The sequence below is a fragment of the Psychrobacter sp. AOP30-A2-5 genome, from assembly GCF_052378115.1.
In the GTDB taxonomy this organism is placed as follows: Bacteria; Pseudomonadota; Gammaproteobacteria; order Pseudomonadales; family Moraxellaceae; genus Psychrobacter.
On the sequence record NZ_JBQSXK010000009.1, the window covers coordinates 57672 to 115342 of the forward strand.

A 57671-nucleotide genomic window follows, 5' to 3' on the forward strand; every position below is an offset into this window, starting at 1 on the left:
ATCTACGCATTGATTACTGGTACGCCAGGTGACTTTTCAGGGCGTATTGCTTATATTGAAGAGACTGGTGCTGGTAAAGAAAAAGTCTCACGTTTAAAAGTGATGGATGCCGATGGCGAAAATGCCAAAACCATTACTGAAGTAACTGGTTCTATCTTTTCACCAACATGGTCGCCAGATGGCAATCGCATTGCTTATTCCTTACAACGCGATAAATCTTATCCCGTTATTTATGTACAAAGTGTGAGCGGTGGCGGTGCAACCCCGTTAACGCCCTTCCCTGGCAGCAATCTCAGTCCATCATTCTCTCCTGATGGCAGCAAGATATTATTCTCTAGCAGCTTTGAAGGTAGCGCAGATATTTATGAGATGAATGCCAGTGGTGGTCAACCTAGAAGGCTTATCAATTGGCCAAGCAGCGAAGTGCAACCAAGTTATGCGCCTGATGGCAAATCCTTTGTTTTTGTATCAGACAAAACTGGATTTAACAAACCACAGATTTATCGTTATGAGTTTGGTTCAGGACGTACGACTAAGGTATCAAGTAGCGGTTATGCCACTAGTCCGCAATTTAGTAACGATGGCTCACAAATTGCCTTTTTAAGTGGTCGCTCAGCGGCGATCATGAATAGCGGCGGCGCTGTTACTACTAACTTGGGCAATACCGGTATCGATGAAGCGCCAAGCTTTTCACCCAGTGGCAGAAATGTAATTTATGCTTCAAAACAAGGCGGCAAAGGTAAATTAACAATTAAATCTTTGAGTAGTGGTCAATCGTTTGACATACCTGTACAAGGCATTGCTCGCTCACCAATTTGGTCATCTAGCCCTAAATAAACCATATTTATCATTATCTTTCTTAATTCATAAAGTCTTGCTCATAAAAAAGCGCCTAATAAATAATTAGGCGCTTTTTTATATTGCGAAGCACGGTTAAATCATTTTGCCACTAGCATGTATTGGACAATTATTGACTAAAGTAGTGAATACTATTAATCATCACTCGGATCACCTGCTGATGGATTGGGATGCCGCAGTTTTGCCACATCTTCAGCAGTCACGGTATCGGTAAAACCATTTAGGTCACTGACCACATATTGAGTAACCGCCGCTATCTGCGCATCGTTCATCATTCCATGGAATGAGGGCATGCCACGAAAGCCATTAATCAAGATATCGATGATGTAATACTTTGATTGCATCTTACTGTTATTCGCCAGTGGCGGATAATAGCCTGCACCGTAAGCACCCTCGCCTTTGTGCATATGACAAGCCGCACAAGAGTCGTGATACAGCTTTTTGCCATCTGTCGTTACAAAGCCATTTGTGCCTTCAAACTTTGCGTCCCATTCAGTAATAATTGGGTCGTCTTCCATATTGGGCAATGAGCTGTCGTCTACAATATTGATAGCAGGTGCAGTAAGCTCCTCACGGCTCATATAAACGCCGCCCCACGCACCCGTATTTCGGCTTGCTTGATAGTCATTGGTTGTTAGGGAATCCTGATCTTGTACACTGGAAACCGTCACTTCATCATCTGACTGTTGACTACAGCCCAACAGTGCTGTACTGCTGATCCCACTCAGCAGCACTACCGTCAGCAGTTTGAGTGTCATGTTTTTCATGACTTTTTTCTTCAAGATTGCTTTCTCCACGATTGCCTTCTTCACAATTGCATTGTCCATGATAGCCTCTGAATCTTATAGTTATTTATATAACCCAAGCGTTATTAAACCAGCATTTTTGCTTTTTTATGTAGGCGCTTTGCGGCATCCATACCAGATAAAATAGCGCCTTCTTGCCATGCTGGAATGTGTGAGCAATGCTCGCCTGTCAGCACAATACGATTATCAATACTGCACAAGGTGTCGTAATGCTGACGACGGGTCGACTCATTCCAAATACCGTAACAGCCGAGCGTCCATGGGATGCGGTGCCAGACAACTGATGTCCCTGCGCGGAATTCTTTTGGATACTGAGGATGGATGTATTTACCATAAGCAAGCGCAACATTAATACGTTCTTGCGGCGTTAAGCTATTAAACTTATAAGACGTCGGACCATAACCATACGCACCGAGTAGCACGCCCGTACCATCTTTAAACATATTTTGTGACGGGTAGGCAATCTGAGCAATGGGCATGTCGGTATAAGTCAGACCACCAAATATCCATTCATCTTCTTCCCAAAAGCGGCGGTTGAACTCTAGACCGACTTTATAAGAGGTCTCATAAGGCACGGCGGCCATCGCCTGCTTCATTGGTTTGGAGACATTGATATCCATCTGCGTTAATACAGTTAATGGAATATTGCACACGCACCAGTCTGCACGAATGGTCTTGGTGGCACCATCTGGGCTGTTGCTGTCTACATAATCGACAGTGACGCCACTGTCATCTTGATGAATTTTAATAACCTTTGCATTAAACTCAATCATATCGCGGCATTCACGGGTGAACGCATCACCAATTTTCCCCATACCACCTACTGGCTGAAACATCGTCGGTTGATGACCATAAGTCATATGGTTGCCATAAATATCTGCCCACATACCTGAATCTAGTATCTCACTAATCGGCAAAGGTTTTGATGGCGTCGCATCAGGCATCAAGCCACCACCTGGAAACACACTAAAGCCGCGATGTTTACTGGTCTCATTACTGGCGCGGTAACGATAATCTTTATCCAGCACCCCCCAGCCTTTTAAACCTTCTAATAGCTTTTCTTTGTCCTCAGTATTGACCGAGCGATCAAGACCACCGACGTTAACTGATTTCGATAGCAGCTCGGCGACATGACCTTGGATATCGTTTTTCACATCACCCAAACGCTGCGGCACGCCGTCGAAATGAGTACTGCGATGCAAATAAGCACGATCATTGGTTTGAATAAAGGGCTGCATTTCAACGCCAAACTGTTTGCAATAATGGAAGACGGCATAATGATGGCTTGGCAGACGCCACGGTCCACCATTAAAATAATTGCCCTCTTCAAAATCACAAGTGACTTCTTCGCCGCCAAGCTCGGTATATTTGTCCCCACTGTTCAATGTCCAGCTACGACCGCCGCCACGATTTTGATATTCGAGCACTTTGACATCGTAGCCCGCTTTACGTAACTCATAAGCTGCAGTCAGCCCGCCAAGACCCGCACCAAGAATGACGACACTAGCGCCAGGAGGTGCACCTTTAAGATCCATGGTCTCTTTAAAACTCGACTCTGACGCAAATCCTAATGTCGTCATCGCCTGATACATCGCAGTCGCGCCCGCTGTTTTACCAATCATCGAGAGCAGTTGGCGCCGCGTTGGTGATTGAAGTATGTCTTTCATAATAATGTCCTTAAAGTAGACGTTCCTGCAAGACGGTAGGCATATGTATTATTAATCAGCTCGACTTAGTTCTACGTCTGTTTTTCGAGCTGTTGTGCCTTACCATGTTGCCTGTAGATCTTGTCCTATAATAAATATGTGAATCGTCTTTATAGAATCAATGAATTAACGACGGCGCCTAGACCGCAAGATGGCTCGTATAATAAACACAATGATAATAATGGCCACGATGATACCGATTACTGCCAGTAAGCCCGCGTATTTGATTAAGAAGGGCTTGTCAGTACCTGTCGTTGCGATACGGTCAACATCACTAGCACTCACCTCACTACTGTTGAGACCACCAAAATTCACACGCACATAATTGGTAATACCAGCGATTTGCTCGCTATTTAGCTCATCTGAGAACCCTGGCATGATAGGTGATGTGTTAGTCGCACCTTCTACCCCATGAAGGATCATATTGACCAGCGCATCAGGTTTCTCACGGCGAATACTGCTGAGTCCAACGATAGGGGCGTAACGCGCATCAGACTGACCATAACCATCAACGCCGTGACAGCTACCACAGGCTGCCAAATATAGCGATTCTGGTGAATTGCTGCCATTACTCACCTGTGCTTTGGCTTGGGCTAAATAATCTTTTTGCGCCAGTAAATCATGAGTGATAGATTCGCTAATGGGTGTTGGTAAACGCGAGACATCAACGGCTGCGACCTTATCATCTGTTTGGATAGCAGGCACCGCTTTTAGATAAGAAGCAATGGCATTCAAATCTTCATTTTTTAAGTAGCGCGTACTATGTGCAACCGCCTCGCCCATAGGACCACCCGCATAGGCACGCTGGTCAAACTCACCAGTACGCAGATAAGTGACGATATCTTGTTCACTCCAACTACCGATACCGCTCGAATCGTCAGGCGTGATATTTGGTGCATGCCAATGACCAAGCTGAGCACCTGATAGATACATTTTTTTATCGAAACCCATAGTACTATTACGCGGGGTATGGCAAGTACCACAGTGCTCTAAGTTATTGACAATATATTCACCACGTTGCTGCGTCTCAGTGAGACCATCACGGTTTTCAGTAGACGGGACATTAAGAAAATTCCAGCCAATCATTAAGCTGCGAATGTTAAAGGGAAACGGCAGGTCAGTTTTATATTTTGGTGCTTCATCGACAGCAGGTACGGTTTGCAGATAAGCAAACAACGCACTGATATCTTCTTCTTTCATGCCACTATAAGAAGGATATGGCATGGCAGGGTAAAGCATATGGCTTGGCGTACGACCTTTTTGCAACGCGTTCTTTAGGTCCGCTTCGGTATAATCACCGATACCATAACGTTTAGACGGGGTAATATTGGTTGAATAGATATCTCCCATCGGCGTTTCGATCGCTGTACCGCCAGTATAATCTTCGCCATGACATGCCATGCAATCGGCTGCACGGGCAATGTAAGCACCGCGATTGACAAGCTCACTATTGGCTGGACTAATATTAGGTAAACTGGCATTAGGCAAGCTAGCATTAGGCAAGCTAGCATTCGCTAGGCTGGTATTGACGACGCTTGCGCCTTCAGCCATCGCAGCGCTGGAGGTCATACCAATGACGAGCATCGATAACATCACAGAAAGTGGCTTCATAATATCCTCATATAGCTGGCACCTAGGGTGTTGTAATTATTATTAGGATGAATGATTGAGATGAAACATTTAGTATTGAGCAAGCCTTAATGAGTGACGACTTGTTATACTCAATTGATAGTCCATTAAATGAGGTAGCAAATCATCCAGTAAATGCTTAATACAGTAGCGTGGTAAAAGTAATTTCATAAGCGTAGTTACTAAGCATAGTTACTAAATGATGTCTACTCACTCTACTAATGTAAGACTATTTCGCTACTATTACTTAATGAGTAACGTATTGGTCTCAAATTTTTACAAAACGTAAAGAACCGCATTGTCATTATCAGTTTTTGATAACGTAATATGTTTTTTTATATTGTAATAATAGGTCATTTAAATAATACCTTTAAAATCAGTAACTAAAGTTCTATTTTTTTGGTGCATATCTTTTATAAAAAACCTATCATTGTAGATAGCTGTCAAAAATTTGCTTCATTTTTTGTCATCATCGATTTTAGTTGTACATAATAGATACATAGACTTAAGTTAGCACTCGCTTTTTTATCAGTCATATTTTTATAATGCTATGAAACAAGCTATTGCAACGCACCATATTTTGTTTATGATAGGCGCTATTTCCACATTGCCGATCGCCGCCTGAGACACCACTATGAAGTTACCGATTCTTGCTTATATACTTACATCAGCCCTGTTAATGACAGGCTGCCAATCATTTCAATTTGTCGACAGCCCTATCCCTGTGAATACCACCCCTACCAATAGCATCTTGGTCAAAAATACGCTTGCTACCACTGTGCAGGTTCAAAATAATACCAGTACAAAAAATCAAAAATAGTGCCATCACACTCATAAAATAAGCAAAAAAAAAGGCAGATATCGGTTTGATATCTGCCTTTAATGTTTAATAAATTACCTTAAATGATTCAATAGCCATTCATTTCAAGGGCGTGCCGCTGGCTGATGCTTGACAATTGTCTTGGCCAAATGATCGCCGAACCAAATAGCTGTATCAATATCTCCCCGTCCTGGCGTTTCCTCAGGGGGACCATCAAGCGACTGGGTCATCAAGCCCAAAAAGCTAGATAAACGGTTTAAATCGTGAGCCTCATGACCTGTCGGCATCAGCGGTAATCCAATCCAGTTCATACCATGCTGCATCGCATACAAAGAAATCTGCTGCAATACCGCCAGCTTATCACCACTCAGCCCACCAGAGTTGGCAAAAGCGGCTGCCCACTTGCCTTCCCATTTACGATGATACCAGCGCTTTGAGGTTTCATCCATAAAAGTCTTAAATTCAGCAGTGACACTACCCATATATACGGCACTACCGAAAACCAGCAAATCCGCCTGATCCAAATAATCCCAGTCAACCTTGTGGACATCAACGGCTTTGGCCTGTGCTGCTGGCAATTGCTGATGCGCCCCTTTAACGATCGCTTCAGCGACGCGCTTGGTATGACCGTAGTTGCTATGATAAATAACAGCAATAGATACAGTCGGTATGCTATCAGTAGTGGACGATTTGGCAGGTGTATTCATACAAACTCTAATAATGGCTATAAATGGTTAAATAAAAACAATATAAGTTCAACAGTTAATTGCGCGCAACAGCAAATAGCGTAATCCTACGCAGCGCCACGTACAATGACCAGCGCCATTCGACCTGTAGCAGGCTGTTGCAAATGCGTTTGACGCCGATAAGAATAATAGTGGTCATCAGTATAACTACAGCTGCTAGATAAGGTGTCATCTACTATAACGCCCGCCGCACTAAGCTGATCCGCTGCCAACTTTGGTAAGTTTATCTTGATTTTTCTCGTGTCAACTGTGTTACAGCTTGACAGCTTATCAACCGTATCCTGTACATGTTGATTATTGCTATCGCCTTTAATAGTAGCCACAGAATCTATGACATATAACGAATCAAAATGTTCAATACTGGCTGTGTTCAATAACTTATTTTCTGTGCAACCTTTCAATAATTGATTGCGAACTTGAGCGCCAACTTCATAGCTGTCTTGACTGATACAAACACCAATCCAAGCTTTGATTTGTCCCGATTGCGTAAAGCATTGCACAGTCGCTTGAATAATCCCGCAAGCCAGACCTTGCCAACCCGCGTGAATCGCTGCTATTTGACCACTAGCTGGCTGATATAAGACTATCGGTACGCAGTCAGCCGTCATTATCGCCAGCCCAAGCCCTTGTTGCCGACTGACCATCGCGTCAGCAGACATTGGCGTCATACCTAGCGCCGTGCCATCAACATCATGAATTTGCTTACCATGAACTTGGTTAACCCAGTGTAAGCGTTTGATGGGTACGTGTTGGCATGTCGACGATAAGGGTGCAAGCTGCTCATTGATGGCAGATAATAAACGCATGCGATTGCTCAGTACTTTTGCAGCATCATCATTGACATGCAAACCTAAATTTAGCTCACCATAATTCGCTTGATGTTGCTGTCGTACCAGCTGTTCTGTAGGCTGGTCTTGTGATTCAACATCATCGCTTGAAAAGGCAGCCGTTTGAAAAACAGCCACATCATCAATCTGTGCAAGCAATGTCATAGGAAACTGATGAGTCATGGCTGATTTACCGTCTTAATGAGTCATTTTTATGTCACGGATCGCTATTTACTACTAGGCTCTGTTTTTTACAAGCGACTTTACGCTCTCGCCTACAAGGAGCGGTCTACTCGTCATCATAGCCATCACTTAGCACAGCCATTAACTGCTGCATATCTTCAGGCAGTGGTGTGGTGACTTCGATATCTTCACCAGTCGTTGGATGCACGAAACCCAGTGTGTAGGCATGCAAGGCTTGACGTGGAAAATTATTAATCGCTTGACGCTGGGCTTCTGTCAGTCCTGCCCGCAATTGACGACGACCACCATAGACACGATCACCCACTATCGGATAAGTAACATGACTTAAATGCACACGAATTTGGTGCGTACGTCCCGTTTCAAGACCTACATCCAACAAGCAATAATTGCCGTTAAGCGCGGTCACATTCAGTAAATGTGTCACAGCTTCACGTCCTGCCGTCATTACCGTCATTTTAGTACGCTGATTACGGTGACGACCGATTGGGGCGTCAATACGGCGATGGCGCGATAGACTCGCTGCATCCCCTGCTACCACACATTGATAGTGACGATAGACCGACTTGTCCTTTAGTTGCTCCATCAGCGCAAGCTGTGCTGGCTTGGTTTTACCAATCAACAATAGCCCTGAGGTATCTTTATCAATACGGTGCACCAGACCTGCACGCGGCAGATGGTGCTGCTGCGGATAGTGATACAGCAGTGCATTGACCAAGGTGCCGGTTTGGTTACCCGCACCAGGATGCACTACCATGCCAACAGGTTTATTGATGACCAATACGTCATCATCTTCATAGACCACATCGATGTCTATATTTTCTGGTTGATCTTCACTATGCTGCTCTAATGTGGTGGTTAACTGCAGCACATCACCCGCTCTGACACGAATTTTCGGTTTTTGCACGCCATCGTTATACAGCAGGCTGCCATCACTGATCCAACCTTGTAATTGAACACGTGAGAAATCGGTAAATATTTTTGAAGCCAATTTATCAATACGTAAACCAGCTTCGTCTTCTATAACCGTATGCGTCATATTAATAATTACTGGCACCACTTGACCGGCGGCTGACGCTTCATCATCGTCGCTATCATCAATGTCGTCAGCATCTTCATCGCTGCTATCTATCATATCGTCGTCAAGCTCATCACTATCTTTTAACATAGCTTCTTCTGACACAGCGTCTTCTAAAACATGATCGCTATGGCTTTGCTCATCAAGCATCGACTGATTATCGTCAGGTAATTCACTATTATTTAAAACGTCATTTGGCATCGGTGACTCTTGTGCTGATGAATCAGTCTGTCGTGATTGATTCGGTGGTAAATGGGTAGTCATAGCATTATTATTCATAGCAGATTTATATATGGCAAAGCGCCTGACATGGTTTTGAAAGGTAGCTTTTGAGAAATTTCTAATAAAGTGTTAAGCGTAACGCTATAAAAAACAAAAGGCCATTCGCTATCAATCGCTTATCATAAAAGCGATCGTCGTCGAAAAAAGCGGAGGCAATACCATGCTAGTGTAGCATGCCAAGCGCCTAAGCCCTATAGAAGCTGTGTGTTATCTGTCATTTTTTGATTATACCGCAGCGAGCGTCAGCGCCGTACTTAACTCTCTAAAATATGACATTGCTGTAATTTACTGTATATTTATCAGTGTCAGCGACATTCGATATCGCTCGTGACAGCAGCTCATGTTAAAATGTCAAACTGACATGCGTTGGTGTACAGCTCATTGCGAGCAGCAGCATATCGCACCTGTGTTGCAGTAGACTAATAACTGTACGATACTGACTCAAATTCGATGAGCACGATTGGATTAAGTACAATATAGATGGCGAAAAAATAGACGAAGCAAACGTTATTCTATAAAGTATAGCCATATTTTGCTGTATGCTATGCCACTGTACGCTTATCGAATTTTTATTAAAAGCATTTGGTTTGATATAAACCCTATGCCATCAAGCGTTTTTTAATAACGATAACTGGTATGTCCGATGATTGACATAGTAGATGACAGACCACTATTGATGCCTACGCATCGTTTTTTATCATTAACCTAATATCTAGTATGATAGCGTCGCTGCTATTATACGTCTTGTGTCGGAGAAGAAGTATGCAAGCTGTTGGCAATACGTTTATCAAACTGTCCTCAATAACCCTACTTGCGCTAAGCGTAAACTTAGTGGGCTGTCAGACTTTCAAAAACCTGACTGGCGGTAAAGACGTCGATGCAGTAGAAACTGCCGAAAAATCAGAGCAGAACTATTATAACGACGCCATTACCCAGATTGATAAAGGCCGCTATACACAAGCCATCGAAGATTTGACCAATCTGCGCACTTTTTATCCTACTGGACAATACGCTGAGCAAGCATTACTCGACATGATGTACGCACAATATGCCAGTGGTAAGTATGAAATGGCAGCTGCCAGCGCTGAGCAATTCATTAACCTATATCCTTCTAATCCGCAAGTCAGCTACGCTTACTATGTGCGCGGCGTCGCCAATATGCAAGGCTCATCAGAAGGCCTGAAACTGTTTAAGCTCAATCAAGCTGAGCGTGATACCGCCTATTTACGTATTGCCTTCGCTAACTTTCAAGAGCTTATTAATAAGTACCCTAACAGCCCTTACGCGCCAGATGCCGCTCAGCGCATGACTTTCATTTACAATCAGTTTGCTGAAAGTGAGATGAGTGCAGCCAACTGGTATATCGAGCGCGAAGCTTATGTCGCTGCTGTTAACCGCGCCAAATGGGTGTTTCAATACTATCCACTTAGTGAATCCATCCCAGACGCAATCGCAGTCTTAGCTTATAGCTATGATAAATTGGGTATGTCTGATTTGGCAGCAGAATACAAAACTCTATTACAGATTAATTATCCCAACATGTTAAGTGCCGATGGACGCGTTAAACTCGACACCAAACGTGAGCGTTCTTTCATCAACAAATTGACTTTTGGACAGTTAAGTCGTTTTAACAAAGATACTTCATCAGTTGCGACAGGCGACTATAACGGCGCGACCAAAACTCAGGTTATTCGTAACGCCAGTCAATTAAGACTGCCAAGCGATAATGCAGCAGCCAGTGCAGCGCAAGGTACTTCACCTGTGCGCGCCAATACTGGTATCAATGTCGGCTTGGGTCTGCCTGAAGCTTCCGCTGAGCGCATTACTAGCCAATCGAGCACTGGCTCTACGGCAAGAGAAGCCAATGTCGATCCGCAAAACACCAATCCTGTACGCCGTACGACATTGCCTGTTCAAGGGATTGATATCATGCCAGCAGATGTCGATATGAATGATGAATAAATGCGCTGGATTTGAGGCAACGTCTTTTCTTTAATTAAGAGAACGTTTCTTCTTTTTAGCACATCAACGCACATCATGAAAAAAATAAGGTCAACGACAGAGTTGGCCTTATTTTTTCTGTTTCTGTTTCATTATCTATGCCCAATATTGTTTGTGCCCAATATTGCCTATGCTTAAGATAATACACCTATGGTAAACTGTTTTTTGCATGAGTATTCCAAATCACATTCTCGACCAATTAAATAGCCAAGCTGACTTAATCAGTATCATTGGGCGTCATACGACGCTTAAACGTGCTGGTAGTGAGTTTAAAGGCTGCTGTCCATTTCATGGCGAAAAGTCGCCCTCTTTTTATGTCAATCCACAAAAAAACATCTATCACTGCTTTGGCTGTAGCGTCGGCGGTAATGCCATCAGTTTTTTACGCGATTATGAAAACTTAACTTTTATTGAAGCGGTTAATGAGCTATCAAAGCAGACGGGCATCGAAGTCCCAAAAGAAGAGCAACAAAACGTCAGCTACCAGCGCCGTGCACCAAAACCGATTGCACCACCGCCAACACCTAATCCGACTATCGACGCTAAAAGTCCTGCTCAAGCAATTAATGCGCCTTCTATTAACGCTACTTCGGCTATTCAGCAACAAAACCAGTACGGCGATACCGATCAGCCCGTTTATCACGACAGTAGCAACGGCTACGATGAGTATCCACCGCTAGATGCTTACGACTCAGCGTCTTATCCAGAAGATTCTTATGGCGCAGACTACCAAGATGATAATAGCTATCCGCCAGCATGGTTGACAGGTGGCGATACTGACGCTGCGGCATTGTACGATGATCATAGCGTTTCCGATAAAGACGGTAACCTGTATGAGCTGTTAGAGCAAATCCAGCAGTTTTATCAGCACAATCTCACCCTTCATCCGCATGCTAAGCACTATTTTTTATCGCGTGGCATCACCGAAGACATCTTTGAGACCTTTGGTTTAGGCTATGCGCCCTTTGGGTGGCAGCATCTTGAGCATCAGTTTCCACAAGATATTGAAGGGCTAAAGGCGCTTGGTTTGGTGCGCCAATCAGAGTCAGGGCGCGACTATGATCTACTCCGTGATCGGGTCATTTTCCCGATTCGAGACAATCAAGGACGCACCATTGGTTTTGGTGGGCGGGCGCTCGATGATGAGGTAAAACCCAAATATATCAACTCCTCTGACTCACCCGTTTTTCATAAACAGCATGTGCTGTATGGCTATTATGAATCACGCCAACAACGTGCCGACAGCTGGCTGGTGGTCGAAGGCTATATGGATGTGATTGCCCTTTACCAAGCGGGTATTTATGGCGCTATTGCTTCCATGGGTACGGCGATAAATGAAAGCCAAATCTCACGACTTTTAACATTAAACCCTACCCTAACCTTGAGCTTTGATGGCGATAGCGCGGGACAAAAAGCGGCTTGGCGTACCCTTGAAGTGGCTTTGCCAGTACTGGCTGATGACAAAGAGTTGCGGTTTTTGACCCTACCAAATAATCATGATCCTGATACGTTTATTAAGAGTCAGGGCGGCGATGCCATGCGTGAGCAAATCGCGAATGCCATGCCATTGTCACAGTATATTTTTGCCTATTTAAGCGAGCGTTACGATTTAACCTTGGCAGAAGGCAAAGCCAAGCTCATGTCGCAAGTACGTGCCTTGACCACTGCATTACCTAAAGGCAGTAGCTTTCGCTATTTGCTGAACAATGACGTCTATCAGAAGCTGGGTGGTAAACGTAGCCAAAATATCGAAGCCAAAGATGCGCTGCTAGATTTTGATGGTGACATGACCATCAGTCAGCAATTGCAACTTTGTTTTTTGTTTCAGCCACGCGCCTTAATTGAAGACCCTATCGAAGCCATTTGGCAGCAGGCAGGTATTATTGATTTACAGCTGCCAGCACACATCAAGCAAAAAGCCGCGCCTGACATCTTGCGTCCGCTTGCTTGGGAAGATTTGCAAGATATCGCCTTGCTGGATATCGTTAGCACCATCAAACGCTGCCTGAATCATTTACCCAAAGATGCCAACGCCGCCGCACACTTTATATTGTCTAATGTCAAGCCAATCACCCAAGAGACACTTAGCCGTAGCTGGGGCGGATTTTATAAGACATTAATTGGCAGAAATATTTTGAGCTTGGATGAGTTGATCGAAAACTTGGTGATGCAGTTGCTCAAGTTACATCTGCAAAAAAAGATGCAAGAGCTCATCAAAAATCCTGATCATATCAAGCTGGCGATTGTCCGTAAGCAGTCGCAATTATTAAATGATTGGTTACGCGCGCAGCAAGCTGAGCAGTCAGCGCAGATGGTTACCGTCAAATCTTAACGTTTGCCATTATTTTTGCTAAAAAATCTCCAACCCTTTAAAAGTATAGCGGCTGCCCCCACTACTAATGATTATGCCCAATAGCATGTATTGCCATTTAATCATTTGGCTGATATAAAATAATCAGTAAGAAATGGTCGGTAGATATCACTACCTCGTGCTTGATTACGCTGGTGTGTGTTAAACTGTGTCGCTAACTATTTATAGCCCGATTTAATAGATGGCGATAAATCCGCCTCCTTAAGCACAAATTTTAGATATTATTTTGAAGTATCCGTTTTTAGGGACCGTTATTTTTATATATTATTTTTTAGATAATGTTATCTTGAAGACTTTTTAGCGTTACTAATTTCTAGCAGTTTTTTAGCATTGTAATTGTAGTATTTTGAGCCTTTATTCATATCCACTCATTTTTGTTATTATTGACAACCTTTACGCCATATTTTGATGAATCGATTGATTATATCAACGCACCCCGTAAGCGATAGCGAGTCACAATATAAAAATGTCCGATACAAGCAAGCGAGTATTTATGAACGATAAGTCAGTTTCTAAGTCCACATCTCAACTGGCCACCTTAATCCAAATGGGTAAAGAGCAAGGGTATTTGACCTATGCTGAGGTGAATGACCAACTGCCCGACTCTATTACTGAAAGTGATCAGATTGAAGATATCGTGCAAATGCTAACGGACGTTGGCATTAAAATTTTTGAATCTGCGCCCGACGCCGATGACATCTTGATGAACGATGATTCAAGCGATGATGACATGGCAGCCGATGAGGCAGCAGCGGTTTTGGCTTCGGTCGAGACTGAGCCTGGTCGTACCACTGACCCTGTACGTATGTATATGCGTGAAATGGGTACGGTTGACCTCTTAACCCGTGAAGGCGAGATTGCCATTGCTAAGCGTATCGAAGAAGGTATTCGTGACGTGCAGCATGCCATGTCTTACTGGCCGGGTACGGTACAGTTCGTCCTTGATGAGTACCAAAAAGTCCAAGATGGCGAGAAAAAATTGTCTGACGTCATCACAGGTTTTTTAGACCCTGAAACCGAAGAAGACAAAATCGCCGCCCAAGAAGCAAAAGAAGCGGCGAAAGAAGAACGCGAGCGTATTAAAGAAGAAAAAGAGAATCCGCCAGTTATCAAACCAAAAGCCAATGCCAAAGCTGCGCTTGACGATGATGACGAGGACGATGAAGTCGAAGTTGAAGAAGAAGCCGAAGAAGAAACCGGCGGTATCGATCCAGAAGAAGTACGCTTACGTCTAGAAGAGATTGAACACTTATTTATCAAAGCCAAACAAGCCTTGCTTGATTATGGCCGTGGTAGCGTAGAAGCAGATGCTGCTTATGCCCTACTTGCCGAACGCTTTATGATGCTAAAGCTGAACAATCGCTTGTCAGACCAAGTGATGGCTATCATGCATGACGTCTATGACGATGTGCGTAAGCAAGAGCGTCAAATCATGCGTTTGGTGATTCGCCGTGGTCGTATGCCGCGTGATGAATTCCGTAAAACTTTCCCTAGCAATGAAACCAACGTTGATTGGCTCATTGAGCGTATTAAAGGCAAGCCTGCTTTTGCAGGTACGCTAGAAAAAGTCGCTGACGATGTGATTTTACTACAACGTAAAATTCGTGATTACGAGCAGCAGCTCGATATGAAAATCCACGACATGAAAGACGTCGCCCGTCGTATGGCGGTTGGCGAAGCAAAAGCGCGCCGTGCCAAAAAAGAGATGGTCGAAGCTAACTTGCGTCTGGTAATTTCTATCGCTAAGAAATATACCAACCGTGGTCTACAGTTCTTGGACTTAATCCAAGAAGGTAATATTGGTCTGATGAAAGCGGTTGATAAATTTGAATACCGCCGTGGTTATAAATTCTCAACCTATGCCACGTGGTGGATTCGTCAGGCGATTACCCGCTCTATCGCTGACCAAGCGCGCACGATTCGTATCCCTGTGCATATGATTGAGACCATTAACAAGATAAACCGTGTCTCACGTCAATTGCTACAAGAAATGGGCCGCGAGCCAACGCCTGAGGAATTAGGCGAACGCTTAGAGATGGACGAAGTTAAAGTCCGTAAAGTGCTAAAAATTGCCAAAGAGCCTATCTCTATGGAGACGCCAATCGGTGATGATGAAGACTCGCACCTAGGCGACTTTATCGAAGATGGTACGATTTCAAGCCCTGTCGATGATGCGACCGCAGCTGGCCTGCGTGAAGCGACGCGTGATGTATTAGGCAACTTGACTGAGCGTGAAGCACGTGTCTTAAAAATGCGCTTTGGTATCGATATGCCAACCGACCATACGTTAGAAGAAGTTGGTAAGCAGTTTGATGTAACGCGTGAGCGTATTCGTCAGATTGAGGCAAAAGCATTACGTAAATTGCGTCATCCTTCACGTTCTGAGCATTTACGCTCATTCCTTGAAAATGACTAATTTAAATAGTATGTGCTAAGCACATCTTATTACGCCTAGTGGCAAACCAAAAAAGCTGAGTATATCTCAGCTTTTTTGTGCCATCGATTTGATGGCTCGAGTGCTATAACTACATGTCTTCATCAAGGAATACAAGAACGAGCTTGCAATGGCACTATACAATATATATGATTCGTATACATTTCATATACTAGGTAAAATAATGGGTATTGTTAAGATTGATGATGCGCTACACGAAGAGCTTCGTAAAGCCAGTGCGGTAATGGTACGTTCGATTAACGCGCAGGCAGAGTATTGGATAAAGATAGGTATGTTGGCCGAGGCCAATCCTCACGCATCTTATACCGATATCATCAGCGAGCAGTTAAAACGAGCAGATGTTAATATAGGAAATCTTATCGATGGCTAAAATCGCGCTAAAAACACCTGAAGAATTGGCCATCATGCGCGAGTCTGGACGCTTATTGGCATCGGTTTTTGCTTACCTAGATACGCACATGGTCGCTGGCATCTCCACAATGACTGTCAATGATTTAGTCGAGCGCTATATTGTGGATGTTTTGCAGGCGCGACCTGCCAGCAAAGGTCAATACGGCTACCAATACGTGCTCAATACTTCTGTCAATCAAGTGGTTTGTCATGGTGTACCCTCAAGCAATCAAGTCCTAAAATCAGGCGACATCATCAATGTAGACATTACTTTAGAAAAAGGCAGCTTTATTGCCGATTCTAGCAAAATGTATATGATTGGCGATGTGATGCCCTTAACAAAACGCCTCGTCGATAACACTTATGAGGCCATGTGGGCAGGTATCCGTGTGGTCAAGCCGGGCGCAACGCTCGGCGATGTTGGGCATGCCATTCAAAGCCATGCCGAACAGCACGGTTACTCTGTCGTTAGAGAATACTGCGGGCATGGTATCGGTCGCGAAATGCACGAACAGCCTGAAGTTTTACATTATGGTCGCGCTGGTGCAGGCTTGGTTCTAGAACAAGGCATGACCTTTACTATTGAGCCAATGATTAATCAAGGCAAAGCCAAAGTAAAAATGAAAAAAGACGGCTGGACGGTGGTGACTGCAGACAAAAAGCTTTCTGCCCAATGGGAGCATACCATCGCGGTGACTGCCGATGGTTATGAAGTGCTGACGCTGCGTGAAGAAGAGACCCTTTAAAGCGTGCTTACCGTTCCCCTTGCTGCTGCGCAATACAAAAGTGATTTGAGTATTTAAGTATCATCTTATTATTGCCATATTGGTAACTACTGATATGATAGGTCGCGATGATTTGAGTATACGCTGATTGATACCTCTGTCATCGCTTTTTTATACATGCCATCGATAGGAAACCGACATGATTGTCCGGCAAACCCCAAACGCCCTCAAGATACTTTTTACCCTGCACGGCTCTGTCATTCCAAAAATTTATCCGCAAATTTTGCTGATCGCGCTTCTCAGCACACTTATAACAATTATTCAGCACTGGCTTCCTGACTCTTTTCCTTATTATGGTATGGCTCCTTTTACCTTGCTAGGAATCGCGTTGTCGCTATTTCTTGGATTTCGCAACAATGCCAGTTATCAACGCTGGTGGGAAGCTCGAGGGCTTTGGGGTCAGTTGGTATATGATGCGCGTAGCTTAACCCGTCAAGTGCTTTCTTTTATAGATACTGATACCGAGAATGGGCACGAGACTGGGCGAACGATGGTTTACCTGACCATTGCTTTTGCGCATGCTGTGCGCCATCGCCTGCGCGGCTCGTCACCTTGGCATGATGTCGAGCCTTTTGTCGCATCGAAACACCATGATAGTATGCGCCAAGCGCGCAACCTACCTGATTACATCATGCGCCTCATGGGTAAGCAGCTCGGCGACATTCGGCGTCAAGGACTGGTGTCAGAGCAAGTCATACAGAACATGGACGAGCGCCTGACGTCTATGACCATTGTATTGGCGGCCTGCGAGCGCATTCATAATACACCGCTGCCGTTTGCTTATATGCTGCTGGTCCATCGCACGACCTATCTGTATTGCATCATGTTGCCTTTTGGCTTGGTGGCCTCGCTCGGTTGGGTGACCCCACTGATTTGTGCCGTGATCGCTTATACCTTTTTTGGTTTGGATGCCCTCAGTGAAGAGCTAGAAGAGCCTTTCGGCTTAGCCGCCAACAAACTACCCCTGACTGCATTGTCGCGTACTATCGAGATTAATCTGCGAGAAGCACTAGAAGAGGCAGATATTCCGCCTGAGATCACTCCTATCAATGGCTATTTGCCATAGCCTCTTAGCTGAATGATTATAAAGCATAAATTAATCAATGCTAAATGAGACAGTGTCCCATAAACATGTTGCCTTAATTTATAAGATATTTTTTAATATCCTACCGTCGGGTAGCTAAATAATATAGGCAATCGTAGAGCGTTTATGAATAAAAAATACATTTGAAAATAGTGATTTCTTTCACCATTCTCGTGGTACTTGATCAGCTTAATAAAAGGTAAAAACTTGCCTATTTACGCTTGTAAGACAACCTTTATTCATGGTTTTTTGCGCATCACTTGCTAATGATAACTGAATTCGTCTACCATAGAGCCGATTGCTTAAGTACGAGCAGTTTAAACTTATATAAACTTTATATTTATTTCTGAAAAATAAACCTTGTCGGGGTGCTTTGATTTTTGATGCTTTAACTACAATTCAAAATCATGGCTGAGAGTTACCCGCGAACCTGATGCAGTTAGCACTGACGTAGGAAACAAGCGTGACATTTTATAGCACACCTCTTAAGCATACATTGCTAAGCAAGCCTTGCCAGTTTATTCATATAATCTGGTAAGGTTTTTTTGTGCCTGCTCACTGATCACCTCCTACTCTTTGCTTACTCGCATTTTATAACAGTAAGTGAACACTATGAACTACCAAACATTACGCCACCATTGCCCCACATGGGATGACTACATTCAGCATGATTTTGTCAAACAGCTAACAGCAGGTACGCTCGCCCCTGACAGCTTTCGTCACTATCTTGTGCAAGACTATTTATATCTTATTCACTATACCCGTGTGATGGCGTTGAGCGTGTATAGGAGTGATACGCTGGCACAAATGCGAGTCGGTCAAGCAGGCATCAATGCCATGCTAGATATGGAAATTGGCATGTATCTCGATTTATGTCATGAGTGGGACATCCCACTTAAAGAAGTAGAAAGCGCTTCTGAATCTGCCGTGACTATTGCCTATAGCCGCTACCTATTGGACGCTGCCATGTCAGGCTCATTAGCTGAGCTTTATGCGGCAATTGCTCCTTGTTTGATGGGCTATGGCGAAATTGGCAAACGCATTAAAGAACAAGGTTTTGTCGCGGACAATCCTTACCAGCCATGGATTGATGTCTTTGCCAGTGACGAATTTCAAGCGATTACCGCGCAGAATGAAGCGCAGATTAATACGCTACTAGCACAGGCTAACCCCGCTCAGGCAGACAAATTCCAACAGTTATTTAATACTGCTTCACGTATGGAAGTGAATTTTTGGCAACAAGCGCTTGATCTGTCCTAGCCCTATGCAAAGTGCTAGCTTTATGGCAAATACTTTTATATACCATATTTATTATAAATAAAATTTAACTTAACCCTAAACATAATAATGGACACACTCAAGGAGAAACATCATGGCAGCATTTGATGAACATGCAAGCGCGTATGACAGCTGGTTTTTTGACAACCAAAACTTACTGACCAGTGAGCTAAAGCTGGTCGCGCATTTCTTAGATAAGGATAGTGAGATATTGTCTATCGGCTGCGGTAGTGGACTGTTTGAGTCACTATTGGCGCAGGATTATGATATCCATATCAGGCACGGCATTGAGCCTTCTAAAGACATGGCTGAAATCGCTAAAAAGCGCGGCTTACAAGTGGATATTAGTCCTGCCGAGACTTGCGATATTGAGCCAAATAAGTTTGATATCATCATGTTTAACGGCAGTGTCAGCTACATCAACGATTTGGATATCTGTATTAAAAAGGCATTTGATGCCTTAAAAACCGGCGGCAAATTGATTGTTATCGATGTGCCAAAAGAAAGCGGTTTTGCCAGCTTATATAATTTGGCCAGCTCATTAAATACTTGGGAGCATCCGCTACTTGCGCATATCTCTCCTGCTGATCCCTATCCTATTGAGCTGGTTAAATCAGCAAATTGGCGCACCTCTGATGAAAAAATCGCGCTGATGCAAGCCAATGGTTTCGTCGATTTTGAGTATGCGCAGACCTTACTGACCCATCCTATGTATGCCAATGACAAGGTGCAAGAAGTCATCGAAGGCTATGACCGTGGGGATTATGTCGCTGTTTGTGCTTATAAAAAATGAGCTGATATGTGTATTAACATTTGATTATCATGGATGACTGAGCAAAATTTATGACAGATCACAGTGATCCATAGCATACTGTCATTGCCATTTTAGCACTTGAATTATAAGTTTAGTGCCACTATAAATGGTGAATAAAGCTCTTATGCTAATAGCTAACATTTAATAAAGCGAGGCACACATCATGACTGACGATCCAAAAGACAGCACCAATCAAAACAACAACCAAGCACCAGCAAATGAAAAATCAGTAAAAATGACCAACCTAACGCCCAATCAAGGTGTGATCACAGGCAAAAGGACGGATATTCAAAATCCTGAGCTCTGGGACTTTCCAATGAACTATCCACTTAGCATCATTGGTCATGAAGGCGAGCGTGAGAACTTACTCAATGAAGTGAAGCTTATTTTGGGCAGTCAGTTCCCTGATTTCGATTTGGCCTCGATAGAAGTGAAACCGTCTAAAACGGGTCGCTTCCATTCAGCACGGGTCAATCTATATCTTACAGCAGCCGATCAGGTCAATGTACTGTATGCCTCACTCGACGCTGCCAAAACAGTCCGTTTGGTCGTATAAACAGATAATTGTCGTTTAAAAAAAGCCAGCTGCTTTTCCGTCGAAATCGTCACTCGCTATTAATCACATACGGGTGGCGATTTTTTGTGGTTTGCTGTACAATCTGCGCCCTCATGATTATTGTTCTATATCCCCTTATTGGTGGGTCATTTACTCGCGAATGAAAAGCAAATGATCCTACGATTTTTACAAAAAACTTATTATTTGAGTCAATCGCGTCTAACCCTTACCCCATCGTCCTTTGCTAAAATTCGGACACAGCACAACCTCACAGCAACATAGTTTGATGCTAAAATCAATATAGTATTTTCAAAATTTTCCCGCTATATTGTGCCTACCTACTAACAAATACGCTATATGTAGTACTCAGTGAATTTAATTGTCACTATGAGTAGCGGTAGATTTTTGCCTAAAAAAACACCTATCGCGGCGCAAGCATCGTAGCATTATAAAGAATGCCTGCCGTTTACTGACTGTGCAGCATCACTATAAGCAACATTATAAATAATTACCAAGTTATCAACTTAAGAGGGCAACATGACACACATCGACAAAATCAAAGTGACCAAACGTGACGGACGATTAGAGCTTATTGATTTGGATAAAATTCATAAGGTAATCGAGTGGGCAGCTCACAATTTGGATAATGTGTCTGTGTCGCAAGTTGAGCTAAAGTCGCACATTCAGTTTTATGAAGGTATCAAGACTCGCGATATTCACGAGACCATCATCAAGTCAGCAGCAGATCTTATCTCTGAAGATACGCCTGATTATCAGTATTTGGCTGCGCGTTTGGCGATTTTCCATCTGCGTAAAATTGCTTACAATAAATTCACCCCGCCGCACCTTTATGATCATGTCAAAAAACTGACCGACGCTGGTAAATACGATCAGCATATCCTAGCTGATTATAGCCGTGCTGAGTTTGATGAATTAGAAGCATATCTTGATCACTGGCGCGATATGAACCTTGCTTATGCCGCTGTTGAGCAAATGGCAGGTAAATACCTCGTCCAAGACCGTGTCAACAAGACCGTCTTTGAAAGCCCGCAGTTCTTGTACATGCTGGTTGGTATGTGTTTGTTTAGCCGTTATGACAAATCAGATCGTTTGGACTACGTAAAGCGTTTTTACGATGCGACGTCGCAATTCAAAATCTCGCTACCAACACCTATTATGGCAGGAGTGCGTACCCCATCGCGTCAGTTTAGCTCATGCGTATTGATCGAATGTGGTGATAGCCTAGATTCTATCAACGCGACCACCAGCGCCATCGTACGCTATGTGTCACAGCGTGCTGGTATCGGCATCAACGCGGGTCGCATCCGCGCCCTTGGTAGCCCTATTCGTGGCGGCGAAGCACAGCATACCGGTTGTATCCCATTCTATAAACTGTTTCAGACAGCTGTTAAATGCTGCTCACAAGGCGGCGTCCGTGGCGGTGCAGCGACGTTGTTTTACCCATTGTGGCATTTAGAAGTTGAGTCATTATTGGTACTTAAAAACAACCGCGGCGTGGAAGACAACCGTGTGCGTCATATGGATTACGGCGTACAGCTAAATAAAACGATGTACACGCGCCTCATCAAAGGTCAAGACATCTCGCTATTCTCACCAGGTGACACGCCGGGCTTGTATGATGCGTTCTTTGAAGATCAAGACAAATTCGAAGAGCTATACACCAAGTACGAAAATGACCCAAGCATTCGTAGCCGTCAAATCCCAGCCGCTGATTTGTTCAGCCTAATGATGCAAGAACGTGCGAGCACGGGTCGTATCTACATCCAAAACGTCGATCATTGCAATACGCATAGCCCATTTGACCCAACGGTTGCGCCGATTCGTCAGTCAAACCTATGTATGGAAATTGCCCTACCGACCAAGCCACTTGATAATATCAATGACGAAGAAGGCGAAATCGCGCTTTGTACGCTATCAGCGGTCAACTTGGGTAAAGTCGACAACGTCAGCGACATCGAAGAACCAGCTGAGCTAATCGTCCGTGCGCTTGATGCCCTGCTTGATTATCAAGACTATCCAGTTAAAGCGGCTCAAAATGGCAGCATGCGTCGTCGTACACTCGGTGTGGGCGTTATTAACTATGCGTATTACCTTGCTAAGAATGGCGTGCGCTATTCAGACGACTCAGCATTGGGTCTCACCCATCAAACATTTGAAGCGTTGCAATTTTATCTCTTGAAAGCGTCAAACAAATTGGCAAAAGAGCAAGGCGCTTGCCCTGCGTTCAATGAGACGACGTACTCGCAAGGTATCTTGCCGATTGATACGTACAAAAAAGATTTGGATAAAATCTGCCAAGAGCCGCTACATCTCGATTGGGAAACCCTACGTACTGAAATCACCACTCACGGTCTGCGCAACTCTACCCTAACCGCCTTGATGCCGTCTGAGACCTCTAGTCAGATCGCCAACGCGACCAACGGTATCGAGCCACCACGTGGTTTGGTGTCTATCAAAGCGTCAAAGGACGGCATCCTAAAGCAAGTCGTGCCTGAGATTGATAAGCTAAAAAATCAGTATGAGCTACTATGGCAAATGCCAAACAATGACGGTTACCTACGGCTGGTCGCTGTCATGCAGAAATTCGTCGATCAAAGTATCTCTGCCAATACCAACTACGATCCCGTTCGTTATGAAGGCGGTCGTGTACCAATGAAGATATTGCTTAAGGATTTACTAAACGCGTATAAGCTTGGCGTGAAGACGTTGTATTATCACAACACCCGTGATGGTGCGAACGATGCCCAAGCGGATATGGAAGATGATTGTGCTGGCGGTGCATGTAAGATTTAGGCTAGAAATATTGGAAATACTATCCTGTTACTTTTAAAAACTATAGGTGACAGGATATTTACTATACCGATCTTAGCTTTTTAGCCAGTTTTAATAGTATGGAGTATTATTTTGGACATTCGGATCATTCCGAGCAACTATGTAGCTCTAGCTTCAGATATCTCCGTAATTATGTCTTTTATTAGCTTAGCTATTTCTATATTCTTATTTCTTGAAGCTAGGAAGATATATAAACTATTTATCGGAAAGGCTAGGATTCCAGAAATCAATAAATCTTTAAAAAAGATCTATCCAGACGTATCAGAAAAAATGAATGATTTTGAAAACAACAAAGAATATATATTTACAGAGTTTTTAAATGCTAAAAGCCTTGTTGAGAGTCTGGAAAAAAAGCTCACTGAGGATTCACACAAAAAAAAGTGTAGAAATTTTGTACTTATGTTTACTACTAAAAAATATTTTTTCTATTATCGCAAAAAAATAGAATTTACAGACAAAGAATCTTGGTTGTTGTTGAGAGAACTATCTGCCCTAGTTGTTACTCTTTCAGAATTAGAGAAAGATTTAAAATGGAAATGAATACTATGGATACTGTATCTAAATTTGAAAATCTAATTAATATTTTAATACAACAAACTAACTCTAATACAATTAGATGGAATATAGGAATACCCCCTAAAAATTTATCTTATGGCACAGATGATTTCTTCCCATTATTTCTTTATACAGAATACCAATCTCAATCCCTAGGCTTATATTTAAGAAGATATAGATACTATCATGATGAATCTGAATATAGCTGGTGTGAAGATACAGTGTTTTGTATCATTAAAGATGATTACATTGTATACAAATATGAAAAGAACTCTCCAGCACTATTAGATTTATTCGATAAAGCAAGTCAGCAAGTATCTGGTATTGACAATTTGTTTAAATAAATATGCTTGTTTAAACATTATTTATATTTTTTGTAGGATATTCCCAGCGCAGTGATAGCATGGAAATTACGTTTGGCGCACCCTACAAAATACGCGTAAATAGATTAACAATTAAGACCTAATTTTCGTGCTAATATTGTCTCTATATTTAGAGCTTAATATTAGCGGAGAATGAATCATGCAACCAATATTTGCGACACAGACAGCCAGTATCTCAGAGCTGAAAAACAACCCTTCGGCACTGATTAAACAGTCAGACGGTGAGTCTATTGCTATCTTAAACCACAATAAACCAGTGGCTTATTTAGTCTCAACAGACGTCTTTGAACGCATGATGGAAGCAATGGACGACATGGCATTAAGCCAAACTATTAGCTCACGGATGAATGACGGGCAAAAACCTGTAAAGGTAACGTTGGATGACCTATAATCTTGAGTTTCACCCTTTAGCGTTAAAAGAATGGAAAAAGTTAGCACCCAGTATTCAGCAGCAGTTTAAGAAAAAGTTACAGCAGCGCTTATTAAATCCTCGTGTTCCTGCTTCACAGTTATCAGGTCATAATGATACTTATAAAATCAAACTACGCACCATAGGCTATCGTTTGGTGTATACCGTTAAAGATGATGTGGTCGTGGTTTATGTATTAGCAGTAGGCAAAAGAGAGAATAACAAAGTATATGATGCGCTTGCGACACGCCACCCCTAATTAAAACACAGACAGAATAAAAATAACGGAGGTCATAGAGTGCAATATACCGCAATCATCAAAGACGGTGGTTTGTTTATCCCTAACGTATTTTCAGACCTAAACGATGGTGACTCGCATATCGTACAAGTGGAAGTCGACATCGCAGACGTCCGTGAGCAATTAGGCGAAGGCACAGCAGCAAAACCAGAAGCATTAAAGAAAGTCACCACAAAAGTATTGAAAAAACCAATAAAGAGAACGACTAAAAAAGACGTACAGAAAGAAATGCATCAACTATCAGATGATGATGGCTTGAGTGCGCTGCGTAAGAGTGCGATCGATGAATTGGAAGGTTTGGACGATAGTGAGCTAAGTGAGATATTTAAAGCGTATATGAATGATGGACAGACGCCAGAACAGATATCTTTAGAGCACTTGTAATACAATCCCATCCAATCAAACCAAATCTAGTCAAAACCCTATAACTTAATAACCATATCAATGATAAAGGCAGTCTCATGACTTATTCGATTTTTTCCCAAACGCCAAACAATGCGCTAACAGAGCCGATGTTTTTTGGTAATCCGGTCAACGTGGCGCGTTACGACCAACAAAAGCACCCTATCTTTGAGCAATTGATTGAAAAGCAACTGTCGTTCTTTTGGCGTCCAGAAGAAGTCGATGTATCACGTGATCGTATGGACTATGGCAATTTGTCCTCACACGAACAGCATATTTTTATCAGTAACCTAAAGTATCAAACGCTACTCGACTCTATCCAAGGTCGCAGCCCAAACGTCGTACTACTGCCATTGGTATCGATTCCTGAGCTTGAGACGTGGATTGAGACGTGGACGTTTTCTGAGACCATTCACTCGCGCAGCTATACCCATATCATTCGCAATATTATCAATGACCCTGCTATCGTCTTTGATGACATCATGCAAAACGATCATATCCTAGAGCGCGCCGCAGACATCGCCAAGTACTACGATGACTTATATTATAACTCATCGCTATATAACCTATACGGTGCAGGCACGCACACGATCAATGGTAAGCAAATTACTGTCGATTTAAAATCGCTGAAAAAGCAGCTTTACTTGTGCTTGATGGCAGTCAACGTCTTAGAAGCCATTCGCTTTTATGTGTCATTCGCTTGCTCATTTGCCTTTGCTGAGCGTAAGCTAATGGAAGGTAATGCCAAGATTATTAAATTGATTGCTCGTGATGAGGCGCTACATTTAACGGGCACTCAGCATATTCTTAACCTCATGCGCATCGGTCGTGATGATCCTGAGATGGTCGACATTGCCAAAGAGTGCTATGAAGAAAGCATCGAGATATTCCGTAAAGCGGCTGAGCAAGAAAAAGAATGGGCAGGCTATCTATTCAAAGACGGCTCAATGATTGGTCTCAATAAAGACATTCTTTGCCAATATATTGAATACATCACCAATTTACGTATGGAAGCGGTTGGCTTGCCAGTCGCATTCCCGAATTCTAAATCAAACCCAATCCCGTGGATTAACACATGGTTGTCATCTGACAACGTACAAGTTGCCCCGCAAGAGACGGAAATCAGCTCATACTTGGTTGGTCAAATTGATTCAGATTTATCAGACAGTGATTTTGATGATTTTGAACTTTAGAGCTTATGTGTTCATTTAAAAAATAGTTTTTGAAAGATTATTGTTTAGAAAGTACAGAATGATAGGGAAACAAACAGGATAAGACTATGACTTGGGTAATGACGAGTAAAAAGCAATTTTACTTGCATGATGACGAAAGCTTGCTTGATGGATTGCTACGCACCGGACATGATATCAATTATCAATGTAAGGAAGGCTATTGTGGCAGTTGCCGCATCAAGCGTATCGCCAGCTCACACGTCATTGACTATCCGTTTGCGCCCCTTGCCATGATTGATGAAGACGAGATCCTACCCTGCTGTTGTCGTGTGCAGGGGGTGATTTACATTAATCACGAGCCTACTATAGAGTAATATTAACCAAAATAGTGCTAAAAAAGTCGAAACAAAAAGCGCGTTATCTTCAAGATAACGCGCTTTTTTACTGTCTATAAATTGTTCAAGCCATTTTGATTAAGCTTATTTTGCTTAAGTTTTAGGTGATGAAGAGTGACCTTATAAGGGTGCACCATCTCTTTCAAACAGCTGCAACAGCTCTTCACGCATACGGTCACGCTCGGCTTCTGACATCATCGGTACGTCTTGTCTCTCACCTTGTAGATTTGGATCTTCTATACCACCAACATTTTCATCAAGAATCACAACCGGACGTTCCATCGGCTCTTGTGCTGGACGCTCTTCTAACAGTATTTTGACTTGCGCATTTTTACCACGGCGTAATATTTGCGCATTCAGCGTGGTATTCGGTGCTTTACGAGCGACATACTGAATCAAGGTATTGGCATCCGTCATCTCAACGCCGTCAATCGTCAAAATAATATCGCCGATACGCAGACCACTCTTAGCAGCAGGACTCTTAGGAACGACATTAAGCACTTCTACCCCAGTCGAGGTTTCAAGCTGCGTTGGGTCACGTAGCTGTGACTGTATCTCAATCCCCAACCAACCACGGCTCACCTTACCATCTTTGATAATGGCGTTCATCACTTGCTCAACGATAGCGGTAGGAATAGCAAAACCGATACCCATAGAGCCGCCAGAGCGTGAGTAAATGGCCGTATTAATACCAATTAATTCACCAAAAGCGTCAACGAGTGCGCCGCCCGAATTACCTGGGTTAATCGCTGCATCGGTCTGGATAAAGTCTTCAAACTTGTTGACCCCAAGCCCAGTACGTCCTGTCGCTGAGATAATTCCTTGCGTTACCGTTTGACCGACACCGAACGGATTACCAATCGCTAATGCAACATCACCAACTCGGATAGGTTCTTTACGGAAACCAAGTGGTGCCAAACCGGTCATATCTACTTTAATCACTGCCAAATCACTGTCTGGATCTGTACCAACGATTCTAGCGCGGCTCTTACGACCATCATTAAAGGCGACCGTAATTTCATCGGCTTTTTCGATCACATGGGCATTGGTCACGATATAGCCATCTTCTGAGACAATCACCCCAGAGCCTAAATTGGTATTGCCCTGCTCTTCTGACGGTGCACCATGGAACTCAAAAAAGCGGCGCAACACAGGATCATTCATATAAGGATGCTCTGCCATCGTTTGCGTGGTGTAGATATTCACGACTGATTGTGAGGCGCGAGCAACCGCATTATGATAAGAAGAAATCGCTGCGGGTGTATCAGAAACAGGTGCTGACGCTTGCTGCTCAGCAGGTGTGGTTCTGGGCGGCTCCCATGCCTGCTCTGATGCCGTCTTCATACTCGCAAACAACCAAATAAATGCGGCAATCACGACTAGCAATAAAACCCAAGGTAACCATTTTAATACAGACGCCTTGCTGCTGGTTTTCCGAGATGACGACATATAAAACCTCTATAAATTTGATACAAACAGACGAAGATGAATAAGGTGAGAAACATGGTGTATATTAGGACGCATTGAGCAGCATTTATCAAATGTTCACAGCCCACTAGATGGTTGTTTTTTTGCACTATCTATACGACAAGCTTACATGTATAAATTATAACCGCCAATACTACCCAGTTGTAACGTATCGTGTACCATTTCAGTGAGTAGGGTTGTCTATCCTACTGTAGCAACATGTTAAAATACTCATTATCAAAAGCCACATCTTAGCTATAAATGCTTGCCCCACTGAATCAATTATAAGGGAATACCATGACCACACACAATATCTCAACCGAGCCCTCAAATACCGCCATTACCGTTCAAGCACTGACCACATTCTGTGATGACTATTTATCAGCAGATGCTTTTAAAGATTATGCCCCTAATGGTTTACAAGTAGATGGGGGTCGACCTATCAAGCGCATCGTCACTGGTGTAACGGCTTGTGAGGCGTTGATTGATGCGGCGATTGCTGACAATGCAGACGCCATTATGGTGCATCATGGTTATTTTTGGAAAGGCGAACCTGCCCCCATCACTGGTATGAAAGGTCAGCGTATCCGTAAACTTATGCAGCATGGTATCTCTTTGATTGGTTATCATCTGCCGCTCGATGCCCATCCCATCATTGGTAATAATGCCAAGCTGGCTGAGGCATTAAATATGACCGTTATCGGCGCTTTATACCCTAGTGAGTCGCATCCCGTTGGTAATATCGCCACTTGTACCCCGCAAAATGCTCAAAGCCTCATTACTCACATTACTCAGACGCTAGGACGATTGCCATTGCATATCTCTGCCAATTATAGCGCACCGAATAGTACAAGCGCTCATATCGATAATAACAGAATTATCGAACACGTGGGCATTTGTACGGGCGGCGCACAAGATATGATCGAACAAGCTGCATTGATGGGCTGTGACGCCTTTATCTCTGGCGAAATATCAGAACGTACCACCCATATTGCCCGTGAGCTGGGCATTGATTATTTCGCTTGTGGACATCACGCGACAGAACGCGGCGGTATTCAAGCACTCGGTCACATAGTTTCTCAAGCATTTGGCATACCCGTGACCTTTGTGGATATTGATAATCCTGCTTAGACTATGCCCTCAACTCTACTCATAGCTATCTAAATTTAGAATGATTTTCAGAAAACAAGGCTAATCATAATCAGTATGGTTGCCCAGTATGAATGATTTTTGCGGCTCCAATTTTCAATAGTGTATCAATAATAATGGCCTTTTTAACCGTCTATAGCCCAATTGTTAAGTTTTATCGCTAATTTCTTAACCACACTTGAATAATCCAAGGAATATCCGCATATTAATATCCGAAGAAAGAATGTCTTGTCATGAGGCTTCCCATTTATTACAGCTTCCGGTTATGGTACTTAAATGAGTATAACCGCCTAAAATCTCCCTATGTTGTATAGCTATTGAGGTCATATAGATAACGAGGTTTTGGACGGTTTACTAGTAGACACACTGTGCGTGATATATTTTCAGCAGCATGGTCTATCTTGATTTAAGTGTCGCGATACTGGATTAGCAACCGCTGATTGGTAGTAAATTTTCTATCATTTTTTTATTAGTAATGAAAATAGCGACTTGCTTACCCTTATTGCTGGACAAAAAATTAATCACTGTTGACTCTATTACAAATGATTTAAAGAGGACATGGTCATTAATATCAGCATAGAAAAGCTGAGTGCATAAGCACCCCGCTCATTTTATGTTTTGTCTCAATAACTTAGTTCATGACCTTACCTATGTTTAATATATAGTTGTTTTATTCTTAGCCCCATCTACGCATCGATGAAGGAATCATCCGATTTATATCCTTCTCGGTGTTGTGCGTTCATCATTTTGTATTGATACTTTATATCGATGTTTTATATTGATATTTTGAGAGATTTTTTAGCCCTCTTACCTGATACGCCGAATACGCTAGTAGATAACCAGCTAATTAAAAACTGCACCGCTACATTTGATAAAAATTCATTAGCGGCACTATTATTAAACCAGATGACGACGCACTTATCTTATTAAGAAGTGCGTGGTTGTCTAAAATGCAACATCGATGTATGACTACTTTATAAGCATACATTCATAAGCGTTTTACGGTAAGCAGGATGGCTAAAATCAGGAGACATCCATGCAGCGTATTACTTATCGTGTGAAAGTATCTGCGCAAGGGGCTAGACGCCGTATTTCTTATTTACTGCGTCCATCTAAACGCCTACCGAACACTAAAAGTAACATCGTTTCATCCGTTACCCCGACGACATCGAGTCGTTTTTCTAGAACCAAAAAGCTGGCGCAAGTTTCTAGTATTGCCCTTCTCTCTTTACCTGCTGAGAGTCTGACGACGATACGTGCGCCAGTGCCAGCCTATGATAACGTCATGCTAGAAAGCACGTTAACCATCGCTGCCGTCCCCGGTGACAGCACTTATTTTGCGACTGACGGTTTTCAACATGGCTTTGGTTTTGATTTGGTACATACTTATGCTGACGAGCTTGGCGTTGATATCGATCTAAAAGCGTATGCCAATGAAGAAACTGCCCTAAAGGCGCTGAGATCGGGCGAGGTAGACATGGCATTAACAACGGCCAGTACACAGTTAAAGAGCAAGTTTAACTTATCGTCTATCAACATCAGTTGCGGCTATGACGCCAGCTTAACAAAGAATGGTTTACATCCAAAAGTCAGTTGGACGTTCAATTCATCCAATGACCCATTATCACAAAAAGCCAGTTACTTTTTGTGTGACAGCATTAAGCTGAAAAACACACAAAAACTTGCTGCCTTTTACAATCAAAACTTGCTAAAAGACGCCTATAGCCAAGATCATTTCCAAAAAACGTTGACCGAAAAACTGCCTGATTATCAATCGTCTTTTGAAGAGCAAGCACGCAATTATAATCATGATTGGGAATTATTGGTGGCCATGGGTTATCAAGAATCACACCTTGATGCCAATGCCGTATCGCCAACGGGCGTGCGTGGTCTCATGATGTTGACCAATAATACAGCCAAAGCAATGGGCGTCTCAGATCGCGTCGATCCCTACCAAAGTATCGGCGGCGGCGCGCGTTATTTAGAGCAAATGAAAGATGACTTTGCTGATGTGCCAAAGACAGATCGTATTTGGTTTGCGCTTGCCGGCTACAACATGGGACCAAATGCAGTAAAGAGTATTCAGCGTAAACTGCGAGATCAGGGTATTGATGATAAAAGCTGGGCGAACGTTTATGCGTACTTAGGTGACAATAAAGCTACCAATAGTCGTTATGGCCAAGCCATGCATTATGTTAGCAATATTAGAAGTTATCTTGAGACTATCAAAACTCAAACTGTCTAGTTGATAAGTGCTATTAGATATTTTGAGAATTGAATTTTATAGATAAAAAAAGCTGCTCTTATAAAGAGCAGCTTTTTTGTGCAGAATGATCTGTCTTAATCGTATTTACTTGGCTATTATTCCACTAAGCCGCTTACTCTTAACGATTAGGTACGGTCAGGCGCTGACCACGCTGTAGCATCGTATCCGCCGCGATATTATTCATTTCAGCCAATTCTTGCGTAGAGACGCCATATTTACGTGCTAAGCCAATCAAACTGTCTCCTGACCCAACGGTGTAGCTCACTGTGAGCTTTGGTACTTTAAGCGTTTGTCCACGCTGTAATTGGGCATTGGTCGCGAGATCGTTGGTCGCAGCCAAGTCGTCTATCGAAACACCAAATTGACGTGCTAAAGCAATCAAACCATCACCTGATTTAACTTTATAGCTCTCGGTGTTGCCCAATTTTTTGCCACTACTCGCTGTGCTAGTCGCGGCAGTGCTGCTAGCCGTACTACTGCTTTGGGTATTGCTACTAGAGGTCGCTACAACGCTGCCACTGGCAGGAATCGTAATCGTACGACCGAGTATCAAATTAGAGTTGGTTTTCAGGTTGTTCGCTGTTGCCAAGTCACTAAGACCGATATTATAACGTTGAGCCACGCCTGTTAACGTATCGCCTGATTTTACTTTATAACTGACAGTTTTATCATTTAGCTGACGATCAACCAATCCTTTAGACACGGGTACTTTGATGGTTTGACCACGTTGTAAGCGTGCTTTTGCATCAAAGTTGCTATTCACCGCCGCAAGCTCAGCTGGACTGATACCTACGCTATTGGCAATGCCGATCAAAGTATCGCCAGATTTTACTTTATAGTTGGTGGTTGCCACCGAACTTGAGCTGCTGTTACGGCTACTAGAGCTTGAGGTGTTTGCTGCATCGAAATCGACACTTGCAGGTACTTTTAGAGTTTGACCAACATATAGTGAGCTTGTAGTGCTCATATTATTGAGGCTGGCAAGTGTATCAGTTGATACATCGAACTGACGTGCGAGAGCAATCAAGCCATCGCCCGATTTTATTTTATAGTTCTTAGTAGCCGTGCTTGATTTACTTGGTTTGGTCGAGGGAGCGGCAGGCGTGGTCACTGGCGCAGTCACTTTACCTGGTATCAGCCATAGCTTTTGACCACGTAGTAAATCCGCTCTACTACTCAAATTATTGTAGGTTGCCAACTGAGTCACCGATAGACCAAAGCGGTTAGCAGTACCAATCAGCGTATCGCCACTCTGTACTACATAGCTCTCTGGTTGACTTGCCGCGGTATTGTTAGCTGTGCTCAACGGTTCGATGGTTTTTGCATTGTATAAGTATAAGGTACTGCCTGATAGCAGCTTAGAGCTGGCATCTATTTGATTCCATTCAGCGATATCGCGCCAACTGACACCCGCACGACTGGCAATATTAGATAAGGTATCGCCACGCTTGACAGTATAAGTGGTACGTGCACCTTGGGGTTTTGGCTTGCTTACTGATGTTTTTGCAAAGCTAAGCTTTTTCTCTTCGCCACTGGCTTCTAGAATAGACTGCTGTGTCTGTACGGCGGATAAATTAATATTACCATCAGCATTGATCACATTGGTTTCAGGCGTGTTACTGCGAATTTGATTGGCAATAAAATCACGCTCTTCTTTGCTCAGTGGTGGTTCTTGGACAATCGTATTATTCTGTGTAATTTGAGCAGAGGTGGTCGGTAGACTGTTACTGCTTTTTAGCTCAGCATTGATCTTGTTGGTTTCTGCCGTACTCAATGGTGGCTCAGTACGCACCGAGGCATTATTACTGTAGACAGAGCTGCTAGTCGGTGTGGCTGACGGTGATATATAACTGGTCGTTTGCTGCGGCACACTAGCGCTTGCAGCATAATCAGCCAAGGCGCTACCTGTAGATGGTAATGAAGAGCCAGTATAGGGTTTGTTATTATAGCTTGGCGTCGTGGTCGTGCTACTTGGTGTGCTTGTATTACTCGATGCCAGTATATTGCCCGTACCATTGCCTCTCAATGAGCTCAATTTAACATCGGTATTAAGACTCACATCATTAGGAATAATAATACGCTGGGGACCAGAAGAATCAACACGCCCTGATGTTAAGGCCGTATTTAACCTTTCTAATTCGTCGTAACTCACGCCTGTCATTTGCGCAACTTCAGCCAAGCTCACGCCATAATTCACTGGCACACTACGGAAATGCTGACGGTTGGCGATGGCTGGCAAGTAGACACCATATTGCTCAGGCTTGGCAACAATTTCCGCTACCGCCAAGAAACGCGGCACGTAATTCATCGTTTCAGTAGGCAATCTCAGAGACCAATAATCTGTCGGTAAACCCTGAGCTCTATTAGCATCAATGGCCTTTTGCACGCGACCAGGACCCGCATTATAAGCAGCCAATGCTAACTCCCAACTGCCAAACTGGTTATGTAGTGCGGTCAAAAAGTCATAAGCGGCGCGAGTTGATTCGATGACATCACGGCGACCATCATAGGTACTGCTTTGATTCAAACCATAAATACGACCCGTGCTTGGAATGAACTGCCATAAGCCTGCTGCTGCCGCACTACTGGTACCGCTTGGATCGTAAGAGCTCTCAATAACAGGTAACAAAGCCAGCTCTGTCGGGATATTACGACGCTCAGCTTCTCGTACGGTGTGATAGATATAGCGACTAGCACGTGCAGTCAAACGGTTTAAATAGTCTTGTCGACTGGTAAACCAGCTTTTTTGCCCTTCGATACGCTGATTATAAGTCGGCTGACCGCCATTCATACGATAGCCAGCACGTAAGCGACTCCATAAATCACCATACTGCTGAATAGCAAGTTTGTTGCCTTCCACCATAGTCATGTCAGTGGCTTCGAGTAAATCGGCTAACTCATCCAAGCTATCTGCATCTAAATATGCCGTTGAATAGTCCGTACTGCTGCTTGCTGCAGGCGCTTTAGTAGCTGGGCGTTTAGTAATAACAGATGAGCTATTGGTCGCACCCTTTTTTACCGCTGACGTATTGCTACAAGCACTGATAAGTAAAGTTGATACCGCAAGCGTCAATGGCAACGCAATAAATGAGCGAGATTTTGATAGCACAGTAGACATGATATTGGAAGTTTCCTAACGACAGAAAGTGATAAGATAAAGTTGCTTGCTAGTATAGTATGCAATGTGAAGCAAAGACCAGTCTAATATAAAAAGATAATCATCATAAGTTGAGTCAATTTTTAGACCTCTCACGAAATGCAATCAACCATTTAGTTGTTCAACCCTGTGAATTTGTATGGCTATTTATGATGGAATGCTTAGCTTTCGAAGAGCCTGATTAATGCACTATTGTCTTTGATTATCCACTGATAAAGACGTTTCTTAATCAATGCTTATCCATTAATACCTAATTGTTGATAATGTCTAATTGCTGACTAGCCAGTACTGAGTTATTAGTCGAGTAACGATTAATTAATCGTTACTTGTGATACGGCACGTAGCAGCACCGCATTACCAGTCGATAACGTCAGCGTCACTCTTGAGGTAGTGACAAATGAGACATTTTTACCATCTTTTACCCAGCTCTCATTGGTCGTGACATTGGCTTTGGCCTGATCGCCCGTAATAACGATGTTATCCACAGAAATATCATAACGGTAATTAGAGGTGTTATTCCAACTATTTTGCAACAACTTTAAATAAGCATCTTTATCTAAACTGGTAGACTTACCTTTTCTAGATAATGAAATCAGTGCATCGTCAGAGACAAGACGCGCGACCTGATTGACATTTTGGCTATTCGCTGATGACTTCATTGCTGCTATATAGTTCTGCACCAAAGCTTCGGTCATGGCTGCCGCTTGTGCACTGATACTCACAGTACTTACAACGGTCACTACCGCCGCCACGCTGGCACTTTTTAGCAATAATGCCAAAAGCCCTTTTCCCCATAATCGTTTCATCATAATCCTTAGCAATGCTGTTATCGTTGTTGCCATCTTTTGATGACTAACGTTTTTTATTGATTAAATATAGTAGTCGTTTATTACTCATTAACATCATGATAAATGAAGCGAGCACTGGCTAGCGTGTGCCCTCTTCATTCTACTTGTGAAAAATATCTGTTTAATCATCACCTACTTATTAATGATGACAGCGTACTTTTACCATAGAGTGAGACTATCATTCAATTCTCACAGCTATGTGACACCCTGTGTAATTATTGCGAATACTAAAATACCAACCATATGGCACAATTATTTCTGGAAATATGAGTCACTGCCCATCGTTATCATAAATACTAGATATATTAACTGAACCACTTACGCAGTACACAGCTCAGTTTTCGCTCTAATTTTAGGTCGCTTTCTGTCAATCCAATCTCAATTTAATAAGCCAAATGGAAGCTTACTTAGCGTCCGTACTATTATCTTCGTATTGTTGTTCATCATCACTAAGCTTCATGCCCAATCGCTCTACTCGTCTGTCCATCATTTGTCGAGCCAGTGCTTGCATGTCTTCGACGCGGTCTATTTCATCCACAATCTCAAGTCCCAATAGCGTCTCAAACACATCTTCTAAAGTAACCAAACCTTTGACTTCACCATACTCACCGACTGTAATCGCAATATGTATACGGTTTTTTAGCATCAGCTCTAACAAATCAAACAGTTTCATTTTTGAAAAAACAAAAGTAATGTCACGTTTAAACTGAGTCAACGGCTTGTGCATCGCATGGTTTACTTTTGCTAATAACATGTCTGTTTTTAATACAAAACCTGTGATGTTATCCAAGTCACCATCATAAATTGGCAGTCGTGAAAACGTCAATTTTGGGCGATCAACCAATAATTCAGCGACTGTTTTGTTTTCTTCAAACGCCAACATCACCGAACGCGGGGTCATGATATCTTCGACTTTGATCGCACCAAATGCTAGTAAATTGCGAATAATGCGCGATTCTAATGGGTCAATCTGTCCTGACTCTTCACCGATACTGGCAAGTGCCGCAAATTCACGACGACTGAATGCTTGGGGTTCTTTGCCACGTACTAGCAATTTGGTTAACTTTTCTGAGATCCAAATAAGTGGATACAACAGCAGGATAATGCCTCGCACGAAGTAAGCGACCATACCGCTTAGTTGACGCCAGTATAGTGTCCCAAGCGTTTTTGGAATAATTTCAGATAAAAACAAAATCGCCAAGGTCATAATGGCAGAAAACAGTCCAAACCAAGCACTACCAAACACAATCGTGGCTTGGGCACCAGCACCGATAGAACCTAATGTATGAGCCACTGTATTCAAAGTCAAAATAGCCGCCAATGACTGATCGATATTATCAACCTTTAAGCGTCTTAGCATATTTGCTTTTTTCGGATTGCTTTCTTGAACATCAGCGATATAAGACGGCGTCATGCTCAGTAATGCAGACTCAGCCAATGAACAGACAAACGAGATACCGATGGCGACAACCACAAAAAGTATGAGTAATAGCACACTGATCGCGGTCGGCTCTGCTAAAGCATCAGCGGCAAAAGCTGGATATGGCAATAGCAGCATCGCCGTCAGCGCTGATACCCCAGCAATTGAATTGGTACGACTAAGACGCTTTGAATAGCGTGATGTCGGAGGAGGTTTAGCAGACGCTTCTTTACAAGCGCGTGGACGACATAGACGAGGTACAAACATAAAAGTGGTAAACAAGTTAGGTAACCTAAACAGAAAAAAAGTAAAAGGGATAATAATATAATGAGCAAACGATACTAAATCGTTAAAGGCAAACAACAAAACAGACATGATTAATTAGCTATTAGTTATCTGCTAAAACGATGGTAACTCGCTGCTCAAAACTGATTTAGCAGCAGATAATAGGATATATTATATACTAATAAACTGTGCGCTAAATGCAGGGAATTATTGCCATTTGATAGTAGCATTGATGATGTCATTTCACAATAAGACGCTATTGTTAAGTCTTTGTTTTTTGGTATCCTTGATCATACCTTTTGCTACGCTACTACTACCTAGCATCCATTCGCTGCTTGAATTTTGTTATACTCTCAGCGCTTTGGCGTCACTTATATGAGGTGGCAAAAATATTGCCGCAAAAAGTAATGACCGCTAGCATGCCATTACCTTAAGAAAAACATACTCAGCCTATGATTAACAGTTACCAAGTCTGGGATTTTTTGTTACTATGCGTTTAATTTTATTATTATCTATGACTTACTGAGAGAAATTATGTTGTTATTTATCCAAGCTGCCCATGCTGCACCAGAAGCTGCTGGTGCGATGTCACTATTTAGTCAAATACTATTGCCTGTTGCTTTTTTTGCGATTTTTTACTTCTTAGTCATTCGTCCACAGTCTAAGCGTACCAAAGAACATCGTGCCATGGTCAATGCATTGACTGTCGGTAGCGAAATCATTTTTGCTGGTGGTTTGATGGGTCGTATCAAAGCCATTGAAGGTGACTATGCAGTGGTCAGCCTAAACAATAATACTGATGTCAAAGTACAACGTGCTTCTGTTATTTCAGTGTTACCTGCTGGCACAATCGAAAGCGTTTAATGATTGATTGAAATATTAGTCGCGTTTTATTAATGATTACTAGGGCGTGTCCTCATTTTAAAAATAGGGGTAAAAATGAAATAAATTGCCGTCAAACAAGGAAAGTAGCGCAAATAATATCGAGATATTAATAAGCTATTTGACGATGTTTGGCAAAATTTAGCCATTTTTAGCCCATTTAGAGGATAATCGATTGAATTGAGGACACGCCCTAATCTTTCGTTAATAAATATAGTGATTAATACAGTGCCTAAGAATGACCGTACCTTATTTACGGTCATTTTTCGCTATAGAGCAATGATGTAAAAACAGTCTCATAGAGTATAGACAATTTATGTTTATGCTTTTGACCATGCTGTCTTTATTGATTTTATCAGTGATATTTTGCTGACTATATATTTTTGATGACTATATAAAGATACGTCTGTATTATTTGCTCTACTGTTTTACTATCATCGCGGATGATCGCAATGGTGCATGATGACGACTGCTAGATACAGCACTCAACCATTGCTATCGCTAACTTCCCATCTGCTAACTTGTGGCCTACGTCGCCAGTCGTTTATCAACCTAAAGAAGTGATTATGCAATATCCCGCTTGGAAATACTTACTTATTGCCGTCGTGCTAATCATTGCCGGTCTATATGCTGCTCCTAACCTCTATCCTGATGAACCTGCCGTGCAGATTACAAGCGCCGCTGCAGGTACACAGCTGTCTGAAGGTATCTTGACTGAGTCTCAAAGCTTGCTTGAAGAGGCTGGCATCAATAACCATGATGGAACCTTTGAGGGCAACAGTGCACTGGTACGTCTTGACAATCCAGTCGATCAGCTCAAAGCTCAGGAAGTACTGCGTCAAAACTTGGGCGAAGACTATGTCGTCGCGCTTAACTTGGCGCAAACGACGCCGCAGTGGCTACGTGATATCGGGGCAAAACCGATGAAACTCGGCCTTGATTTGCGTGGCGGTGTGCGTTTTGTACTAGAAGTCGATATGGACAAGGCGCTTGAACAGCGTTTGACCAGTGCCAGTCGTGACATGCGTCGCGAGCTACGTGCTGAGCGAATTGCGATCAAAGGCATTAAGACAGAAGATCGAAGTGTGGTATTACATTTCGCTGATACAGATGCTCGTAACCGTGCACAGAATGTTCTGCAAGGCTCAATGGGCAATACCTTTAGCTTGCAATCCTCTATTGATGAGCAAGGTCCTGCACTGATTTTAGCGTACAACGATGCAACGCTTGATGAAATCAATAGCTATGCGGTCAATCAAAACTTGACCACCCTTCGCAATCGTATTGCTGAGCTTGGTGTGACTGAAGCTTTAGTACAGTCTCAAGGTGCTAGCCGTATCGTCGTCGAGCTTCCTGGCGTACAAGATACTGCTGAGGCAAAACGTGTCTTAGGGCGCACTGCAAACCTTGAGTTCCGTATGGTTGCTGAAGACAGCGAAAACTATACGGGCGGCATCCCTCCAGCGGGTACCGAAGCTTTCCCGTTTGAGACGCTTGATGGTCCGCCGGTACTGCTTGAACGTCAAGCGATTGTCACGGGTGATAAAGTCACTAATGCTCAAACTGGTGTGGATGAAAGCGGCTCTCCTGAAGTCAGCATTACTTTAGATAGTGCTGGTGGTAAGCTCATGCAAAATGCCACTCGTACCGCCGTTGGCAAACAGATGGCTGTATTGTTCATCGAAAACAAGCAAAGAATCACTTACGAAGAAGATCCAGAAACTGGCGAAACTGTCGAAGTTAGAACGCCTTATGCTGAGACCAAAGTCATTAACCGTGCCAATATTCAAGCGGTCCTTGGCTCATCCTTCCGTATTACTGGTCTAGATAGTAGCGCTGAAGCTGCCGAGCTTGCACTACTACTACGCTCAGGCGCACTTGCCGCACCGATGTACTTTGTAGAAGAACGCACCATTGGTCCATCATTAGGTCAAGACAATATTGATAAAGGTCTATTCTCTACGCAAGTCGGTTATCTATTAGTGTTTGCGTTTATGATTATATTCTATCGTCTATTTGGTGTGATTGCCAACGTGGCGCTGGCCGTGAACGTTATTATCATCATTGCTATTATGTCAATCTTAGGCTCATCACTTACCTTGCCTGGTATTGCTGGTATCGTTTTGACCATCGGTATGGCCGTCGATGCCAACGTACTGATCTTTGAGCGAATACGTGAAGAGCTAGCAAACGGGGTACGGCCCAAATCCGCCATCGTGGCAGGTTTTGATCGAGCCTTTAGTAGTATTTTCGATGCCAACATCACCACCCTATTGATTGCTTTTATTCTATTTGCAATTGGCACGGGTCCGATTAAAGGCTTTGCGGTTACATTGGCTATTGGTATTGTCAGTTCACTGTTTACCGCTATTATGGTGACACGTGCGCTGGTACAGATTGCTTATGGTAAGCGTAAATCTATCAAACGTTTGAGCATCGGTTAGGAGAACATTATGACGATTGATAAGAACAATCCTTTAGAACAGCAGAATAATCCAGATCGAGATGGTTCAAGTGGCTCAAATGTTGAGGCAAGCACACACCGCCGTAAAAAACCACGCCGTGATGGGAAAGGTAGTAATACCAAAGCCAATAACCCAACTACCGCTAAATCAAAAAAAGGCAAAGCTCTGAGCGGCAGTAAGGATGCGGGTAAAGACAGTCAAGCACTGACCACCCAAGCAGCCAATCCTGATGTAGAATCGGGTGATGCCGCTGATGATGCGGCTGCAATCGCTGAAGGCGGTATCAAAGCCGTTGGCAACCAGCGTATTATTCCGTTTATGAAGATAGAAAAGCCAATGGCACTTTTATCTCTATTGATGGTTATTGGTAGTATCATTGCAATTGCAGTAAACGGTCTAAACTTAGGACTTGATTTTACGGGTGGTGTGTCCGCAGATGTGCGTTACGAGCAGCCTGTTGAGCAAGTTGAAGTCGTACAAGCATTGGCCGATAATGGCTTTGATGATGCCGTGGTACAATATCTTGGTACGCGAGAAGAACTCCTCGTACGCTTGCCACCACAGTCTGATAACGTAGACGGCCTAAATAGTAGCCTGACTAAAGCATTAACCCTGCCTAATAATAATGTTGAAATCAGTAACGTTAATATTATTGGCAGCCAAGTTGGTAATGAAATTTATCTAAACTCAGTCATGTCACTGGTATTAGCATTGGTCTGTATGTTGGGCTATGTTGCCTTACGTTTCCAATTTAAACTCGCTCTTGGTGCGGTATTATCGCTGTTTCATGATGCTATCGTGACCATTGGTGTTTTTGCGTTATTTGGTTTCCCATTTGACTTAACCGTCTTGGCGGCCGTCTTGGCACTGGTTGGTTATTCTATCAATGATACAATTGTTGTGTATGACCGTATTCGTGAGAATTTTCGTCGTGTCCGTGGTATCACACCTCGCCAGACCGTTGACCTGTCTTTGACCGAAACGTTGCGCCGTACCATTATGACCATTTCCACTGTTTTACTCGTCGTACTTGCCATGCTATTCTTAGGCGGCGATGGACTGTTCTGGTTCTCAGTAGCGCTCTTCATTGGTCTGCTTGCCGGTACTTACTCATCAACGTATATTGCAAGCTCGATTCCATTACGTATGGGTCTATCACGCGATGACTTTATTGTGAAAGTAAAACCTGAGTTTGAAGAAGAAATTGTCACTTTCAATGATCCAAAAATGTTTGAACAAGACAATGCTTAATAAATTTTATACTTTCTCAAGCTAATCGCTAGCTAAGATAGTATTTAAGCAAGCATCAAGAAAAGCACCTGACTCGTGAATAATGAGTCTAGGTGCTTTTGTCTTTGTAGCTATTTTTGCCTTGAATATCACACTTGCTAGAGCTAACTCCATTTAAAACAGAGTCCAGGCAACAAAGTACAAATATATAAGCCATACTTCAAGTAAAGTTAACGCCGTAACGCCTTTATAATGAATTGACTATACGGTAATGTCATAGCGTTAATGACACTAACTCCGCCCTTCTTGTTTTTCAGCGATAAACGAGCCAAAAATGCCAATGACCACCTCGCCACCTAGTGCTATGCCACCGATTGATACTCGATATGCGCGCATCGTTGCTATTGCGTTGCCCGTGTTATTGGCCAACCTAGCCATGCCACTACAAAGCGTCATCGATACCGCGATCGTGGGTAACATGAATGACACGGCTAAACTTGCTGGGATGGGCTTGGCGATACAGTTATTGTCTTTATTGCTCGTGAGTTTTAACTTTTTGCAATATGCGTCTTCTGGGCTATCGGCTCAAGCGCTCGGACAATCGGTCAATCATGTTGATAATTCTACTCATACCACAAAATCGTCAACCCCATCACCCCTACTATCAATCTTGCAACGTGCCTTGTTATTAGCGTTTGCTATCGGTAGCATTCTGTTACTGGCAAAGCCTTGGTTGATAGATTTTGGCTTGCAAGCCCTATCGGCTAACCCTGAAAGTGGGCAAGCGGCAAAGACTTATTTGGATGTACGCTTTTGGGGCGTCATCGCTGAGCTAATGAACTTTGCCTTTATTGGCTGGTTTGCTGGTCAAGGTAAGACTCGCTACATGCTTTACCAGCAAGGCTTTATCGCTATGCTAAATATCATTCTAACCTTGTTTTTTGTCTACGGCATGCAGATGGGCTTGGTTGGGGTGGCGTTAGGAACCACTATTGCCTTTTGGCTAGGCGTGATACTAGCATTGTGGCTCAGCCGTCAGCATTTGCAAATATCTTGGCAAGCCTTATTCACTGCCGACAAGCAACATTTTTCTAAAGAAAAAATGCTTAGGCTATTTTCATTAAATAAAGATATTTTTATCCGTACTCTAATCTTGACGTTGAGTTTCGCTTGGATTACCCGCTTGTCGGCTCAAAGTGGTGACGTCATCCTAGCCGCCAATGCTATTTTGCTTCAAGTATTAAGTATCTCAGCCTTTGCTCTTGATGGCGTGGCAGTATCGGCTGAGACGTTAAGCGGTCAAGCAGCAGGACGACGGGATTGGCCACGTTTTCGTATTATCGTCAAGCGCACCGGTATCGTCAGTTATGGTCTAGCGATAACGTTGAGTGCAATATGGTGGCTGGCAATGCCAACATATTTGCAATTTATGACCAATATCGAGTCCGTTTTTACGTTGGCATATGAGTACCATCTTTATGCGGTATTACTACCTCTCGTTGGCGTTGGTGCCTATTGGCTAGATGGTATATTTTTTGGCTTAACTGCCGGTAATGTGATTCGTAACGCAGCATTGATACTCGCCGCTATCTTTTTTCCACTTAGCTGGGTGCTCTACCAACAGTGGGATATGACTGGTATTTGGCTAAGCGTGTGGTGTTTGTTATTACTTCGGCTGATTATTTTGGGTGGCTTCTTGTACCGGGCTCATCAAACAGCCAGCTATGAAAAGCTCCAGCCGTCTGTGTAATGTTCTTCGATTAAGTGTATTTTTTCTAGGGTGTTTTTGCCATTGCTCGCACTAGGCTTCATTTTAAAACCAGTTTTCTAACATTAATCTTTCAGTAAAATATTAATAATAACCAAAAAACAGCAAAAATTAGGATGTCATGTGACTACTCATTCAAAAGAATTACATCAACAGCATGAGACCAGCTACGACTGGGCGGCGGGGTTCAAAAAAAGCCTACCTGTGGCGATGGGCTATTTACCTGCGGGTATCGCCTTTGGTGTGCTGGCACAAGTTGCCGGTATCCCTGTGTGGGCAACGATTATGTTGAGTGTTGTACTGTATGCGGGCGCCGCTCAATATGCTTGTTTGCCGATGCTGAGCGCTGGTTTACCGATTGGTAGCATCGCAACCAATATTGCCGCTATTAATCTACGTCATGTATTTTATGGTATGCCATTATTGCAATACCTACCAGAACATAAGCTTGCCAAAACCTATTGCCTATTTGCCCTGACTGATGAAACTTTCTCTGTTATGACCAGTTTACCTAATGAGTCAAGACAAGCGTTGATACTACCATTGAGCTTATTTAATCAAAGCTGGTGGGTACTGGCGAGCACGGTTGGTGTCATGATCGGCAGTACTCTGAGCGATTTGGTACCACATTTGGATTTTGCCTTAGTCTGTCTGTTTGCAATCTTAGCTTATGAGCAGTTCCAAAGTATCAAACGTTATTTCCCCATTGCTATTGCTATCATTTCTTTAGCGGTGGCCTCCTTATTTACTAGCAATTGGTTGTTATTGGTAGCTATCACCATTTGTATGCTATTGATTTTAGCTCGTGGGTTTTGGACGCAGCGCAATATGACAGGAGCCAACAATGACCAGTAGTTACCTTATTTTCGCAACCTTTGCGATGGCCGCCGTGACCTTTATTACCCGTGCGCTACCCGCCTTAATACCCAGAAAGTTGTTAGACACACCTTGGCTGCATCGGCTCAATGAGAGCTTGCCGCTATCAGTCATGGTATTACTTATTTTGACCAGCCTTTCTTATCAAAATTTATCAGCAACGACTGGGCTAGATAGTGCTGAACTGCATTTATTGATGGCGCAAATTGGTGCCCTTATTTTGGTGTTGTTCGTTTATCATATCAGCCGTCAGCTGTTGGTCAGTATGGTCGTTGGCATCGCCGCCATTAATGGCTTACTATGGGTATTTACTAATTTTTTAAGTGGCTACTAGAAAATTGATAAACACGTGAATGGATAACAGCTTATAGTTCATATGAATAATTTTAAACCCTGTAATTGAACTATATTTAAAATAAAAAAAGGCTGGATTCTTATGAGAATCCAGCCTTTTACTTTCTAAAAGTGCTGCAAAAAACTGATACTTTTAAGAAATTGATAGCTTAAAGCTCTTCGACGCCCATCATATCAACTGGGGTATCAGCCACTATCTGTACGCCTTTTTTGCCCGTCTTGGCAGTGTCATTGCGCTGCTCTTGTAGATGCTCAAGATACGCTTCATTGATCTGCCCAGTGATGTAGCAACCATTAAATACGGCACAATCAAAACCTTCAACTTTGCTGTACTTGGTATCTTTTACCGCATCAATCAAGTCGTCCAAATCTTGGAAAATCAATCTATCCGCACCGATGATATCGCGTACTTCTTCTACCGTATGACCTGAGGCAATAAGCTCACTGCGTACTGGCATATCGATACCATAGACGTTTGGATATTTAACCGGTGGCGCGGCACTAGCAAAAAACACTTTATTCGCACCAGCATCGCGTGCCATTTGGATGATTTCATGGCAAGTGGTACCACGAACGATAGAATCATCAACCAACAGGACGTTTTTACCTTTGAACTCAAGTGGTACGGCGCTGAGTTTTTGACGAACTGATTTTTTACGTTGTTGTTGACCTGGCATAATAAAGGTACGACCGATATAGCGGTTTTTCATAAACCCTTCACGGTACTTAATATTCATTTTTAGTGCCAGCTCCATCGCTGACGTACGCGAGGTATCTGGAATAGGAATCACCACATCGATATCGTGATCTTCACCCCATTCAGCAAGGATTTTATCAGCCAGCTTTTCACCCATACGTAAGCGTGCTTTGTAAACTGAGATGTTGTCCATGATAGAATCTGGACGGGCAAAATACACATATTCAAAGATACAAGGCGTGTATTCTTGCTGCTCAACACACTGATGGGTATGTAATTTATGATCTAAATCAATGAATATGGCTTCGCCAGGTTTGACATCACGGATAATACTAAATCCTGATCCTGTCAGTGCAACTGACTCTGAGGCAACCATGTACTCGGTGCCGCCATTCGGTGCCATGCGCTTACCGAAAATAAGCGGACGAATACCGTTTGGATCACGAAATGCGAGCAAACCATGACCAGTAATCAGAGCGACCACGCCATAAGCGCCTTCGACGCGACCATATACAGCCGTGACTGCTTCAAAGATATCAGCAGGCGTTGCTTTGGTTTTACCCAAGTTTTGCATTTCATGGGCAAGTACGTTTAGCAATACTTCTGAATCTGAATCGGTATTAAGATGTCGGCGATCTTCGATGTATAAAGACTTGGCTAAGCTCTCAGCATTGGTCAAGTTACCATTGTGTGCAAGGGTAATACCATAAGGTGAGTTGACATAAAATGGTTGCGCTTCGGCACTGCTTGACGTGCCTGCTGTTGGGTAGCGGACGTGACCGATACCAAACTTACCAACCAGTTTCATCATATGACGATTCATAAATACGTCACGTACCATGCCATTTTCTTTACGTAGATAGAGTCGTCCATCTTGCAAAGTGACAATACCCGCTGCATCTTGCCCACGATGCTGTAGCATCGTCAAACCGTCATAAAGAATCTGATTGACTGGTTCGTGAGCTGCAACTCCAATGACTCCACACATAATAGCTATATCCTATTTTGACTCATTAATTAGTACTACAATAGTGGCAAGACTGCTAACAGTAGATTATAAAAAATGCGTACTGTCACTCACCGACGACATGATGATTGTTGTTCAGAATTTAACGAATATTTATCTTTTGACTATTAGCAAAATGCACTATTTGTTGGCATTTGTGGTCTCTAAATGCGATTAAATAATTTTTTATCAAGGATGACTTACACAGAGGATATGATAGAAGCGATAACCTCTAGCACCATAAATCCAAGCTATCAGCATCGAAGCGTTGAGACATTAAAGGCTAACCGTAAAAATACTTACGACTGATTGACTTGATCCCAAGCCATACCTAATACATCTGAGACCAACGCTTTACCCATCGGGGCATAAGGCAATAGCTCAGGCGCGAGCACTGACGTTTGCCATTGTGGCATTTGCACCAGTAACGGCGCGCTGACGCTAAGCACAACTAAAACCATCAGTACATTTTTAGCAGCACCAAGAACACCACCTGCCATTTTGTCAACGACACCCAAGCGTAAGGTTTTAAGCACGCCTGAGAATACAAATGCCACTAAGTGCATGATGGCCAATATGATTATCACCACCAATAAAAATGCCATTGCCATTTGTAAAACAGGGTTTTGTACCATGCCTGATAGTTGCGGCGAAACCACTCCTGCCAAACGTGTGGCAGCAATCAGGGCAATAAACCAACCGACTAGACCAACGGCTGTTTTAATCAATCCGACTTGAAAGCCGCGCCATAAGCCGATCAAAACAACAATAGCAATCACGATATCCAGACCACTCATGTTCTACGCCTCATACCTTATCGATTTTTATCAGATGTTTACTTTCTTTTTTGTGACACATTAATCTTTGATGACTCAGCTCAAAATACAGTCATCTTGTGCATATGATAGGTAATGAGCTAAGGATATTGATCCGCTATAGCTCCATCGCGTCGTAATAGCCACCGATTGCTTGAATACAAGACTGTACCAGCCCAGGACCACGATAAATGAGCCCCGTATAGAGCTGCACCATATCTGCACCCGCTTCGATTTTTTTGACGGCTTTTGCACCACTGTCAATACCGCCGACGCCTATTAAAGCGACTTTACCATCTAGCTGATCGGAGAACTGTTGTAAAATTTGGGTACTAATGTGGCTGACTGGGCGACCGGATAGACCACCTGCTTGCTCACCATCAGGTAAATCTTCAACACCAACACGGCTCAACGTTGTATTGGTCGCAATCAACCCATCTATCTCAAAATCGAGCAATTGCTGCGAGATATAATCCACTTGTAGCGGCTCTAGATCAGGCGCAACTTTCAATACCAGTGGCACATAAAAACCATATTCAGTGGCTAATTGGCTGTGACGATTTTTAATCGTATCCAAAAGCTGAGTCAAGGCCTCGCCACTTTGTAAATCACGCAGATTCTTAGTATTTGGTGAGGAGATATTAACGGTGATATAGGAGGCATGCGGATAAGCACGCTCTAAACAATAGACATAATCATCGGCGGCTTGCTCTACTGGCGTATCGGCATTTTTGCCAATATTAATCCCAATATTGCCTTTATATTGACAGCGCTTGACGTTTTCGATCAAATAATCGATACCTTGGTTATTGAAACCCATTCGATTGATGATAGCATCCGCTTGCTTGATTCTAAACAACCTTGGCTTATCATTGCCTATTTGCGGTCTTGGCGTGACCGTGCCCACTTCTATAAAACCAAAGCCCAGCTCAGCCAACGCATCGATATAATCACCATTTTTATCCAGTCCTGCCGCTAGGCCGACCGGATTGGTGAATTGCAAGCCCATACAGTCTGTTGGCTGCATTGACTGACCGTATACCAAACCTAAAACACGTGCTTTATGAGCTTTATCTAATAAAGATAAGGTCATCTCGTGGGCGTGCTCTGGATCCATCTTAAACAAAAAAGGGCGAAGTAAGGCATAAGACATAGTAATGGCAGACCCTGCTCGAAAGAAATAGTGAGTGAATAGTGCGAATAAAATCAAGCGCTGCGATTATATCAGCTTAACAGAAATAAGAGCAAAGTTTCATGCGCTAAATTTCTGTATTAGAGTACTAATAGCTATACCTACATATTGGCTAAGGAGCTGACAGATGTATTCTAAAGTCCCTAAGGTACAGGACGACCATCCGTCAGGGCTATCCAACCACGGACGATACGATAAAGATGCCATATGAAGGTAAAAATCATGATTAGCAGGCCAAATACCGCTAATAATACCGAACCAATGGCAATATTATTGCTATCAGCCAGCATACTGATGCCAAAACCCCCTAATGCAAAGGTAATGATAATGATGCCTAAGAAGAAAAACACGATGCTATACCAAAAGGTCTTAATCTGCCAATCGAAATGCGTGGACAACCACGAACCCTCTGCGTCATGGCGCTTCGCATAGTTCATCACAATTGGTACAACCCACAGTAATCCAGCGGTAAAATAGCTGATTACGTATAAAAAATAAGTAATATGATTATAAGTGATTAAAGAACGGCGCTTACCAGTGCTCATATTGTCACTCGCCCCATAGCTCTGCCTTTGCTGAGTCATTTCATGATCAAATGCAGCTTCAACTGACGCATTACTCTGGTGTTCAGCAGTTCTGGTCTGCTGATGGCTACGTGTGTCAGGTTTGCGATCAGAAGATTGATTCATCTTAAATATCCATCTCTGGCTGTGTGATAGTTAATCAATTGTGTCAAACGTGCAATTTTTCAATGATGCTAATGATAAATGGCTATTTTAGAAATTGATGATTAGTTAATTTGGGGCAATAGTAGATAAAGAGTAAAATATTTCCAGTTTCCACAGCATATCGATTTATGAGGTGACAGTCGCTTGTACTTGAATGGCTTTGGTAACCAAGTCTTGCTGTATCGATAGCTGACTGAACTGCCAGCCTTGCTGTTCCAGCTTTCCAAGTGCTGTGCTGACCACCGCTTGACTGGCATGATTGAAGCTCAGTTGCACAGCATCACCCGTCGCAACGACTTGAGCGTTGGCAATACCTGAGTTGTTTAACAATGCACTGATACTATTGGCAGGTGGCATGGCGGCTTCACCATCCGCCGTGTTTGCCGCATTGATCGCATTACTATCGATATTGCCAGCTTGGGCACGCAACCAAAAGTAATCAGCCACTTGCTCTTGATAGTCGCGCTTACTATCGTTTGCCGCTTGATGAATACTATAACCACCATAGCCCCCAATGAACAATAATAAGAACATAGACAATACGGCCAATGCCAACTGATCACGTGGCGAAAGTGCCTGCCAACGTAACGATAGCATCTGTTGAAAATTATTTACACGCGTTGACAGCACATTGGTTCCAATACTGTTACTGGTCTCTGGCGTGATGTTATTACGTTTAGTGCGGCGCTGCAATCGTTTCATTTTCCAACCTTTTTGACTTTTATTACCACTGCCTATTTATTACCGTTGCCTAGTTGGCAAATAAATTATGATGCCGCTACATTGGTTTGCGTAGTGTCATTATTTTCTACGACATTCACCGTAACTTGACCACTAAACTGCCCTTGCTCATTACTGTTTACCTGTGCAAGCTTGGCATTTAAACCCTGCGCAACAAGTGTGCTCGTAAACTTATCAAGACTATTACGATCAGGGGCAATCAAGGTAAAGCTGAGTGCTGATGGCTGCATCACTAATGCTTGCGCCCGCAGTGAAGACTGTTTGATTAACGGGGATATACGAGTCAATGCTGCCATATGAGAGGCTGGTGCTTGGCTGTCACTGCGCAGCTTTGGTTGCAATTGCACTTGCAGTTTGGTGCGCGAGCTTAATGGCTCATTTGGAAACCAAGCTTGATACTGCGCCGCAATCTCAGCTTTGGTCGCTACCGTCGCCTTACTATACTGATACCACTGCAGGCCATCGGTCGCCATCTGTAATACCAGTGCCGATAACGCGACCATCGCTGCCACACGCAAATACGGTGAGAGCTTTGAGTCCGTTGATTTAATAAAGAAGTTAAGCGCGTGACGCTCAGGGCTGTCAACAGGCTTGGGCGGCGTGGTCAATGTGGTTAATAATAACTGATGATCTGCAACAAGCGCGGCCGTTTGTGCCATAAAGCTCGTGGGCATTGCCGAATTTGTTGGCTTTGAAAGATCATCTAAAGCCGTTATGGGCGGTAATATATTCACTTCACTTAAATGCGGGAAACGTTCAAAGATCAAGGGCAAATAACTGACAGCCATACCTTGTCGCAATGACTGACGCAGTAGCATGGTTTGCTCATCTTGATACAGTGTTACTTGCTGACCTGCCCCTTCATCTGGCGTTGGCAGCAATAAAAAATCAGGCAGTAACGCCGTTATGCTCATGCCAGCGAGCTTAGCACTCTGCTGCCATGACTCGATATCGCTTTGCGCCAGTGCATACAGTTGGTGATTATCAGCTTCACTGATTTGCCGAATCGCCAATTGCTCAACAGGGGTCAAGGATGTCTCTTCAAACAAGTATTGCTTGCCGCTATTGCCCAGCTGTTTAAGCTGAGTCGCATTCAGCTCAGTATCTACCTGCAATATATGGCTTGATGGAAAGTATAGACACAAAGTCTTCTGTGCATTGGTTTTATAATTACCATAGATTGCTTGTAGCTGTTGCCAACCATCGACCGTTTGCCATTGCTGAATATCTTCATGCCAGACAGCTAGCGGGCTATGCTGCGCTCGTAACCAAACATGTAACACTAAGCGTGTCCTTAATTATTAAAGCTGCTTTAAATGTAGGATAAGATAGGATTCAGACAATCTCATGCTGATGCAGGTTGGTTTGTTATCATCATTGTTCTCCTGTAATAGCTAAAACCTGATGCATTGGCGACTGAAATTTTAGTAGCCAACCCTTACTTAGCCAGTTTAACACCACTAAGCATCAATAGACTAAGTGTCAACAATATCACTGACGATTCGACCTAATCTCAATACGGCTGCTCAGGCACAAAACGATCAATCTCTTTTGCCATACCTGCCATTACAAATTCCATCTCAAACACCCTTGCTTCTGCAAGAGAAAATGATTCAGGATAATCACCGGTTAATAAACCAGCGATATAAGCAACGATAGACATATGACACACCACTACCAGACACTCAGCGTCAATATTCGCAATATCTATTAAGGCTTGACGCGCATCATCAGAAGGCGTGATATTTTGCTGTACGATTACTGGAACCTTGGGCGCGCGCGTCTGAAATGCTGCTAGCGTCTGCTGTGCTCTATCATAGGGACTGACGACAAAATAATCAGGATGATAGTGAGTCATCACATACTCTGCCGTCTGCATTGCTTGCTGTTGACCAAAGTCAGTTAACTGGCGCGCGCTGTCTGGGCGCGACTCATCTTCTGCTTGACCATGACGTACTAGTATAATTTTCATAACCTTCCTTTATGCATTGTCATGATGACGTTGTTTGCAGAATAATCATTCTTAGAACAACGTCATCATTTAACATTGGGGTTTTTACTTACTGTCAGTATCGCCACTTTCATCATCAGTGCTATCGCTTGACGTCTTCATCTGCGCAGTTAGCGCCGCATTACTATGATCATGTGCCATTACAAATTCAACATCACTACGGAAGCCCGCTTCCATGAGATGTAACGCCACACCTAATGCTGCTTTATCTTCATAAATGACCGCATACAATGCATGGGTAATAGGCATGTAGATGCCTTCTTTGGTAGCTTTCTCATGCACTTGCTGAATGGTATTGACCCCTTCAGCTGTTTGACCGAGTTTTTTCACCGCGGCCTCAATACTCATACCGCGACCGAGCATGTTGCCGATACGATAGTTACGACTGAGCTCTGAGCTACAAGTGGCGTATAAATCACCCACACCAGACAATCCTAAGAAGGTAAGCGGATTCGCACCCGCCTCAACCCCAAAGCGGCTCATCTCTGCCAAAGCACGAGTCAATATCATTGCCTTGGTATTTTCACCGACATCATAGGCCGCCGCCATTCCCATGGCAATCGCATAGATATTCTTTAGCGCACCGCCAAGCTCCACACCTTTGACATCATCACTGGCAAACACTCGAAAAAACGCACTATGTAATGCGGCTTGTACGGCATGGCGCAAGGGCTCAGACTCACTGGCGATAACGGTCGCCGATGGCATGTTTTTCATGATCTCTATCGCAAGGTTTGGCCCCGACATGACACCAAAATTCACTTCAGGTAGCTCATCTTTAATAATGTCGCTCATCATGGCAAAAGTATCTTTCTCCATACCTTTGGTCAATGACACAATAGACTGACCACTGATAAATGGTGCAATATTCTTTAGGGTCTCACGAAAAGCTAAGCCAGGCACAGCGATGAAAACGATATCTTTGTCTTTGACGGCTGCTGCCAAGTCATGGCTGTACTTAAGGCTGTCATCAAGCTTATAACCTGGTAAATATTTTTTATTGGTCTGCGTTTTTATCATCGCTTTTACCGTACGCTTGTTACGTACCCATAGCGTGGTATCACAGCCATTGCGTGCAGCCAAGTTTGCCATTGCTGTACCAAAACTACCACCGCCTAGAAACGCCAAACGTAGCTTGGTAGGATTGCTGTGAATATCCGCCATGTTTTTTGCCACTGCTGATTCTACCGCGCTAGGATTGAGTTTTTTACGACCAATACCCGATTTGGTAGCACATTCGATGATACCTGCCAGCAGACTGTTTTGCTTTTCAGGGGCATTCGTATTCACCTCAGTATTATCGCTACTTATGTCTTTATTGCTCTCATTAGGGCTGGTCATTTGCTGTTATCCGTATTGGCTGATTTATTATTAATAGAATTTATCATGGGTTATTTATCATGACTTATGACGCTTTGGAGTATTGAGGCTATCTATCTTTTTGCTACACGACCGACTGTCTTCTTAGAGAGCGGTATTCGTCAAGAGAAAAGCGCCACTAAACAGCGCTTAGATATATTATGACTCAAATCGCACTAAAGACTCGATATCAATCGGTTTACGGGCGGGTTCATTTTTGGGACTGGTGCCAGTATAAACAAAAGCCGTCACATAATCATCTGGACCAACGTCAAAATATAATTTAACAGCAGCTTCATTACATAGCAGTCCCGTACGCCACACTGTACTAAAACCTTGGGCTTTTAGCGCCAAAATCAGGTTTTGTACAGCTGCACCCGCACTTAGCATTTGTTCAAAAGGAGGAACTTTTTTGTGCGCTTGTATTTTTGTGACAACTGTGATGATGACGGGCGCTCTTAATGGCATGGCCTGAGTTTTTACGATGTCCTTTTCGGACAGCGTTTCGCCCTCTTGCACCGCTTTAGCTTGAGCCGCTGCGACCAAGGCATTGCCCAATTCATGACGGGCGTCCCCCTGTGTCACTATAAAACGCCATGGGCGCAGTTTTTTATGATCTGGCGCTGTCGCCGCACACTCAATCGCTGTTTCGATTTGGGCATGTGTGGGTGCTGGCGTATCCAAATTGCCCATACTGCGCCTTGAATTGATCCAGCCAATCATTTCTTCACTGCTAATCGGCATACTGTTAGTGGTGATGTCTTTGGTCGACAGTTTTTTATCATTTTCGTCGGATGTAGTCATTACCGCTCCTTATTTATTATTATCTTTTTATGCAAAAAACCAATGCTTTGGTTGGCTCTCAATACTGTCAAAAAACACGTTATGTCAAACGAATATATATCAATATTGAGTGTGAATGACTTGAATGGAAAACCATGAGTGTTTTAATCGACAACTTGTAGATTATCATCGGCTATGAAGAGGCTTTAATTATGCCGCATCATCGACCCGATGCTCCATGCGCAGATAATCCTCTGACTGCATCTCAAGTAAGCGCGAGCGTGTCCGTTCAATCTCAAACGCCAATTTCTCTCCTTGATATAGGTCCAAAATCGACTGCTGCGCTCTAACCAGCAATTTAACACGGCGATCATAAAACTCATCAACCAGATAAATAAACCGACGGGTCGGATCACGTAAGTCATCATCTAAGGCAGGCACGGCATTGACCAATACTGTGCTGAACTGCTTGGCGATTTCGATGAAATCAGATGCTGATCGTGGCTCCATACATAAATGACGGAAATCACAGAATAAAATATCCTCAGTGCGAGCATTAATTCTAATTTCGCGACCATTAATCGTAATTGGCTCATTACTGATTTTTTGGTTATTGGATAAACTGGCAAAACGGTTGGCTAACCAATGATGATTCGCTTTCGTCATAGGCGACTCATATAGCTCTGCCTGCTGCAATACGCGCAAACGATAGTCGATACCAGAATCGATATTCATCACCGTAGTATGACGCTCTACTTCAGCGATAGCGGGCATAAAACGGTCACGATGTAAGCCGTCTTTATACAATCCTGATGGCTCAATATTTGAGGTGGCGACCAATGTAATACCACGATTGAACAGCATGGTAAATAAATCACCCAAAATCATGGCATCAGAAACGTTAGAAACAAAGAACTCATCGAAACAGATAATAACCGCTTCTGCATAAATGATGTCGGCGACTTTTTCTAATGGGTCACTCTCACCTTGCAGCTTGTTTAGCTCTTGATGAACGCGCTGCATGAAATGATGAAAATGCAGACGCATCTTGCGATCAATGGTCAATGAATCATAAAACATGTCCATCATCCATGTTTTACCACGACCTACCCCGCCCCACATATACAACCCCGTTGGTGCTGTCGGCTTGGACTTTAAAAAGCCAAAAAAGCTTTTCTTCTGTGGCGCACTATTGATGAGCTGATGATGTATCTCATCAAGATAGCTCATGGCCTTAAATTGCTGCTCATCTCGAGTAAACTCATCTGTACTGACGGCTTGCTCGTAACGTTGCAATGGAGATAAACTCATAATACGACTCATCATTAGACAAAATAAATAGTAAGGTAATGGTTGATTCTGCATGAACTCGTCAAAGTAAAGCGATCAGAGCTCATGACTTGATAGCGGTTCTCTATCCTAATATTACTAGGTAACAACTAAGCGTCGCTACCAAAGGTATGCTTTTCTAATAAGCCTTTCAACTCTGACAGACGTCCATGAAAAAAGTGCCCTGCGCCCTCTACAACGCTGACAGCAATTCCTAATCGCTCCGCAAATGCTTGCATATTATCAGGGTCAATCACTTCATCAGCATTGCCATAAATCTCAAAAGTTTTATCGGCTGGCAAGCTTATATCACTGCTGTTATTTTTTTCAACGGATGGAGCAATAAGGGCGATTTTAGTAATCTCAAAATCGCCTAGCCCCCAAATATGAGGGGCTTCAAGTACCTGCTCAGCCACCCGTGCTGTCACATAACCGCCAAAAGAAAAACCACCCAACCATAACTTGCGCGCATTGGTTTGCTCTGCAATCCATTGTAGCACGGTCATTGCATCTACGACTTCACCATCCGCATAATCGTGCTCGCCAGTCGACTGCCCGACACCGCGAAAGTTAAAGCGTACCACGTGCATACCATTATCACGAGCAAAGCGATACATCGTCGTTACCACTTTATTATTCATCGTGCCGTCGAATAACGGATTGGGATGACACAGTAACGCCACTGTATCGGTATTTGGATTGTTAGGATTATCTTGTTGCCAAAGCGCGTCGACTTCGAGCACGCCAGCAGGAGCAGGAATTAATGGCATAAAATTACTTATTGATTAAAAATGAATAGGTCAATTATCCTAGATATGGTTTATATTTCAAGTGATTTGCTGTGTCATAGTACCGCTTATTTTCATTTTCGCTCATCATAAGTAAACGTCGCCTATGAATATATGATGAATATGTGCGGTCTCTGCAATACCGCACACAATAACCGACTAGACACCCCAGAGCCGAATAGGGTAGATTCATCATAGTTGTTGAGCCACCTATGGACGGATACGTGCATGGCGTATCCTCAACTTTGCTGTGATATTCAACTTTATATATGACTGACAGACATTAGGAATCGTTTATGAATACTATTAATAAAACCGCTGCACTGACTGCTACTTTGGCGGCAGCACTCGCCCTAAGTGCTTGCCAAACTACGCCTTCATCACCAGTTATCCAGCGTGCAAACTCTATTTATGAGACGACTGGCATCGCCGATAGCAAAGTAAAAGCACAGCAAAATGCGATAGACAGCGCACAAAAGACTTGCAGAGGTAAGCAAGTTATTATCGTCGATGACAAAGTCACTTATAACGGTATTTTAGATGAAAATACCGGTCGGATGATTGGGCAAGCCAGTGCCGTCCTCGGTACGATCCTTGGTACGGGCTCGCCGAACTTATCACGTGATGACGATTACGAGTATAAAATCAACTTTCGTTGCCAATAAAATAATTATTATTTCATAAAGCACTTATTTGGCGGCTCGTTATTTAATAAAGTATCTTGTTATTTAACAAAGTATTTAGCGAACCAATCAGCGATAAGAATATATTAGTCGCTGACTGGTTGGCTTCTCTTTTTGTGTGCTCGCTTTTGGGGTAAACTATCCTTTCTGATTTTTTATGACTCTTATTCTATAAACAGCTCGTTTTTAAGCTCCCTCACTTTTGGTCTATTATTATG

Annotated in this window: 50 protein-coding genes (2 of these 50 cut by a window edge); 29 read left to right on the plus strand and 21 right to left on the minus strand. The window is 43.2% G+C overall.

The genetic code is table 11. The features are described 5' to 3' along the window. Positions 1–837, plus strand: partial view of a PD40 domain-containing protein gene (locus ACT3S4_RS08260; RefSeq protein ID WP_176393080.1) — the 3' portion only. It extends 465 nt beyond the left edge of the window; 837 of the gene's 1302 nt are visible here — the last part of the coding sequence; its start codon lies beyond the left edge, outside the window; the stop codon is at positions 835–837. A 155-nt stretch (positions 838–992) separates the two neighbouring features. Here ACT3S4_RS08260 and ACT3S4_RS08265 read toward each other — a convergent pair whose 3' ends face one another. The 3 genes from ACT3S4_RS08265 to ACT3S4_RS08275 all read right to left on the minus strand — a co-directional run bounded on the left by ACT3S4_RS08265 (position 993) and on the right by ACT3S4_RS08275 (position 4981). Continuing rightward, positions 993–1625, minus strand: a complete 633-nt coding sequence (locus ACT3S4_RS08265; protein WP_176393086.1) for a c-type cytochrome — start codon at positions 1623–1625, stop codon at positions 993–995. A 104-nt stretch (positions 1626–1729) separates the two neighbouring features. Then, positions 1730–3331: a flavin monoamine oxidase family protein gene (locus ACT3S4_RS08270; protein ID WP_087815198.1), complete on the minus strand. Its 1602-nt coding sequence runs from the start codon at positions 3329–3331 to the stop codon at positions 1730–1732. Positions 3332–3496: 165 nt separating this feature from the next. Beyond that, the gene (locus ACT3S4_RS08275; protein ID WP_444760860.1) at positions 3497–4981 is read right to left on the minus strand and encodes a cytochrome c; all 1485 of its coding nucleotides are present in this window, start codon (positions 4979–4981) and stop codon (positions 3497–3499) included. 652 nt (positions 4982–5633) lie between these two features. Between ACT3S4_RS08275 and ACT3S4_RS08280 the strand changes: the two genes are divergently transcribed. Beyond that, positions 5634–5819 carry a hypothetical protein gene (locus ACT3S4_RS08280; RefSeq protein ID WP_238049055.1) on the plus strand — a complete coding sequence of 62 codons (186 nt, stop codon included), beginning with the start codon at positions 5634–5636 and terminating at the stop codon, positions 5817–5819. Positions 5820–5923: 104 nt separating this feature from the next. Here ACT3S4_RS08280 and ACT3S4_RS08285 read toward each other — a convergent pair whose 3' ends face one another. The 3 genes from ACT3S4_RS08285 to ACT3S4_RS08295 all read right to left on the minus strand — a co-directional run bounded on the left by ACT3S4_RS08285 (position 5924) and on the right by ACT3S4_RS08295 (position 8935). After that, the gene (locus ACT3S4_RS08285) at positions 5924–6526 is read right to left on the minus strand and encodes a flavodoxin family protein (protein WP_087815192.1); all 603 of its coding nucleotides are present in this window, start codon (positions 6524–6526) and stop codon (positions 5924–5926) included. 86 nt (positions 6527–6612) lie between these two features. Further along, positions 6613–7575 carry a polyphenol oxidase family protein gene (locus ACT3S4_RS08290; protein ID WP_201581264.1) on the minus strand — a complete coding sequence of 321 codons (963 nt, stop codon included), beginning with the start codon at positions 7573–7575 and terminating at the stop codon, positions 6613–6615. Positions 7576–7681: 106 nt separating this feature from the next. After that, complete coding sequence (locus ACT3S4_RS08295) at positions 7682–8935, minus strand: RluA family pseudouridine synthase (RefSeq protein ID WP_201553721.1); 1254 nt, start codon at positions 8933–8935, stop codon at positions 7682–7684. A 780-nt stretch (positions 8936–9715) separates the two neighbouring features. On the opposite strand from ACT3S4_RS08295, the gene ACT3S4_RS08300 reads away from it, so the two are divergent. From ACT3S4_RS08300 to yfaE, 17 genes are all read left to right on the plus strand, one after another. Then, a complete protein-coding gene (locus ACT3S4_RS08300) occupies positions 9716–10915 on the plus strand; it encodes an outer membrane protein assembly factor BamD (RefSeq protein WP_444760861.1) in 1200 nt (399 codons plus the stop codon). Between the two features lie 208 nt (positions 10916–11123). Next, entirely contained in the window at positions 11124–13286 is a 2163-nt protein-coding gene (locus ACT3S4_RS08305) for a DNA primase (RefSeq protein ID WP_087815186.1), read from the plus strand. A gap of 532 nt (positions 13287–13818) precedes the next feature. Further along, the gene (gene rpoD, locus ACT3S4_RS08310; protein WP_201563538.1) at positions 13819–15741 is read left to right on the plus strand and encodes an RNA polymerase sigma factor RpoD; all 1923 of its coding nucleotides are present in this window, start codon (positions 13819–13821) and stop codon (positions 15739–15741) included. Between the two features lie 202 nt (positions 15742–15943). Further along, a complete protein-coding gene (locus ACT3S4_RS08315; protein WP_045446174.1) occupies positions 15944–16150 on the plus strand; it encodes a ParD-like family protein in 207 nt (68 codons plus the stop codon). After that, entirely contained in the window at positions 16143–16916 is a 774-nt protein-coding gene (gene map, locus ACT3S4_RS08320; RefSeq protein WP_087815184.1) for a type I methionyl aminopeptidase, read from the plus strand. Before ACT3S4_RS08315 ends, map begins: the two co-directional genes overlap by 8 nt. Positions 16917–17094: 178 nt before the next feature. After that, positions 17095–18021, plus strand: coding sequence for a bestrophin family protein (locus ACT3S4_RS08325; protein WP_087815182.1), 927 nt, complete (start codon positions 17095–17097; stop codon positions 18019–18021). 630 nt (positions 18022–18651) lie between these two features. Next, complete coding sequence (gene tenA, locus ACT3S4_RS08330) at positions 18652–19299, plus strand: thiaminase II (protein ID WP_087815180.1); 648 nt, start codon at positions 18652–18654, stop codon at positions 19297–19299. 112 nt (positions 19300–19411) lie between these two features. After that, positions 19412–20110 (plus strand): class I SAM-dependent DNA methyltransferase, encoded by a 699-nt coding sequence (locus ACT3S4_RS08335; RefSeq protein ID WP_087815611.1) that lies wholly within the window; start codon positions 19412–19414, stop codon positions 20108–20110. A 256-nt stretch (positions 20111–20366) separates the two neighbouring features. Continuing rightward, a complete protein-coding gene (locus ACT3S4_RS08340) occupies positions 20367–20687 on the plus strand; it encodes a YbeD family protein (RefSeq protein WP_045446256.1) in 321 nt (106 codons plus the stop codon). Between the two features lie 537 nt (positions 20688–21224). Then, complete coding sequence (nrdA, locus tag ACT3S4_RS08345) at positions 21225–23501, plus strand: class 1a ribonucleoside-diphosphate reductase subunit alpha (RefSeq protein ID WP_087815613.1); 2277 nt, start codon at positions 21225–21227, stop codon at positions 23499–23501. Between the two features lie 111 nt (positions 23502–23612). Next, positions 23613–24080, plus strand: a complete 468-nt coding sequence (locus ACT3S4_RS08350; protein WP_087815615.1) for a hypothetical protein — start codon at positions 23613–23615, stop codon at positions 24078–24080. Continuing rightward, the gene (locus ACT3S4_RS08355; RefSeq protein WP_087815617.1) at positions 24071–24439 is read left to right on the plus strand and encodes a hypothetical protein; all 369 of its coding nucleotides are present in this window, start codon (positions 24071–24073) and stop codon (positions 24437–24439) included. Before ACT3S4_RS08350 ends, ACT3S4_RS08355 begins: the two co-directional genes overlap by 10 nt. A gap of 178 nt (positions 24440–24617) precedes the next feature. Continuing rightward, the gene (locus ACT3S4_RS08360) at positions 24618–24869 is read left to right on the plus strand and encodes a type II toxin-antitoxin system Phd/YefM family antitoxin (protein ID WP_087815619.1); all 252 of its coding nucleotides are present in this window, start codon (positions 24618–24620) and stop codon (positions 24867–24869) included. Continuing rightward, a complete protein-coding gene (locus ACT3S4_RS08365) occupies positions 24859–25146 on the plus strand; it encodes a type II toxin-antitoxin system RelE family toxin (RefSeq protein ID WP_087815621.1) in 288 nt (95 codons plus the stop codon). The genes ACT3S4_RS08360 and ACT3S4_RS08365 overlap by 11 nt, the downstream gene beginning before the upstream one ends. 39 nt (positions 25147–25185) lie before the next feature. Further along, a complete protein-coding gene (locus tag ACT3S4_RS08370) occupies positions 25186–25569 on the plus strand; it encodes a hypothetical protein (RefSeq protein WP_087815623.1) in 384 nt (127 codons plus the stop codon). 77 nt (positions 25570–25646) lie between these two features. Next, positions 25647–26780: a class Ia ribonucleoside-diphosphate reductase subunit beta gene (gene nrdB, locus ACT3S4_RS08375; RefSeq protein WP_045446160.1), complete on the plus strand. Its 1134-nt coding sequence runs from the start codon at positions 25647–25649 to the stop codon at positions 26778–26780. Positions 26781–26866: 86 nt separating this feature from the next. Further along, positions 26867–27133 (plus strand): class I ribonucleotide reductase maintenance protein YfaE, encoded by a 267-nt coding sequence (gene yfaE / locus ACT3S4_RS08380; protein WP_045446158.1) that lies wholly within the window; start codon positions 26867–26869, stop codon positions 27131–27133. A gap of 141 nt (positions 27134–27274) precedes the next feature. Here the strand turns inward: yfaE and ACT3S4_RS08385 are convergent, their stop codons facing one another. Next, entirely contained in the window at positions 27275–28603 is a 1329-nt protein-coding gene (locus tag ACT3S4_RS08385) for a trypsin-like peptidase domain-containing protein (RefSeq protein ID WP_444760862.1), read from the minus strand. A 315-nt stretch (positions 28604–28918) separates the two neighbouring features. Between ACT3S4_RS08385 and ACT3S4_RS08390 the strand changes: the two genes are divergently transcribed. Both ACT3S4_RS08390 and ACT3S4_RS08395 read left to right on the plus strand, forming a co-directional pair. Continuing rightward, positions 28919–29752, plus strand: coding sequence for a Nif3-like dinuclear metal center hexameric protein (locus ACT3S4_RS08390; RefSeq protein WP_444760863.1), 834 nt, complete (start codon positions 28919–28921; stop codon positions 29750–29752). A gap of 1054 nt (positions 29753–30806) precedes the next feature. Further along, the gene (locus tag ACT3S4_RS08395; protein WP_444760864.1) at positions 30807–32015 is read left to right on the plus strand and encodes a transglycosylase SLT domain-containing protein; all 1209 of its coding nucleotides are present in this window, start codon (positions 30807–30809) and stop codon (positions 32013–32015) included. A gap of 139 nt (positions 32016–32154) precedes the next feature. On the opposite strand, the gene ACT3S4_RS08400 is transcribed toward ACT3S4_RS08395, so the two are convergent. The 3 genes from ACT3S4_RS08400 to ACT3S4_RS08410 form a co-directional block, all read right to left on the minus strand. Further along, a complete protein-coding gene (locus ACT3S4_RS08400; protein WP_087815633.1) occupies positions 32155–35154 on the minus strand; it encodes a LysM peptidoglycan-binding domain-containing protein in 3000 nt (999 codons plus the stop codon). A 350-nt stretch (positions 35155–35504) separates the two neighbouring features. Further along, positions 35505–35999: a nuclear transport factor 2 family protein gene (locus tag ACT3S4_RS08405; protein ID WP_060490899.1), complete on the minus strand. Its 495-nt coding sequence runs from the start codon at positions 35997–35999 to the stop codon at positions 35505–35507. A 445-nt stretch (positions 36000–36444) separates the two neighbouring features. Further along, positions 36445–37728, minus strand: coding sequence for a CNNM domain-containing protein (locus tag ACT3S4_RS08410; protein WP_444760866.1), 1284 nt, complete (start codon positions 37726–37728; stop codon positions 36445–36447). A gap of 552 nt (positions 37729–38280) precedes the next feature. Between ACT3S4_RS08410 and yajC the strand changes: the two genes are divergently transcribed. From yajC to ACT3S4_RS08440, 6 genes are all read left to right on the plus strand, one after another. After that, positions 38281–38610: a preprotein translocase subunit YajC gene (gene yajC, locus ACT3S4_RS08415; protein ID WP_045446152.1), complete on the plus strand. Its 330-nt coding sequence runs from the start codon at positions 38281–38283 to the stop codon at positions 38608–38610. A 584-nt stretch (positions 38611–39194) separates the two neighbouring features. Next, positions 39195–41072 carry a protein translocase subunit SecD gene (secD, locus tag ACT3S4_RS08420; protein WP_055124186.1) on the plus strand — a complete coding sequence of 626 codons (1878 nt, stop codon included), beginning with the start codon at positions 39195–39197 and terminating at the stop codon, positions 41070–41072. 9 nt (positions 41073–41081) lie between these two features. Continuing rightward, entirely contained in the window at positions 41082–42344 is a 1263-nt protein-coding gene (gene secF, locus ACT3S4_RS08425) for a protein translocase subunit SecF (protein WP_087815635.1), read from the plus strand. 313 nt (positions 42345–42657) lie between these two features. Continuing rightward, positions 42658–44073: an MATE family efflux transporter gene (locus ACT3S4_RS08430; RefSeq protein ID WP_176393095.1), complete on the plus strand. Its 1416-nt coding sequence runs from the start codon at positions 42658–42660 to the stop codon at positions 44071–44073. Between the two features lie 141 nt (positions 44074–44214). Continuing rightward, positions 44215–44946 (plus strand): AzlC family ABC transporter permease, encoded by a 732-nt coding sequence (locus ACT3S4_RS08435; protein WP_227675918.1) that lies wholly within the window; start codon positions 44215–44217, stop codon positions 44944–44946. Then, positions 44936–45301 carry an AzlD domain-containing protein gene (locus ACT3S4_RS08440; RefSeq protein ID WP_087815638.1) on the plus strand — a complete coding sequence of 122 codons (366 nt, stop codon included), beginning with the start codon at positions 44936–44938 and terminating at the stop codon, positions 45299–45301. The genes ACT3S4_RS08435 and ACT3S4_RS08440 overlap by 11 nt, the downstream gene beginning before the upstream one ends. Positions 45302–45470: 169 nt before the next feature. On the opposite strand, the gene purF is transcribed toward ACT3S4_RS08440, so the two are convergent. The 11 genes from purF to ACT3S4_RS08495 form a co-directional block, all read right to left on the minus strand. Then, positions 45471–47006, minus strand: a complete 1536-nt coding sequence (purF, locus tag ACT3S4_RS08445; RefSeq protein WP_055124190.1) for an amidophosphoribosyltransferase — start codon at positions 47004–47006, stop codon at positions 45471–45473. Between the two features lie 317 nt (positions 47007–47323). After that, positions 47324–47821, minus strand: coding sequence for a CvpA family protein (locus tag ACT3S4_RS08450; protein ID WP_045446136.1), 498 nt, complete (start codon positions 47819–47821; stop codon positions 47324–47326). Between the two features lie 136 nt (positions 47822–47957). Further along, positions 47958–48992, minus strand: coding sequence for a quinone-dependent dihydroorotate dehydrogenase (locus tag ACT3S4_RS08455; protein WP_060490895.1), 1035 nt, complete (start codon positions 48990–48992; stop codon positions 47958–47960). A 182-nt stretch (positions 48993–49174) separates the two neighbouring features. Then, the gene (locus ACT3S4_RS08460) at positions 49175–49720 is read right to left on the minus strand and encodes a DUF4870 family protein (protein ID WP_227675917.1); all 546 of its coding nucleotides are present in this window, start codon (positions 49718–49720) and stop codon (positions 49175–49177) included. 165 nt (positions 49721–49885) lie between these two features. Then, the gene (gene gspM, locus ACT3S4_RS08465; protein ID WP_087815640.1) at positions 49886–50461 is read right to left on the minus strand and encodes a type II secretion system protein GspM; all 576 of its coding nucleotides are present in this window, start codon (positions 50459–50461) and stop codon (positions 49886–49888) included. Between the two features lie 65 nt (positions 50462–50526). Next, on the minus strand, positions 50527–51783 hold the full coding sequence (gene gspL, locus ACT3S4_RS08470; RefSeq protein ID WP_087815642.1) for a type II secretion system protein GspL: 1257 nt from the start codon (positions 51781–51783) through the stop codon (positions 50527–50529). A gap of 230 nt (positions 51784–52013) precedes the next feature. After that, positions 52014–52472 carry a SixA phosphatase family protein gene (locus ACT3S4_RS08475; RefSeq protein ID WP_087815644.1) on the minus strand — a complete coding sequence of 153 codons (459 nt, stop codon included), beginning with the start codon at positions 52470–52472 and terminating at the stop codon, positions 52014–52016. 84 nt (positions 52473–52556) lie between these two features. Beyond that, entirely contained in the window at positions 52557–53852 is a 1296-nt protein-coding gene (locus ACT3S4_RS08480; RefSeq protein WP_444760865.1) for an NAD(P)H-dependent glycerol-3-phosphate dehydrogenase, read from the minus strand. Positions 53853–54029: 177 nt separating this feature from the next. After that, a complete protein-coding gene (locus ACT3S4_RS08485) occupies positions 54030–54674 on the minus strand; it encodes a nitroreductase family protein (RefSeq protein ID WP_087815646.1) in 645 nt (214 codons plus the stop codon). Between the two features lie 189 nt (positions 54675–54863). After that, positions 54864–55964 carry a cell division protein ZapE gene (zapE, locus tag ACT3S4_RS08490; RefSeq protein WP_087815649.1) on the minus strand — a complete coding sequence of 367 codons (1101 nt, stop codon included), beginning with the start codon at positions 55962–55964 and terminating at the stop codon, positions 54864–54866. A 128-nt stretch (positions 55965–56092) separates the two neighbouring features. Continuing rightward, entirely contained in the window at positions 56093–56752 is a 660-nt protein-coding gene (locus ACT3S4_RS08495) for an alpha/beta hydrolase (RefSeq protein WP_087815651.1), read from the minus strand. Positions 56753–57066: 314 nt separating this feature from the next. Between ACT3S4_RS08495 and ACT3S4_RS08500 the strand changes: the two genes are divergently transcribed. Then, on the plus strand, positions 57067–57435 hold the full coding sequence (locus tag ACT3S4_RS08500) for a hypothetical protein (protein ID WP_045446124.1): 369 nt from the start codon (positions 57067–57069) through the stop codon (positions 57433–57435). 233 nt (positions 57436–57668) lie between these two features. Then, positions 57669–57671, plus strand: partial view of an exodeoxyribonuclease VII large subunit gene (gene xseA / locus ACT3S4_RS08505; protein ID WP_201553717.1) — the 5' end (the start) only. Its footprint extends 1512 nt past the window's final position; only the first 3 of its 1515 coding nucleotides appear in the window; its start codon is at positions 57669–57671; its stop codon lies off the right edge, out of view.

Excerpts from the sequence above, each read along its gene's own strand:
- ACT3S4_RS08265 (WP_176393086.1), bottom strand. The coding sequence starts at position 1,625 with ATGAAAAACATGACACTCAAACTGCTGACGGTAGTGCTGCTGAGTGGG.
- ACT3S4_RS08270 (WP_087815198.1), bottom strand. The coding sequence starts at position 3,331 with ATGAAAGACATACTTCAATCACCAACGCGGCGCCAACTGCTCTCGATG.
- ACT3S4_RS08275 (WP_444760860.1), bottom strand. The coding sequence starts at position 4,981 with ATGAAGCCACTTTCTGTGATGTTATCGATGCTCGTCATTGGTATGACC.
- ACT3S4_RS08280 (WP_238049055.1), top strand. The coding sequence starts at position 5,634 with ATGAAGTTACCGATTCTTGCTTATATACTTACATCAGCCCTGTTAATG.
- ACT3S4_RS08285 (WP_087815192.1), bottom strand. The coding sequence starts at position 6,526 with ATGAATACACCTGCCAAATCGTCCACTACTGATAGCATACCGACTGTA.
- ACT3S4_RS08290 (WP_201581264.1), bottom strand. The coding sequence starts at position 7,575 with ATGACTCATCAGTTTCCTATGACATTGCTTGCACAGATTGATGATGTG.
- ACT3S4_RS08295 (WP_201553721.1), bottom strand. The coding sequence starts at position 8,935 with ATGACTACCCATTTACCACCGAATCAATCACGACAGACTGATTCATCA.
- ACT3S4_RS08300 (WP_444760861.1), top strand. The coding sequence starts at position 9,716 with ATGCAAGCTGTTGGCAATACGTTTATCAAACTGTCCTCAATAACCCTA.
- ACT3S4_RS08305 (WP_087815186.1), top strand. The coding sequence starts at position 11,124 with ATGAGTATTCCAAATCACATTCTCGACCAATTAAATAGCCAAGCTGAC.
- rpoD (WP_201563538.1), top strand. The coding sequence starts at position 13,819 with ATGAACGATAAGTCAGTTTCTAAGTCCACATCTCAACTGGCCACCTTA.
- ACT3S4_RS08315 (WP_045446174.1), top strand. The coding sequence starts at position 15,944 with ATGGGTATTGTTAAGATTGATGATGCGCTACACGAAGAGCTTCGTAAA.
- map (WP_087815184.1), top strand. The coding sequence starts at position 16,143 with ATGGCTAAAATCGCGCTAAAAACACCTGAAGAATTGGCCATCATGCGC.
- ACT3S4_RS08325 (WP_087815182.1), top strand. The coding sequence starts at position 17,095 with ATGATTGTCCGGCAAACCCCAAACGCCCTCAAGATACTTTTTACCCTG.
- tenA (WP_087815180.1), top strand. The coding sequence starts at position 18,652 with ATGAACTACCAAACATTACGCCACCATTGCCCCACATGGGATGACTAC.
- ACT3S4_RS08335 (WP_087815611.1), top strand. The coding sequence starts at position 19,412 with ATGGCAGCATTTGATGAACATGCAAGCGCGTATGACAGCTGGTTTTTT.
- ACT3S4_RS08340 (WP_045446256.1), top strand. The coding sequence starts at position 20,367 with ATGACCAACCTAACGCCCAATCAAGGTGTGATCACAGGCAAAAGGACG.
- nrdA (WP_087815613.1), top strand. The coding sequence starts at position 21,225 with ATGACACACATCGACAAAATCAAAGTGACCAAACGTGACGGACGATTA.
- ACT3S4_RS08355 (WP_087815617.1), top strand. The coding sequence starts at position 24,071 with ATGGAAATGAATACTATGGATACTGTATCTAAATTTGAAAATCTAATT.
- ACT3S4_RS08360 (WP_087815619.1), top strand. The coding sequence starts at position 24,618 with ATGCAACCAATATTTGCGACACAGACAGCCAGTATCTCAGAGCTGAAA.
- ACT3S4_RS08365 (WP_087815621.1), top strand. The coding sequence starts at position 24,859 with ATGACCTATAATCTTGAGTTTCACCCTTTAGCGTTAAAAGAATGGAAA.
- nrdB (WP_045446160.1), top strand. The coding sequence starts at position 25,647 with ATGACTTATTCGATTTTTTCCCAAACGCCAAACAATGCGCTAACAGAG.
- yfaE (WP_045446158.1), top strand. The coding sequence starts at position 26,867 with ATGACTTGGGTAATGACGAGTAAAAAGCAATTTTACTTGCATGATGAC.
- ACT3S4_RS08385 (WP_444760862.1), bottom strand. The coding sequence starts at position 28,603 with ATGTCGTCATCTCGGAAAACCAGCAGCAAGGCGTCTGTATTAAAATGG.
- ACT3S4_RS08390 (WP_444760863.1), top strand. The coding sequence starts at position 28,919 with ATGACCACACACAATATCTCAACCGAGCCCTCAAATACCGCCATTACC.
- ACT3S4_RS08395 (WP_444760864.1), top strand. The coding sequence starts at position 30,807 with ATGCAGCGTATTACTTATCGTGTGAAAGTATCTGCGCAAGGGGCTAGA.
- ACT3S4_RS08400 (WP_087815633.1), bottom strand. The coding sequence starts at position 35,154 with ATGTCTACTGTGCTATCAAAATCTCGCTCATTTATTGCGTTGCCATTG.
- ACT3S4_RS08405 (WP_060490899.1), bottom strand. The coding sequence starts at position 35,999 with ATGAAACGATTATGGGGAAAAGGGCTTTTGGCATTATTGCTAAAAAGT.
- ACT3S4_RS08410 (WP_444760866.1), bottom strand. The coding sequence starts at position 37,728 with ATGTTTGTACCTCGTCTATGTCGTCCACGCGCTTGTAAAGAAGCGTCT.
- yajC (WP_045446152.1), top strand. The coding sequence starts at position 38,281 with ATGTTGTTATTTATCCAAGCTGCCCATGCTGCACCAGAAGCTGCTGGT.
- secD (WP_055124186.1), top strand. The coding sequence starts at position 39,195 with ATGCAATATCCCGCTTGGAAATACTTACTTATTGCCGTCGTGCTAATC.
- secF (WP_087815635.1), top strand. The coding sequence starts at position 41,082 with ATGACGATTGATAAGAACAATCCTTTAGAACAGCAGAATAATCCAGAT.
- ACT3S4_RS08430 (WP_176393095.1), top strand. The coding sequence starts at position 42,658 with ATGCCAATGACCACCTCGCCACCTAGTGCTATGCCACCGATTGATACT.
- ACT3S4_RS08440 (WP_087815638.1), top strand. The coding sequence starts at position 44,936 with ATGACCAGTAGTTACCTTATTTTCGCAACCTTTGCGATGGCCGCCGTG.
- purF (WP_055124190.1), bottom strand. The coding sequence starts at position 47,006 with ATGTGTGGAGTCATTGGAGTTGCAGCTCACGAACCAGTCAATCAGATT.
- ACT3S4_RS08450 (WP_045446136.1), bottom strand. The coding sequence starts at position 47,821 with ATGAGTGGTCTGGATATCGTGATTGCTATTGTTGTTTTGATCGGCTTA.
- ACT3S4_RS08455 (WP_060490895.1), bottom strand. The coding sequence starts at position 48,992 with ATGTCTTATGCCTTACTTCGCCCTTTTTTGTTTAAGATGGATCCAGAG.
- ACT3S4_RS08460 (WP_227675917.1), bottom strand. The coding sequence starts at position 49,720 with ATGAATCAATCTTCTGATCGCAAACCTGACACACGTAGCCATCAGCAG.
- gspM (WP_087815640.1), bottom strand. The coding sequence starts at position 50,461 with ATGAAACGATTGCAGCGCCGCACTAAACGTAATAACATCACGCCAGAG.
- ACT3S4_RS08475 (WP_087815644.1), bottom strand. The coding sequence starts at position 52,472 with ATGAAAATTATACTAGTACGTCATGGTCAAGCAGAAGATGAGTCGCGC.
- ACT3S4_RS08480 (WP_444760865.1), bottom strand. The coding sequence starts at position 53,852 with ATGACCAGCCCTAATGAGAGCAATAAAGACATAAGTAGCGATAATACT.
- ACT3S4_RS08485 (WP_087815646.1), bottom strand. The coding sequence starts at position 54,674 with ATGACTACATCCGACGAAAATGATAAAAAACTGTCGACCAAAGACATC.
- zapE (WP_087815649.1), bottom strand. The coding sequence starts at position 55,964 with ATGAGTTTATCTCCATTGCAACGTTACGAGCAAGCCGTCAGTACAGAT.
- ACT3S4_RS08495 (WP_087815651.1), bottom strand. The coding sequence starts at position 56,752 with ATGCCATTAATTCCTGCTCCTGCTGGCGTGCTCGAAGTCGACGCGCTT.
- ACT3S4_RS08500 (WP_045446124.1), top strand. The coding sequence starts at position 57,067 with ATGAATACTATTAATAAAACCGCTGCACTGACTGCTACTTTGGCGGCA.